The sequence below is a fragment of the Hymenobacter sp. genome, assembly GCF_035709525.1.
Lineage (GTDB): Bacteria > Bacteroidota > Bacteroidia > Cytophagales > Hymenobacteraceae > Hymenobacter.
This window is the reverse complement of the sequence record NZ_DASTEP010000139.1, coordinates 1-48,624: the sequence shown is the minus strand read 5'-3', so window position 1 is coordinate 48,624 and position 48,624 is coordinate 1. Positions and strand designations below refer to the sequence as shown.

Annotated in this window: 36 protein-coding genes, 1 tRNA gene and 1 riboswitch; of the genes, 19 read left to right on the top strand and 18 right to left on the bottom strand. The window is 63.7% G+C overall.

The genetic code is table 11. From position 1 onward, the window contains the following. Nucleotides 1-101 precede the first annotated feature (101 nt). Nucleotides 102-1,253, top strand: a complete 1,152-nt coding sequence (locus VFO93_RS12400; protein ID WP_325134689.1) for a Gfo/Idh/MocA family oxidoreductase — start codon at nucleotides 102-104, stop codon at nucleotides 1,251-1,253. A gap of 77 nt (nucleotides 1,254-1,330) precedes the next feature. Here VFO93_RS12400 and VFO93_RS12395 read toward each other — a convergent pair whose 3' ends face one another. From VFO93_RS12395 to dxs, 3 genes are all read right to left on the bottom strand, one after another. Further along, a complete protein-coding gene (locus VFO93_RS12395) occupies nucleotides 1,331-1,897 on the bottom strand; it encodes a DUF4136 domain-containing protein (RefSeq protein WP_325134688.1) in 567 nt (188 codons plus the stop codon). Nucleotides 1,898-2,082: 185 nt separating this feature from the next. Then, nucleotides 2,083-3,063: an aldo/keto reductase gene (locus VFO93_RS12390; protein WP_325134687.1), complete on the bottom strand. Its 981-nt coding sequence runs from the start codon at nucleotides 3,061-3,063 to the stop codon at nucleotides 2,083-2,085. A 274-nt stretch (nucleotides 3,064-3,337) separates the two neighbouring features. Continuing rightward, nucleotides 3,338-5,284: a 1-deoxy-D-xylulose-5-phosphate synthase gene (gene dxs, locus VFO93_RS12385; protein WP_325134686.1), complete on the bottom strand. Its 1,947-nt coding sequence runs from the start codon at nucleotides 5,282-5,284 to the stop codon at nucleotides 3,338-3,340. Between the two features lie 330 nt (nucleotides 5,285-5,614). Between dxs and VFO93_RS12380 the strand changes: the two genes are divergently transcribed. Next, on the top strand, nucleotides 5,615-8,503 hold the full coding sequence (locus VFO93_RS12380; RefSeq protein WP_325134685.1) for a TonB-dependent receptor domain-containing protein: 2,889 nt from the start codon (nucleotides 5,615-5,617) through the stop codon (nucleotides 8,501-8,503). A 279-nt stretch (nucleotides 8,504-8,782) separates the two neighbouring features. Here VFO93_RS12380 and VFO93_RS12375 read toward each other — a convergent pair whose 3' ends face one another. Then, on the bottom strand, nucleotides 8,783-10,609 hold the full coding sequence (locus VFO93_RS12375; RefSeq protein ID WP_325134684.1) for a glycoside hydrolase family 97 protein: 1,827 nt from the start codon (nucleotides 10,607-10,609) through the stop codon (nucleotides 8,783-8,785). A gap of 166 nt (nucleotides 10,610-10,775) precedes the next feature. On the opposite strand from VFO93_RS12375, the gene VFO93_RS12370 reads away from it, so the two are divergent. The 3 genes from VFO93_RS12370 to VFO93_RS12360 all read left to right on the top strand — a co-directional run bounded on the left by VFO93_RS12370 (nucleotide 10,776) and on the right by VFO93_RS12360 (nucleotide 17,818). After that, on the top strand, nucleotides 10,776-11,849 hold the full coding sequence (locus tag VFO93_RS12370) for a lysylphosphatidylglycerol synthase transmembrane domain-containing protein (RefSeq protein ID WP_325134683.1): 1,074 nt from the start codon (nucleotides 10,776-10,778) through the stop codon (nucleotides 11,847-11,849). Nucleotides 11,850-12,100: 251 nt separating this feature from the next. Continuing rightward, nucleotides 12,101-17,035, top strand: a complete 4,935-nt coding sequence (locus VFO93_RS12365; RefSeq protein ID WP_325134682.1) for a gliding motility-associated C-terminal domain-containing protein — start codon at nucleotides 12,101-12,103, stop codon at nucleotides 17,033-17,035. 66 nt (nucleotides 17,036-17,101) lie between these two features. After that, complete coding sequence (locus tag VFO93_RS12360) at nucleotides 17,102-17,818, top strand: hypothetical protein (RefSeq protein WP_325134681.1); 717 nt, start codon at nucleotides 17,102-17,104, stop codon at nucleotides 17,816-17,818. A gap of 26 nt (nucleotides 17,819-17,844) precedes the next feature. On the opposite strand, the gene VFO93_RS12355 is transcribed toward VFO93_RS12360, so the two are convergent. Together VFO93_RS12355 and VFO93_RS12350 are read right to left on the bottom strand one after the other, a co-directional pair. Continuing rightward, a complete protein-coding gene (locus VFO93_RS12355) occupies nucleotides 17,845-20,370 on the bottom strand; it encodes an erythromycin esterase family protein (protein WP_325134680.1) in 2,526 nt (841 codons plus the stop codon). 200 nt (nucleotides 20,371-20,570) lie between these two features. Continuing rightward, nucleotides 20,571-20,996: a hypothetical protein gene (locus tag VFO93_RS12350; RefSeq protein ID WP_325134679.1), complete on the bottom strand. Its 426-nt coding sequence runs from the start codon at nucleotides 20,994-20,996 to the stop codon at nucleotides 20,571-20,573. Between the two features lie 199 nt (nucleotides 20,997-21,195). Between VFO93_RS12350 and VFO93_RS12345 the strand changes: the two genes are divergently transcribed. The 3 genes from VFO93_RS12345 (at nucleotide 21,196) to VFO93_RS12335 (ending at nucleotide 24,734) form a co-directional block, all read left to right on the top strand. Beyond that, complete coding sequence (locus VFO93_RS12345; RefSeq protein WP_325134678.1) at nucleotides 21,196-21,486, top strand: LysM peptidoglycan-binding domain-containing protein; 291 nt, start codon at nucleotides 21,196-21,198, stop codon at nucleotides 21,484-21,486. A 253-nt stretch (nucleotides 21,487-21,739) separates the two neighbouring features. Beyond that, nucleotides 21,740-21,850: riboswitch (SAM riboswitch) on the top strand. Nucleotides 21,851-22,181: 331 nt separating this feature from the next. After that, on the top strand, nucleotides 22,182-23,561 hold the full coding sequence (locus VFO93_RS12340) for an O-acetylhomoserine aminocarboxypropyltransferase/cysteine synthase (RefSeq protein ID WP_325134677.1): 1,380 nt from the start codon (nucleotides 22,182-22,184) through the stop codon (nucleotides 23,559-23,561). Between the two features lie 126 nt (nucleotides 23,562-23,687). Next, nucleotides 23,688-24,734, top strand: a complete 1,047-nt coding sequence (locus VFO93_RS12335; protein WP_325134676.1) for a homoserine O-acetyltransferase family protein — start codon at nucleotides 23,688-23,690, stop codon at nucleotides 24,732-24,734. Nucleotides 24,735-25,190: 456 nt separating this feature from the next. Here VFO93_RS12335 and VFO93_RS12330 read toward each other — a convergent pair whose 3' ends face one another. After that, nucleotides 25,191-26,432 carry a carboxylesterase family protein gene (locus tag VFO93_RS12330; protein ID WP_325134675.1) on the bottom strand — a complete coding sequence of 414 codons (1,242 nt, stop codon included), beginning with the start codon at nucleotides 26,430-26,432 and terminating at the stop codon, nucleotides 25,191-25,193. A gap of 193 nt (nucleotides 26,433-26,625) precedes the next feature. Here VFO93_RS12330 and VFO93_RS12325 point away from each other — a divergent pair, with 193 nt between their 5' ends. Then, the gene (locus tag VFO93_RS12325; protein WP_325134674.1) at nucleotides 26,626-27,528 is read left to right on the top strand and encodes an LD-carboxypeptidase; all 903 of its coding nucleotides are present in this window, start codon (nucleotides 26,626-26,628) and stop codon (nucleotides 27,526-27,528) included. Between the two features lie 123 nt (nucleotides 27,529-27,651). Here the strand turns inward: VFO93_RS12325 and VFO93_RS12320 are convergent, their stop codons facing one another. Continuing rightward, entirely contained in the window at nucleotides 27,652-28,083 is a 432-nt protein-coding gene (locus tag VFO93_RS12320) for a hypothetical protein (RefSeq protein WP_325134673.1), read from the bottom strand. A gap of 146 nt (nucleotides 28,084-28,229) precedes the next feature. On the opposite strand from VFO93_RS12320, the gene VFO93_RS12315 reads away from it, so the two are divergent. Together VFO93_RS12315 and VFO93_RS12310 are read left to right on the top strand one after the other, a co-directional pair. Next, nucleotides 28,230-28,305: transfer RNA gene (locus VFO93_RS12315), tRNA-Thr, on the top strand. A gap of 184 nt (nucleotides 28,306-28,489) precedes the next feature. Next, nucleotides 28,490-29,395 carry a hypothetical protein gene (locus VFO93_RS12310; protein ID WP_325134672.1) on the top strand — a complete coding sequence of 302 codons (906 nt, stop codon included), beginning with the start codon at nucleotides 28,490-28,492 and terminating at the stop codon, nucleotides 29,393-29,395. A 5-nt stretch (nucleotides 29,396-29,400) separates the two neighbouring features. On the opposite strand, the gene VFO93_RS12305 is transcribed toward VFO93_RS12310, so the two are convergent. Both VFO93_RS12305 and VFO93_RS12300 read right to left on the bottom strand, forming a co-directional pair. Further along, nucleotides 29,401-30,066, bottom strand: coding sequence for a response regulator transcription factor (locus tag VFO93_RS12305; RefSeq protein WP_325134671.1), 666 nt, complete (start codon nucleotides 30,064-30,066; stop codon nucleotides 29,401-29,403). Between the two features lie 90 nt (nucleotides 30,067-30,156). Then, nucleotides 30,157-32,091 carry a sensor histidine kinase gene (locus VFO93_RS12300; RefSeq protein WP_325134670.1) on the bottom strand — a complete coding sequence of 645 codons (1,935 nt, stop codon included), beginning with the start codon at nucleotides 32,089-32,091 and terminating at the stop codon, nucleotides 30,157-30,159. Nucleotides 32,092-32,223: 132 nt separating this feature from the next. Here VFO93_RS12300 and VFO93_RS12295 point away from each other — a divergent pair, with 132 nt between their 5' ends. The 5 genes from VFO93_RS12295 (at nucleotide 32,224) to VFO93_RS12275 (ending at nucleotide 38,229) form a co-directional block, all read left to right on the top strand. Then, nucleotides 32,224-33,147, top strand: coding sequence for a cation diffusion facilitator family transporter (locus tag VFO93_RS12295; RefSeq protein WP_325134669.1), 924 nt, complete (start codon nucleotides 32,224-32,226; stop codon nucleotides 33,145-33,147). 152 nt (nucleotides 33,148-33,299) lie between these two features. Continuing rightward, a complete protein-coding gene (locus VFO93_RS12290) occupies nucleotides 33,300-34,490 on the top strand; it encodes an amine oxidase (RefSeq protein ID WP_325134668.1) in 1,191 nt (396 codons plus the stop codon). A 225-nt stretch (nucleotides 34,491-34,715) separates the two neighbouring features. Next, nucleotides 34,716-35,204, top strand: a complete 489-nt coding sequence (locus VFO93_RS12285) for a methylated-DNA--[protein]-cysteine S-methyltransferase (protein WP_325134667.1) — start codon at nucleotides 34,716-34,718, stop codon at nucleotides 35,202-35,204. A gap of 120 nt (nucleotides 35,205-35,324) precedes the next feature. After that, on the top strand, nucleotides 35,325-37,394 hold the full coding sequence (locus tag VFO93_RS12280; protein WP_325134666.1) for a prolyl oligopeptidase family serine peptidase: 2,070 nt from the start codon (nucleotides 35,325-35,327) through the stop codon (nucleotides 37,392-37,394). A 67-nt stretch (nucleotides 37,395-37,461) separates the two neighbouring features. Then, complete coding sequence (locus VFO93_RS12275; protein ID WP_325134665.1) at nucleotides 37,462-38,229, top strand: TonB family protein; 768 nt, start codon at nucleotides 37,462-37,464, stop codon at nucleotides 38,227-38,229. A gap of 10 nt (nucleotides 38,230-38,239) precedes the next feature. On the opposite strand, the gene VFO93_RS12270 is transcribed toward VFO93_RS12275, so the two are convergent. Beyond that, entirely contained in the window at nucleotides 38,240-39,130 is an 891-nt protein-coding gene (locus VFO93_RS12270) for an alpha/beta hydrolase (RefSeq protein ID WP_325134664.1), read from the bottom strand. A gap of 167 nt (nucleotides 39,131-39,297) precedes the next feature. Between VFO93_RS12270 and VFO93_RS12265 the strand changes: the two genes are divergently transcribed. Continuing rightward, entirely contained in the window at nucleotides 39,298-40,041 is a 744-nt protein-coding gene (locus VFO93_RS12265; protein WP_325134663.1) for a hypothetical protein, read from the top strand. A gap of 160 nt (nucleotides 40,042-40,201) precedes the next feature. On the opposite strand, the gene VFO93_RS12260 is transcribed toward VFO93_RS12265, so the two are convergent. Then, a complete protein-coding gene (locus VFO93_RS12260; protein WP_325134662.1) occupies nucleotides 40,202-41,116 on the bottom strand; it encodes a DUF72 domain-containing protein in 915 nt (304 codons plus the stop codon). 434 nt (nucleotides 41,117-41,550) lie between these two features. On the opposite strand from VFO93_RS12260, the gene VFO93_RS12255 reads away from it, so the two are divergent. Beyond that, entirely contained in the window at nucleotides 41,551-42,420 is an 870-nt protein-coding gene (locus tag VFO93_RS12255; protein WP_325134661.1) for a septal ring lytic transglycosylase RlpA family protein, read from the top strand. 172 nt (nucleotides 42,421-42,592) lie between these two features. On the opposite strand, the gene VFO93_RS12250 is transcribed toward VFO93_RS12255, so the two are convergent. From VFO93_RS12250 to VFO93_RS12235, 4 genes are all read right to left on the bottom strand, one after another. Further along, nucleotides 42,593-42,835 carry a hypothetical protein gene (locus VFO93_RS12250; RefSeq protein ID WP_325134660.1) on the bottom strand — a complete coding sequence of 81 codons (243 nt, stop codon included), beginning with the start codon at nucleotides 42,833-42,835 and terminating at the stop codon, nucleotides 42,593-42,595. Between the two features lie 96 nt (nucleotides 42,836-42,931). Further along, complete coding sequence (locus tag VFO93_RS12245; RefSeq protein ID WP_325134659.1) at nucleotides 42,932-43,096, bottom strand: hypothetical protein; 165 nt, start codon at nucleotides 43,094-43,096, stop codon at nucleotides 42,932-42,934. 475 nt (nucleotides 43,097-43,571) lie between these two features. Further along, the gene (locus VFO93_RS12240) at nucleotides 43,572-44,741 is read right to left on the bottom strand and encodes a serine protease (RefSeq protein ID WP_325134658.1); all 1,170 of its coding nucleotides are present in this window, start codon (nucleotides 44,739-44,741) and stop codon (nucleotides 43,572-43,574) included. 100 nt (nucleotides 44,742-44,841) lie between these two features. Further along, the gene (locus VFO93_RS12235; RefSeq protein ID WP_325134657.1) at nucleotides 44,842-45,432 is read right to left on the bottom strand and encodes a sigma-70 family RNA polymerase sigma factor; all 591 of its coding nucleotides are present in this window, start codon (nucleotides 45,430-45,432) and stop codon (nucleotides 44,842-44,844) included. Between the two features lie 153 nt (nucleotides 45,433-45,585). Between VFO93_RS12235 and VFO93_RS12230 the strand changes: the two genes are divergently transcribed. Further along, nucleotides 45,586-45,807, top strand: coding sequence for a hypothetical protein (locus VFO93_RS12230; protein ID WP_325134656.1), 222 nt, complete (start codon nucleotides 45,586-45,588; stop codon nucleotides 45,805-45,807). Between the two features lie 81 nt (nucleotides 45,808-45,888). Here VFO93_RS12230 and VFO93_RS12225 read toward each other — a convergent pair whose 3' ends face one another. Next, entirely contained in the window at nucleotides 45,889-46,929 is a 1,041-nt protein-coding gene (locus VFO93_RS12225) for a 5-methylcytosine restriction system specificity protein McrC (protein WP_325134655.1), read from the bottom strand. Nucleotides 46,930-47,190: 261 nt separating this feature from the next. Next, nucleotides 47,191-48,501: an AAA family ATPase gene (locus tag VFO93_RS12220; protein ID WP_325134654.1), complete on the bottom strand. Its 1,311-nt coding sequence runs from the start codon at nucleotides 48,499-48,501 to the stop codon at nucleotides 47,191-47,193. Nucleotides 48,502-48,624 lie beyond the last annotated feature (123 nt).

Genomic DNA, 48,624 nt, shown 5'->3' with positions numbered 1-48,624 from the left:
CTCGCTCGCCAAGCTGGAGCTTGGCGTTACTGCCGAATAAGCTCGGCGTAACATAGCAGGCGCGGTGGGGGTAAGCCTTGGCAGTACTCTTATCTGCTGCTATGCCTGATTTTCGTTTCCCCACTGCCGATTCCCGCCGCGATTTTCTGCGCACGCTTTCGCTGGGCGTAGGCGCTACCTTGCTCGCGCCCAGTGCCTTTGCGCTGCCGCCCGAGCGCAGGCTGGGCGTGGCGCTGGTGGGCCTGGGCAAGTACAGCACCGGGCAGCTGGCGCCGGCCTTGCAGCAAACCAAGCTGTGTCGGCTGGTGGGCATCGCCACGGGCTCGCCCGCCAAGGCGGCCAAGTGGAAAGAGCAGTACCAGCTAGCCGACAAGAACATCTACAACTATAAGAACTTTGACCGCATCATCGATAACCCCGATATCGACGTGGTATACGTGGTGACGCCCAACGCGCTGCACGCCGAGTTTGCGGTGCGGGCGGCGCAGGCGGGCAAGCACGTCATGTGCGAGAAGCCGATGGCGACCACCGTGGCCGACGCCCGCCACATGATTGCGGCCAGCAAAAAAGCCGGCAAGCAGCTCAGCATCGGCTACCGGCTGCACTTCGAGCCGCACCACCAAGAGTTGATGCGCCTGGGCCAGACGCAGGCTTACGGCAAAATCAATAAGCTACTGTCCGACAACGGCTTCAAGTTCAACAACGACACGCCGTGGCGGGTGAGCAAGTCGCTGGCCGGCGGCGGGCCACTCATGGACATGGGCATCTACTGCCTGCAAGGCTGCCTCTACACCAAGGGCCAGGTGCCGCTTTCCGTCACGGCCAAGTTTGACCAGAAGCCGGATAATCCGCTGTTTCGGGAAGTGGAATCGGGCATGAGCTGGCAGTTGAATTTTGCCGATGGCAGCACCGCCGACTGCCGCACCAGCTACGCCGAAAACCTGAGCGGCCGCCTGCGGGCCGAAGCCGCCAACGGCTGGCTGGAGCTTCAGCCCGCCTTTGCCTACGGCGGCCTGGCGGGCCAAACCAGCAAAACGCCCAACCCGCTCGCCCTACCCAACATCAACCAGCAAGCCGCCCAGATGGACGATTTCGCCGCTTGCATCCTGCACAACAAGCCCACGCGCGTGCCCGGCGAAATGGGTTTGCGCGACGTGCAGCTGCTACTGGCCATCTACCGCGCCGCCGAAACCGGGCAAAAAATACCGACCAACGAGGTGCAGCAGCTCATCGACCGCACCCAGGCGAAATAAGTTGCGCGAACTTTGTAGTCCGCGTGCGCTAGCAGCCAGCCAGACGCACACGGACTACAAAGTCCGCGCAACTACCTCTACTTTGGCTGCACCGGAAACTGCTCAAACACTACTTCTACCGCCTTGAAAATCTGCTTAGTGGCTTTGGTTCGTACCCTGGGCAGCACGCTGGTGGTAGTGCCCTGCCACACCAGTTCCTTGCGCTGGGCATCGACCAACTCGATGGTGGCGGTGCCCTCCTGGTACTGGCCCACGGGCACGTCGCGGGCGTCCCAGTGGTAGTTGCGCTGGCCGATGTAGCGCGGCAGCGCATCGGTGCGGAAGTCGCCGGGCCGGGTCTGGGTGCGCTCTTCGGTCACCATGCCAATGTTGACCCACAAATCGGGCTGGGCGGCTTTGCGGTAGCCGCGGCGCTCCATCTCCTGCGTCACGGCGTATTTCAGGTCGAAGATGCCGGTACTCGAACGCTGAAACGCCGAGTCGTTGCGGGCCACCTCGTCCATGAAATTATAGGTCTTATAATTGGTGAAGTTGATGCCGGTTTTCTGGTCTACCTGCGTCAGCCGCTCGTTGGTAGAGCAGGCGGCGAAGCCGAGGGCCAGCGCGACAAGGGACGCTTTCAGGAGGCGAAGGGGCGCATTCATAATTAGTTGATTTTGCGAATGAACTAGCGTTAAGCTGTTTGCACTACACGTATACGGCTGTCATGCTCATCTGGCGTACGCGCAGCGAAGCATCTCTACCGCACCGTTGAACGATAATGGAGGAAGCGGCAGAGATGCTTCGCTGCGGTCAGCATGACAAGCGTATTTATCAGCAGTTTACTGGTCTACGAAAAGCCCAGCACCGGGTGCGGCTGGTACGGCTCCTCCAGTCGCTTTACTTCGTCGGCGCTCAGCTGCACGCCCACCGCCGCCACGGCATCTTCGAGGTGGCCCGGCTTGCTGGCCCCCACGATGGGCGCCGTAATCACGGGCTTCGAGAGCAGCCAGGCCAGCGCGATTTGGGCGTTGGGCAGGCCCCGCTCCTGCGCGATTTCGCTCACGCGGTCGGCCACCGCAAAGTCATCGTCGCGGCCGTAGAGGCTTTTACCAAACGCATCGGTTTTGGCGCGCTCGGTTTCGTTGCGCGCCTTCGAGCGGCCACCCGTGAGCAGCCCCCGCGCCAGCGGCGACCACGGAATAACGCCGATTTTCTGGTCCTGGCACAGCGGTAGCATCTCGCGCTCCTCCTCGCGGTACACGAGGTTGTAGTGCGGCTGCATGCTCACGAAGCGCGTCCAGTTGTGCTTGTCGGCCAGGTACAGGGCCTGGGCAAATTGCCAGGCAAACATCGACGACGCACCGATGTAGCGCGCCTTGCCGGCCTTCACCACGTCGTGCAGCGCCTCCAGCGTTTCCTCGATGGGCGTGTCGTAGTCCCAGCGGTGAATCTGGTAGAGGTCGACGTAGTCGGTGCCCAGGCGCGTGAGGCTGGCGTCGATGGCGCTCATAATGTGCTTGCGCGACAGTCCTTTATCGTTCGGCCCCGGCCCCATCGGGTTGAATACCTTAGTAGCCAGCACTACCTCGTCGCGCCGGGCAAAGTCGCGCAGGGCGCGGCCCACCACCTCTTCGCTCGCGCCGTTGGAGTACACGTCGGCGGTATCGAAGAAATTAATTCCCAATTCAAGGGCTTTCTGAATGAAGGGTCGGCTTTCCTCCTCCTTCAAGGCCCAGGGCCAGCGGTCGGTGGGCGTGCCGTAGGTCATGGTGCCCAGGCAGATTTTAGAAACGTGGAGGCCGGTGGCCCCAAGGCGGGTAAATTCCATAGCGTAGTGCGGGCGGCTGGGCGGCCGGCGGTAAGTGAACCTGGTTATACGGCCTGGGCCTGGTCGCTGGCTCACTTTTTAGCTGGGAACCAGCACGCTAGTATTACATATGTCACTCAGTTATTTGTTAATAAAAAAGCCCCGCAGCATCAGCTGCGAGGCTTCTTCTGATTCCGCATTTATGGCCTGCGCGGGGTAGAGATGCATACTTGCGTCTCGTCGTTGTTAAGGCTCGCCGAACGAGAGACGCAAGGATGCGTCTCTACACCCGCCGCTAGCCCAGCAGCCGCTCGCGCTCGGCCTCGGCCACCTTAGCGCTCATTTCGCGCACTGCCTTGGCGATGCCTTCGGCATCGAAGCCGCATTCTTTATAAAGCTGGTCCTGGGTGCCGTGCTCCACCACGCGGTCGGGGATGCCGAGGCGCTTGACGGGCACGCTCACGCCCTGCTCGCTGAGAAACTCCAGCACGGCCGAGCCGAAGCCACCTTGCAGGCAGCCGTCTTCCACGGTCACGATGGCGCGGTAGCGGCGGGCTACGGCCAGCAGCATTTCCTCGTCGAGCGGCTTGCAGAAGCGCATATCGTAGTGGCCGGCGTCGAGGCCTTCGGCGGCGAGCGCCGCCGTGGCCTTCGTGGCGTAGTTGCCAATGTGGCCGATGCTGAGGATGGCCACGCCGCCCGCCTCGCCCTCGCGCACCACGCGGCCCGTGCCGATGGCCACGCGCTGCAAGGGCGTGCGCCACTCGGGCATCACGCCCTCGCCGCGCGGGTAGCGAATGCTGAACGGCCCCGCGTTTTCGGGCAGTTGGGCGGTGTACATGAGGTTGCGCAGCTCCTGCTCGTTCATCGGGGCGCTCACTACGATGTTGGGGATGCAGCGCATGAAAGCCAGGTCGTAGCAGCCGTGGTGGGTCGGCCCGTCGGCCCCGGCGAAGCCGGCGCGGTCGAGGCAGAACACCACGTGCAGGTTTTGCAAAGCCACGTCGTGGACCACCTGGTCGTAGCCGCGCTGCATGAAAGACGAGTACACGTTGCAAAACGGCACCAGCCCCTGCGTGGCCAGCCCGGCCGAAAACGTAACGGCGTGCTGCTCGGCAATGCCCACGTCGAAGGCCCGCTCGGGCATGGCGGCCATCATAATATTCATCGACGAGCCGCTGGGCATGGCGGGCGTCACGCCCATGATTTTGTCGTTGGCCTCGGCCAGCTCCAGCAGCGTGTGGCCGAAGACGTCCTGGTACTTGGGCGGCTGCGGGCGGTCGGGGACTTTGGTAAAAATCTCGCCCGTGATTTTGTCGAACAAACCCGGCGCGTGCCACAGCGTCTGGTCTTTTTCGGCCAGCGCGTAGCCCTTGCCCTTCACCGTGACGCAGTGCAGCAGCTTGGGGCCAGGAATGGCTTTCAGGTCGTTCAAAACGGCTACCAGGTGCTGCACGTCGTGCCCATCAACGGGGCCGAAGTAGCGGAAATTCAGCGCCTCAAACAGGTTGCTTTGCTTTAGCAAAGTAGCCTTCATGGCAGCTTCTACCTTGCGGGCAATCTGCTGGGGGTTAGGGCCAAACTTGGAGAGCTTGCCCAGCACGTTCCACAGCTCGTCGCGCACTTTGTTGTAGGTGCGCGAGGTGGTGATGTCGGTGAGGTATTCCTTGAGCGCGCCCACGTTGGGGTCGATGCTCATGCAGTTGTCGTTGAGCACGACAATCATGTTGTTGCGCAGTGAGCCGGCCTGGTTGAGCGCTTCGAAGCTCATGCCGGCCGTCATCGAGCCATCACCGATAACGGCAATGTGTTGGCGGTCAAACTCTTTCTTATAATCAGAAGCCACCGACATGCCCAGCGCCGCGCCGATGCTGGTGCTGCTGTGGCCCACGCCGAAGGCGTCGTAGGGGCTTTCCGACATCTTGGGGAAGCCCGACATGCCGCCGTAGCGGCGGTTGGTGGGGAAGCGGTCGCGGCGGCCGGTCAGGATTTTGTGGCCGTAGGCCTGGTGGCCCACATCCCACACCAGCTGGTCGTAGGGCGTGTTGAAAACGTAGTGCAGCGCCACCGTGAGCTCGACCACGCCAAGCGAAGCCCCGAAGTGCCCGCCGTAGATGCTCACCGTGTCGATGATGAACTCGCGCAGCTCGGTGCTCACTTGCACCAACTGCTCGGGGCTGAGCTTTTTAAGGTCGTCGGGCGAGGAAATCGCCGCCAGCAGCGGACCGGGTTCAATTGTCATCAGGCGGAGGTGGGCGTGGTGAGGCAGCGGGTAAACTGCGGGGCCAACTAATTAGTTGGCCGGTTGCTTCAAAGGTACGACAAGCCGGGGCGGGCGGTTCTCACTTTGAAACGCAAAGTTAATGCGCGGGCGCGACTGCCGCGCAGTAGCGCGGACTTTTAGTCCGCGAGCGACCGGGTTTACTTGCGGGCTGAAAGTTCGCGCTACGCGCGCCCGTTTGCCCGGCTTGGTCGGGGAAATCCGCTTTCCGACCGAACCTAGCCAAAAACAATGGCCCCGCCGTGCAACTATTGCACCCTGGCTGCGCACTTTGGTCGATAGCCATTTTTTATGAACAAGCATTCTTTACTTCCTGCCCTGCTCGCTGCCACGTTTAGCGCGCCGCTGCTGGCGCAGGGCCAGGGCGCGCCGGGCGGCGCGCGCCCCGCCACGGCCGCGGCGGCCGTGCCGCGCCCGGCGGGCGGCCGCATCACGGGCACCGTGACGGAGGCCGCCACGGGTAAGCCCGTGTCCTACGCCACGGTGTCGGTGCTCGACGCCTCGGGCAAGTCGGTGAACGGCGGCGTGGCCGGCGACGACGGCCGCTTTGTGCTGCCGGGCATTCCGGCCGGCACCTACACGGTGCAGGTCACGTTTTTGGGCTTTAAGGAAGAGTCGCGGCCGGGCGTGGTAGTGGAGCCGGGCGGCACGGTGGCGCTGGGCAGCATCACGCTGGGCGCCTCGGCGCAGGCCTTGAAAGAAGTAGTAGTAACGGGCCGCAAGCAGCTCATTGAGGAGCGCGTGGACCGCACCATCTACAACGCCGACGTAGACAAAACCACGGCTGGCGGCGACGCTACCGACGTGCTCAAGCGCGTGCCGCTGCTGAGCGTGGATTTGGACGGCAACGTGAGCTTGCGCGGGAGCAGCAACATCCGGGTGCTGATTAATAACAAGCCCTCGACCATCGCGGCCAGCAGCATTGCCGACGCGCTGAAGCAGATTCCGGCCGACCAGATTCAGACCGTGGAAGTCATTACCTCGCCCTCGGCGAAGTACGACGCGGAGGGCTCGGGCGGCATCATCAACATCGTGCTCAAGAAAGATGGCAACCTGCGCGGCGGCTCGCTGGGCGCCGATGTGGGCGCGGGCCTGCGGGCTACCAACCTGGGCCTCAACGGCAGCTACCGCACTGGCAAGATGGGCTTTTCGCTGGGCGGCTTCGGGCGGGCCAGCTACAACCAGCCGGGCAGCTTCGCCAACGACCAAACGGCGTATAAGACGGACGGCACGCCGCCGTCGACCAACCGCCAGACGGCCGACACACGCCGCAACGACATATTTGGGCGCTACACGCTGGGCTGGGACTGGGACATTGACAAGCACAACTCGCTGAGCGCCTCGGTGGCCTACGGCCTGCGCAACAGCTACAACTACCAGGACCGCCTGACCCGCGTTTCGTCGAATGCCGCGCTCAACGACGTGCGCAACGTGAAAACCACCGACGAGTCGGCCACCGTGGATGCCAGCCTCAACTACACCCACACCTACGAAACGCCGCAGCGCGAATTCAGCATCCTGACGCTGTACAGCCGCAACAACCGCACGAACAACTTCCTCAACGACATCCTGGGCGGCAGCGACTACGCCACTACCAGCCGCCGCCGCAACGACAACGATAGCTACAACCAGGAGATGACGGCGCAGTTTGACTACCAGACGCCGACCCTCAAAAACCAGCTGCTGGAGCTGGGCGTGAAGGATATCTACCGCCGCGTAAACAGCGAGTACGCCTACTTTCTGACCACGGGCAACAACGATAACTTCGTGCTTGACCCCACGCAGGAAGCCAACAATTTCAACTACCGCCAGAACGTGGCCTCAGGCTACGTAACCTACACCGTGGGGCTGCCCAAAGGCTTTACCCTGAAGCCGGGCGTGCGCTACGAGTACACGACGATTAACGCCGAATTTTCGCAGGGAGCCAATAAAAACCCCGACATTCCGAACTACGGCGTGCTGGTGCCGAGCGTGAACCTCTCGCGCCGCTTCGACAATGGCAACGTGCTGAAGCTGGCCTACAACCGCCGCATCCAGCGCCCCTCGCTGCAATTTCTAAACCCCAACCGCCTGGCTCCTAACCCACTCCAAGCCACGATAGGCAACCCGGAGCTGCAACCCGAATACACCAATAACTACGAGCTGGGCTACAGCACGGTAGTGAAGCAAAAGGTCAACCTGAACATGTCGGCCTTTATGCGCAACACGCGGGGCTCGATTCAGGGCGTGCGCCGCACCAGCGCCAACGGCGATACCATCATCACCAACTACTTCAACGCGGGCAAGGAAGACGCCTACGGCGCGAGCCTTTTCGCCAGCGTGAACGCGGGCAAGCTGACTTTGAACGGCGGCGTGGACTCGTACTACGCCGTGCTCGACAATCAGAACTCCGACCGGCTTTATGCGGCCCGCAACACGGGCTTCGTGGTGAGCGGCCGCGCCCAGGTTTCCTACGCGCTCAGCAAGCAGTGGGCCATCCAGGGCTTTGGCTTCTACCGCGGGCAGCAGGTGCAGCTGCAAGGCTACCAGAGCGGCTTCGGCATCTACAGCCTCAACATCCGCCGCAACTTCGCCGACGGGCGCGGCGGCATCGGCTTCGGGGCCGAAAACTTTTTCACGGGTAAGATTACCATTCGCAACGAGGTGAACACGCCCCTGCTGGCCCAAACCAGCAGCAACGTTATTCACAACCTCAACTTCAAAGTCAACCTCAGCTACCGCATCGGCAAGCTGACCGTAGACCAGCGCCGCAGCCGCAAAGGTGTAAGCAACGACGACCTGAAAGACGGCGGCGGGGGCGGCGACTTCAGCGGCGGCGACACGGGCGGCCAAGGCGGTGGTGGTGGCCGCTCGGGCGGCGGCCAGGGTGGCGGCCAGCGCCCCACCGGTGCCCCGGCTGGTGCCGGCCAACGCCCCGGCGCGGCCGGCCAGCGCCCCGGCGCACCCACCGACAGCACCCGCACCACGGCCCCGGCCGACACCACGGGCGGCCGCCCGGCCACCGCGCCCGCCAATGGCACGGTGCCGGCCCCAACCCAGCCCGCCGATAGCACTGCCACACCTGCTACCCAGCCGGCCGTGAAGCCCCAAAACACGACCGCGCCGGTAGGCCAGCCCTCGCCGGGCACTACCTCGCCGGGCGGCATCACACCGGCAGGCAGTCCCGGTGGGCGGCCGTAGTCGCTTCGCAATTGGTAACAAAAAAGGGCTCTCCTACGGTAGGAGAGCCCTTTTTTGTTGTCGGTTGCTTTGCAGCGCCGCGTAGCGTTGCCCGGTTTGCAGGTGACTCAAGCGGAGTAGCCGCAACGCGGCGGCATGTTGGTAGCTAACGGGGTTGACAAACGCAATGAGCCGCAAAGCGGCGGCACCATGCGGATAAATGTGCCGCCGCTTTGCGGCTCATTTTCTCTTTACAATCATGTTACTACCAACATGCCGCCGCTTTGCGGCTTGCGGTCACTACTCCTTCTTCAACACCACGCACGCGCCGCCGCCGGGGGCCAGCTTTACCCGAATGACGTCGGTGGCGCGCACCTGCTGCGTGCTCGTCTCGCAGCTTTCGTGCTGGGTGCGGAAGTCGGCCTGCGGGCCGTCTTGCATGACGGTGGCGGTGTAGCGCCCGCCGCCCAGGAAGGCGAGCGGGATAGTGAGCTCGCGGGGTTTTTCGTCGGTGGCGGCCCCGAGCAGCCAGGTGCCGTCCTGGGCCTGGCGGGCCATCACGATGTACTCGCCTATCGCGCCCTGCACGGTCTGGCTTTCGCGCCAGGGCATTTTTTGGGCCGAGATGAAGCGCAGTAGCTCGGGATGCTTCTGGTAGTTTTCGGGAATGTCGGGGATGATGGTAGCACCCGAAAACACGATGAGCGTGCGCGCCGCCTCGCCTACCAGCGTGGAGGGCACCGGCGACGAGTTATCGACGCGGCCAGCCTGCGAGAGGCTGGCAAAGCCGTTGCCCATGTCGAGCGGCCCGGCCACCATGTTCACAAATACCGACGAGGCGAAGGTGCCGGGCTGCATCTGCTGGTGGCCGTCGAGCTGGGCCTTGCAGTACTCGCGCGTCAGGGCGTTGGGGTAGGTGCGCAGCTGGCCGTAGGGGTGCGTAGGGCCGTCGTGGAAGTCGCACAGCAGCTGGTTTTGGGCGCACAGCTCGGTGATGAGGCGCGTGCGGGTGTTTTTCTCGGCCGGGCTGCCCGACATAAAGCCGTACTTGATGCCCGCCGCGCCCCAGTCGTGGTAGCGCTTCAGGGTTTGGTCGAGGGCGAAATTGCGGCCGCCCACGTCGTTGAGGTACAGCCAGATGCCCACGCCCTTTTCCTTGCCGTAGCGGATAATCTCGTGGACCTGTGCCACCTTGCCGCCCTTCACGGGGTCAGAGTCTTTGCCAAACTCGGGGCCGTACCAGTCGGCATCGAGCACGAGGTAGGGCAGGCCCTGGGCGGCGGCAAAATCCACCATGCGCTTCCACGAGGGCAGCGACATATCGTAGGCAAAACCAGGGACGCGCGCCCCGTTGATGCGCCAGTCCCAGAGCGCCACGCCGGGCTTCACCCACCCGAAGTCGCGGCCCGGCGCGGGCGCAGGGTTCAGCAGCTCCAGCAGGTGCGAGTCGACGAGCGCGCCCGGCGTGCGGCCGTACATAATTACTTTCCAGGCCGTGGTGGGTTTCGAGGCCAGAGTGAAACGCATAGTGCCCTTTTTAGCTTGCAGCAGCAGCGGCTCGCCGCTGGCCAGGTCGGCTTCGTGCACGGCCAGATAGGTCGTGCTGTCGACTTTCATCGTCATCACGGGCTGGCGGGTGGCGTCGCAGTCGGCCAGCTTTTCGGGGCCGAGGTTGGGGTTTTCGCCGTTGTAGTACCACGCCGTGTAGTTGCCGGCAAAGGCAAACGCCGTCAGCTCGGTGCCCGCGCTTTCGGCCGGAAATTCGTAGCGAAAGGCCACGCCGTTGTCGTAGGCACGGGCTATTACTTTATACGTTTTCAGGCTCAGCGTAAGCTCGTTGTAGTGCTCCGGCACCACCGCCCGCTTGCCCCACACCGGCTTCCAAACGGTATTGACCGCCCGGCGCGCTACCGTGCCCACGGCCGCCTTCTCCGCCTGGCGGAAGCCAATTGTCGATTCTTTGAGCAAGGTTTTACCGCTCGCGCTGAAGGTATACGTCAACGCGCCCGCCTGGTCGTAGCCGAATTGCAGGCGCAGCTTTTTATCGGGCGATAAAAGGGTGGGCAGGCCGTTGGCCTGCGCGATGACGGTAGCCGGCGCGGCTTGGCTGGCGGGAGCTTGCAGCAACGGAAGGGCCAGTAGGAGCAGAAAGGAAAAGTTAATTTTTAGAAGCATCGCTGTATAAGCCAAAAACAACCCGGACCAAGCCGGGCCGGGCAGCTGGTGAAGGTAGCAGCTTTGGCCGTAAGCTGTTGCCCGGTCCGCCCGCCCGGCACGCCCCTACCTTTGCCATATGCCTCAAGCCCAGCCCGCCCCCGCGCCCCCCACCGACCAGGATGCCAAGCTGCTGCAACAGCTGCGGCCCGCGCGCCTGGTGTGGCCGGTGCTCATCGGGCTGGGGGTGGTAGGCTTCCTATTCTGGCGTAGCTACAAGCCCGGCGACCTCGCCCCGCTGGCCGACGCCAAGTGGCCCTGGCTGCTGGCCACGCTGCTGGTGCTGTGGGCGCGCGACGCAGGCTACATCTACCGCATCCGCTACATCACCCAAAAGCAGCTGAGCTGGCGGCAGGCGTTCGACGTGATTGTGATTTGGGAATTTGCCTCGTGCGTGCTGCCCTCGGCGGCGGGCGGCACGGCGGCGGCCCCGGTTATTCTCACCAAAGAGGGCATTCCGCTGGGCAAGTCGCTGGCTTACACCATTGTCACAGCTTTTCTCGACAACCTCTACTACGTGCTGATGGTGCCGCTGGTGGTGTGGCTGGCGGGCGCGGCCCTGTACCCGCGCGACCTGCAATCGACGTTTGTCGAAACCCTGCGGGTGCTGTTTGTGGTGAGCTACGTGGCCGTGTCGGCCTACGCGGGGCTGCTGCTATACGCGCTGTTCGTGAACCCCTTTGCGGTGCGGCGGCTACTGGTGCGGCTCACGTCGCTGCGGTTTTTGCGGCGGTTTCGGCGGCTGGCCTACCGGCAGGGGCAGGAGATGGTGAACGCCTCGGCGCAGCTGCGCGGCGCGGGCTGGCGCTACTGGTGGCGGGCCAGCCTGAGCACCTTCTTTGTGTGGACAGCCCGCTACGCGGTAATCGGCTGCCTCATCGGGGCCTTCGCGCCCATGGATACGGGCACGTTTCTGTTCATCTTCGCCCGCAACATCACTTACAAGGTAGTGCTGCTACTGGCCATCACGCCGGGCGGCTCGGGCATTGCGGAGGGCGCGTTTCCGACGTTTTTTCAGAGCTTTATCGGCACCGCGACCATGACCAGCTTTATGGTTTTGTTGTATCGCATCGTCACGTATTATTTCTACTTACTACTGGGCACGCTGTTTTTGCCGCGCTGGGCGGCGCGGGTGTTTGGCGGGCAGCGGTAGCGCAGGTACAGGCACAAGCCGCCTTGCAGGCACTTATTCATATACTGCTACTACAAACCGTGGTGGGCCAACCAGGCGCGGGCCGCGCCTGAAAGCGCTGGTGGCGAACCGGCTACTGCGGGCTGCCTGCCTGGCTCTCGGCTACAGTCGGGCTTATCTCGCCGCTCTACCCAAATAAAACACCGGATTTTCACTTGGTTACAAGTACCTTAGTGGGGCTACTATCTTTCCGCTCCCCTTTCTCCTACCCAATGGTTACACCCCTACTTACCCGCCTGGGCGCGCTGCCGGGGCTTTGCCTTTTGTGGCTGCTGCTGGCGCTGGCCCCGGCGGCCCACGCCACGCACCTGCTGGGCGGCGAAATGACCTACCGCTACCTCGACGCCAACGGCCCCACCGCCGCGCCCCTGCGCTACGAGATAACCGTGGTAGTATACAATAACTGCAACGCCGGCGCGGCCATGCCCGCTGCCAGCGCTATTATCGGCATTTACCAAACCAGCGGGGCGCAGCTTTCGCTCACGGCCACCAACTACGTGGGCCTGCTCAACGGGGGGCGCATGGTGGTGCAAAACCCCGTGACCTCGCCCTGCACCACGGTGCCCGTGCCGCCGGGCTGCACCAACTCGGGCGCGGCGCAGCAGCCTTTCGTGCTGCAAAAATTTACCGCTACCGTCAACCTGCCGCGCTCCGCCACGGGCTACAACGCCTACTGGACGTCGTCGGCCCGCAATGGCTCCATCAACAACCTGGCTAACCCCGGCGGCACGGCCCTGACGCTGTACACCACTCTGGCCCCGGAAGTGTACGCCAACCGCTCGCCGGTATTTGCCAGCGAGGCCGTGGCTGTGCTGTGCGCCAACGACACTACTACCCTGCTCAACAACGCCGTGGACCCCGACGGCGACCGGCTGGTGTACTCCTTCGGCCAGCCCTACGGCCAGGGCGGCTACCCCACTTCGTTTGTGCCGACGCCGCTGTTTGCCGCTTACCCCAACGGCTCGTTTTCGGCCACTACGCCGCTGGGCGCGGCCCCCAACTCGGCCAAGCTGAACGCCGGCACGGGCATCGCCAAGTTTTACGGCACCATCATCGGCAACCAGTACGTGGTGGCCGTTGACGTAAAGGAGTACCGCACCATCAACGGCGTGGATGTGCTCATCGGCACCACCCGGCGCGACTTGCAGCTGGTGGTGGGGCAGTGCCCGCCCACCACGCCGCCGGTGCTGCCTACGGCGGCGGGCTCCTCGACGGCTATTCCGCGCAACTATACCGTGGAAGCGGGCAGCTCGCTCAGCATTCCCATCACCACTACCCAGGCCGATGGCCACCCGCTGGAAATGACGGCCACCAGCGTGCTGCTCGATGGCACGGGCGGCTACAACGCCACCTTTGCCGGCAACGCGGGCAGCCCTACCTACACGGGCAGCCCGCTGGGGTCGGCCACGGCCTCGGGCGCCAGCGGCTCGGTGTCGGGCACGTTTGTGTACAGCCCCGGCTGCGCCGACGCCCGCGCCACGCCCTACGACATCACCCTGACCATCGTGGACAAGGGCTGCGCGGGCAAGACTACGGCCGACGTGCTGCACATCACCGTGACCAAGCCCAGCGGGCCGACGGCCATCGCGGGCGACGGGGCTATTTGCGGGCTGGGCAGCACCCGCAGCTACACGGCCAGCGGCGGCACGGCCCCCGGCGTGAGCTGGCGCCTGTCGGGCGGCGGTGCCATCGTGGGCAGCCGCACGGCCAACCCGGTGACGGTGAACTGGACCACGGCCGGCACCTACACGCTCACCGCGCGGGGTTTGTCGCAGTACGGCTGCCTCACCGACTCGGTGACGAAAACCGTGGTAGTGGCCCCGGCCGCCGTGCTCACGGTAACGGGCAACCAGAGCATCTGCCAGGGCGGCAGCACCAGCATCAGCGTGGCAGGGGCCGCGCCCTACACCGTCAGCGACGGCACTACTACCGTGAGCGGGGCGGGGCCGTTTACGCTCGCCCCCGGCCAGACGACCACTTACACCATCACGGGCACGGCCACGGGCACGGGCTGCACGCCCACCGCGCAATTCACCATAACCGTGAACCCGCAGCCGGTGGCCACTACCGGCCCGGCCGTCAGCACCTGCTCGGGCGTGCCGGTGGCGCTGGGCACGGCCCCGGTGGCCGGCTTCACCTATAGCTGGAGCCCGGCCACCGGCCTCAGCAATGCCGCCATTGCCAACCCTACCGCCACGCTCACCAACACCAGCGGCGCGGCCACTACCCAGACCTACACGCTGCGCGTGACCGGGGCGGGCGGCTGCACGGCCACCAGCACGGTAGCCGTAACGGTGAGCCCGGCCCCCACCATCACGCCGGGCGCGGCGGTGGCCTTTTGCGCGGGCGGCACGGGGCAGCTGGGCGCGGCCCCGCTGGCGGGCTACACCTACAGCTGGAGCCCCACTACCGGCCTCAGCAGCAGCACCGTGGCCAACCCCACCGTGACGCTGCCCAACGCCACCAGCGCCCCCATCACCCAGACCTACACGCTGGCCGTAACCGGCCCCGGCGGCTGCCCGGCCACGGCTACCGTCGACGTTACTGTGAACCCTATGCCCACGGCCGTGCCGGGCGCGGCGCTGGCGCTGTGCTCGGGCACGGCGGGGCAGCTCGGGGCCGCACCCGTGGCGGGCCATACCTACCGCTGGAGCCCCAGCACCGGCCTTAGCAGTGCTACGGATGCTAATCCCACCATCACGCTCACCAACACCACGGGCGCGCCCATCACCCAGACCTACACCCTGACCGTGACCAACGCCACCGGCTGCGTGAGCACCGGCACGGTCGCCGTGACCGTGAACCCGCTGCCCACGGCCGTGCCGGGTGCGGCCGTGGCGTTTTGCTCGGGCAACACCAGCCAGCTGGGCAGCGCGTCGGTGGCGGGGCTGACTTATAGCTGGAGCCCCAGCACCGGCCTCAGCAGCGCCACCAGTGCCAACCCCAGCATTACGCTGACCAACACCACGGGCGCGCCGATTACCCAGACTTACACCCTGACTACTACCAACGCCGGCACGGGCTGCGCTACCACCGGCACGGTGCTCGTCACGGTAAATCCGGCGGCGGTGGCCGGGGCCGGGGCCAACGTTAGTTTTTGCGCGGGCGGCAGCGGGCAGCTGGGCGCGGCGGCCGTGAGCGGCTACACCTACAGCTGGAGCCCGGCCACGGGCCTTAGCAACGCTACCAGCGCCAACCCCACCGTGACGCTGGCTAATACCACGGGCGCGCCCCTCACCCAAACCTACACCCTGACCGCGACCAACGCCACGGGCTGCGTAAACACGGCCACCGTGGACGTTACCGTGAACCCGATTCCGGTGGCGGTGGCGGGCGCGGCCGTGACGCTGTGCTCGGGCAGCGCGGCTACCCTGGGCGCGGCCCCGGCGGCGGGCCTCACCTACAGCTGGAGCCCCGCTACCGGCCTCAGCAGCAGCACCGTGGCCAACCCTACCGTGACGCCCATCAACACGACCACGGCCACTACTACGCAGGTGTACACCCTGACCGTGACCGGCGCGGGCAATTGCCGCAGCACGGCCACCGTGGCCGTAACCGTAGTGCCGCTGCCGGTGGCCAATGCCGGGGCGGCCGTGACCATCTGCTCGGGCAGTACCGCGCAGATGGGTAGTGCGCCGGCTTCGGGCCTCACCTACAGCTGGGCGCCCGCTACCGGCCTCAGCAATGCCGCCAGCGCTAACCCGACCGTGACGCTGACCAACGTGAATGCGGCCGGCACGGCCATCGCGCCGACCTACACGCTCACCGTGACGAACCCCGCCACGGGCTGCATGAGCACGAGCACGGTAGTAGTAACGGTGAATGCCGAGATTGTGCCCGGCACCATCGGGCCCAACCAGACGGTGTGCGCCAGCTCGACGCCGGTGCCGCTCACCAGCACGCCCGGCCCCAGCGGCGGCTACGGCACCTACACCTACCAGTGGGAATCGTCGGCCGACAACCTGACCTGGACTACGGTACCCGGTGCTACCAGCGCTACCTACGCCCCCGGCCCGCTGGCCGCCACCAGCTACTACCGCCGCCGCGTGAGCTCGGGCTCGTGCGCCGAGCAGGTGTCGAACTCGGTGAAGCTGGAATTGCAGCCGCAGCTGATAACGGGCGTGACGCTGGCCACCCCAGCCACGCAGTGCGCTGGCACTTCGCTCACCTTCACGCCCGTGCCCACGAATGCCGGCTCCGCGCCGACCTTCCGCTGGTACGTCAACAACGCGCTCGTGGCCAGCAGCCCCACCTACACCAGCTCAACGCTGAACAGCGGCGACGTGGTGCGCGTGGAGGTAGTGCCCACCGCCGGCTTCTGCGCCACCAGCCTGGCCGTGGCTTCGGTCACGATTGACCTCACGCCCGTGACGCTGCCCACGGTCCGCATCAAGTCGCAAACCACGCTGCCGGCCTGCTCGAGCACGCCGGTGGTGCTGGCCGCCGACAGCATCGGCAGCCCCGGCGCGGGCATGGCCTACCAGTGGCAGGTCGATGGCGTGAGCGTGAGCGGGGCCACCAGCCCCACCTTCAGCCCCAGCACCCTGCGCGATGGCCAGGTGGTGACGCTGGTCGTGACGACACCCTCGGCCTGCGGCCCGCTCACGTCTACCTCCAACCCGCTGGCCGTTAGCATTATTCAAAACGTGGAACTGAGCGCCGGCCCCGACAAAACCATCATGGAAGGCGACATTATCGAGCTGGAGGGAACCGCCAATGGCAACTACCCCGTGCTGTGGTCGCCGCTGCCGACGCTGACGTTCCCGGCCAAAGACCCGCTGCACCCGATGGCCGCGCCCACCGTCACTACGACCTACACGCTCTCGGGCAAGGCGGGCTACTGCACGGGCGAAAGCCAGGTCACGATTACCGTGACGCCGCGCGTGCGCATCCCCAACGCCTTTTCGCCCAACGGCGACGGCCTGGATGATGCCTGGGAAATCGACCGCATCGCGGAGTATCCCGGCTCGCGCGTCATCGTGTTCAACCGCTGGGGCATGAAGCTTTTTGAAACTACCGGCTACAACCGCAGCAACCAGTGGAACGGCACCGTCAACGGCCAGCCCGCCCCCATTGGCACCTACTACTACCTCATCACGCTGGGCAATGGCAAGTCGTACACCGGGCCGCTCACTATCGTGTATTAGCCTGTCGATTAGCCGCGAAGCGGGGGCACCTCTGGCGAAGGTGCCCCCGCTTAAATCATCCTGCTCATGTGCCTCTACGAAATGCTCCGCGCCGCCTTTAGCCGCTCGGAGAAAGCCCCGCCCGCGCCTGCCTACGACCCGGAAAGCGACAGCGGACGGCTGGCTTATATCGCCAACCATTTAGCTGAAATAGAACAAGCGGGGGCGCTGTTCACCAAGCGATACGGCACTGACTTCAACGACTTTCTGTACCGGTCAGGGTTAGCTACCTTTATTCGCCACGAAGTAGTGTCCTTTCGATACCCCGACCCCGACGGACGCTTCCAGAATTTTCTGGATACCAGCCACTGGCCCGAAATCAATTACCTGAACTTTCCCGGCCCCTTCTACACTGGCAATTCGGATACGTGCGGCACTGGCGAGCGTGAGGCTCCGGACAATGTGCTGCTTACTGACCACGCAGAGGAATACATTTTTCGGCAGCCGCAAAATTTCACGGAGTTTCTCTGCGTGCTGAGTGCTGCCGCAGTTGAGGTGCTCGGCAGCTACTCGTGTGATGGCAATGACCGTTGGACGTACCAGCTTTGCCGGGCATGGTGGCAAGGCAAAGCCGCCCTAATTCACCGCCTGAGCACGCCTACTTTTCGCAAGCACAACGGCAGCCGCGTCCGGCTTTATCTCGACTACCTCAACGGCCCGGCCGAAACCGACCTCCGTAAATACTGCTACTTTCTGGAAAACAGCCGCTACCCTACTGCCGCCGACCCTTTACCACCGCTATAGCCCGTAGCGCAGGCTAAAAGCCCACGCTACGGCCGGGCCAGCGCCCCGCCCGGCCGCTGGTAGTTATCCCAAAACTCGGGGCGGTAGGGTACCTCGGGCGCGACCGGGCGCGGGCCTTTGGCGGGCGGCGCGGGTGGCGGGCCGGGCGCGGGCAGCGGCGTAAAATAGCTTTCGGTAAACGACTGGGTATAAAACGGCTGCTTGCCTAGCTCGCGGCCCGCGCTGGCCGACTGCCCCACGCTGCGGCGCACGTAGTAGCGGCCGTTGGCGGCCTTGGCGTAGTCCACGATGTGGGTCGTGCGGTCGGCCGTGAACACGTTGGCGTAGAGCCGCGCGATGGGCGACGGGCGGCCGTAATACTTGCGGGCGGTGGCGTTGATTTGGGTTGTATCGTCTATCCACAGCGCCTCGTAGCGCAGCACGGCGTAGTCGCGGCGGCGCACCAGCAGCCGCCCCTGGTACACGCCCGTGAGGTAGGTACCCGAGCTGCGGAGGTTGGCTTTATTGGCCGCGAAGCTCAGCACGTACAGCGTATCGGCGCCCTGAAAGCGCTGGCTGTCCAGCTTAAGCAGGAATTTCTTGGCCCCGCCCGACTTGAACAGCGGGGCGGTGCGAATCGGGTCGGCGGCGGCCAGCAGGTAGCCCTGCGGGTTGCCGTACTTGTCGGCTTCCATCACGGTATTGATGGGCTTACCCTGTTGCGCCACCACGCGGCGCTGCTCCACTTGGTTGTAGATATCGTCTTCGTGCTGCAAAAAGCCCCGCGTGAAGTGCCGAAACCCGGCCGGCACCCGCAGCCGGCTCACCGCTTCCACCTCCAGCCGCAGCGTGTCGAAGTTGCTGAGGCGGCGGTGCGTATACACCTGGGCGGCATAGTCCTGCTGCTCGTAGTTGGCTGGTATTCTTTTCACTACGTTTTTCAAAATAGCCTCGGGCGGAGGCGGCGCGCTGCCCAGCACGCGCACGGCTTCGAGGGCGTAGGCGGCGGGCGCGAGCAACACGGTCAGCTCCTCATTGCCCACCGGCGACTGTGCCGTGGCCGCGTCGTAGCCCAGGCTGCTTATTTGCAACCGCGTCGGCCCTGGCAAAGCCAGGGCAAAGCGGCCGTTGGCATCGGCCACGGTGCCCCTGCCCTGCCCCGGCAGCACCACCGCCGCGTAGGGCACCGGCTGGCGGCTACGCCGGTCGAGGACCACGCCGCGCACCGTGCGCAGGCCCGACACGTCGGCCACCTGCACTACCCGGCGCATCGTGGTGCCCGCCCGGCCCGGCGCGGGGTTCAGCGAGCCGGGCGGCGTACTACGGGCCGCCACGGCAGCGGCCGAGGTATCGGCCGCCGCAGCGCTATCGGCCGCCAGCCAATGCGGAGGCTCCACGCTGCGCAAAAACAAAAAGCCATCGACGACCTCGCTCCAGGGGCCAGCCAGCGGCTGGTAGTCAAAGGCATACGTCGTGAGCTGCTGCCCCGCCGCCTGGTGCTTGAGGCTGACGAAGGCCGCCGGCGCATTCAATTCTAGTAAGCTGGCTTCCAGCGTGCCGGGCGCGGGCGGCGGCACGGGCACGCCCGCCGTACCCGGCAGGCCGTGGGTGCCGCCCCCGGCCAGCGTACCCAGGATGTATACCTGGTCGGCGCCCAGGGCGGCTTTCACGGCGCGGCCCATGGGCTGGTAGGCGCGCAGCTCGTCGCTGCCCAGGACTTCTACGCGATTGGCGAAGTGCGGCAGCGCGCCCCAGCAAATGACTTTTTCGGCGGGGTGCTGGCGCAAGTACCACAGCAGGTTGTCAGCCATTTGGGCGTCGCGGGGGTTGCTGTCGGCGGCGGTCCAGTCGGCCTCGGCTTTGGTGCCGGGGTCGTGGGTGGCGTAGTCGCGGGCCAGCGCGCCGAGGCTGCGCAGGCACTGCTGCCAGAACACGGCCTCGGCCCGGCGCGTGGCCGAGGGCGCGGTGGCCGCCCGGCGCAGCAGCGGCGCGGCCTTGTTTAGCTCGGCCTCGAACGCCGCCAGCTGCCGGGCGGGCGGAAACGTGAAGTGCGCGCCCATAAACTCGACGGCCTCGCTCAGCAGGTCGTAGTCGATGGCCGCGCTGGCTTTTTCATCATCCAGAAAATCCTGTAAGTCATCCACCAGGTCGGCGCTGTACTCGCCGCTCAGCTGCGGGTCGAAGCCCATCACGCGCAGGCCATCGGGCCCCACCAGCGGCACCACGGGCTGAAACTCCTGGGTGTTCATCCAGATGGGGAATACGCTGCTTTGCAGGTTTTTGACTACCGACTTGCCGGCCGCGATGCTGCGCTGCGCCTTGTGCAAGTCAAAAAAACCGCTTTCCAGCGCCAGCGTGGTGAAGCCCATGCGCTGCTGCAAAAACGCCACCAGCCGGACCTTGGCCGCCAGCACGTTGCCCTCGCCGTGCGTGGGCTCGCCCAGGAAAACCACCCGCGCCCCGCCGATTTCCGAGCGCAAAAACTCCAGCTCGTCCAGCGTGGTATCGGCCGGGCTGAGGGCCGCCAGCGGCCGGGCCGGCACCAGCGGCGTGGCCTGCGCCCAGCCTGTCATTGGCAAAAAAAACCCTACTACCCACAGCAGCAACCAACTAACCCTACGCATCTGGTAAATCTCAAAAAACAACTAGCAATAGTACCGCCGTCAACGGCCAAAGAGGCGATTTTAGCCCCGGCGCTGCACCGGGCCGGCCACAAAAAAGCCCCGCACCAAACTGGCACGAGGCTTCTTGTAACTGTGAAAAGGCCGAAAAATTACTCAGCTTCCAGCATCAGCTTGGCGCCGCTGTTGCCCACGAGCGTCAGTTTCTTGTCGGTCAGGGTTTCCACGGTAAAGGTGTTGGAGGTAGTGCCGCCGTCGGGGGTCAGGGTAAGCGTCTTGGCCGTCTGGTCGAAGGCAAACTTGCCCTGCGTGGCCCCGGCCGCGCCGGTCATGGTGTAGGTATTGTTCGAAAATACGTGCAGCGATTCTTCCTGCTGCGCGTCGGTTTGCTTCACTTTGTCGCCGGCGGCGTCGGTTTCTTTGGCGGTTTTCCACACTTTGCCGGAGGTGCCGTACAGCATATTTACACCTTCTACTTTGCCTTTGTCGTTGCCGCACGAGGCAGCCACAAACAGCAGCATAAAGGCGCACAGCAACGAGGCGAGATACGGCCGCAGGGCCAGGGGAGAGCGGGTCATGGACGTGAAAAAATAAGGTAGTGAAAGAGCTTTAGGCGCTGGTGGCCAGCGTTGGCCCTGCTTACGCATAGCAGTTTTTTTAGTTGTACTATAACCTTTACCAAGCCCCCTCGTACAAATGGGCCGCAAGCCAGCTGGCCAGCTTACTCGGATAGCCGCGCTGGCATTGTCTTTTCTTTCACGTTACTACCTTACAGCCATGGGCTTATTGGATTTTCTAACGAACGAGGGCGATAAAAAGCCGGTAGAAGCCGCCAAGCCTGCGGCCAGCGGCGCTACCACCGATTTTTTCGGCAACGGCACCGACGCCAAAACCACGGCCGGCGAGCAGTACACCGTTGTAAGCGGCGACTCGCTCTCTAAAATTGCTAAAAACCACTACGGCGACGCCGCCAAGTGGCACCAGATATACGAGGCCAACAAGGCCACCATCGGCAGTAACCCCGACAAGATTGAAATCGGTCAGGTGTTAACCCTACCTAGTCTCTAGGTACTTTTTGCAGAAAAAAGGTGAGAAAAGCCGCTCCAGTTTTGGGGCGGCCTTTTTGTTTTATAACGGGCTGTAAGCAGCTGTTTTATAAACGCCTGCTCTTGCTTGGCTGCGCTAGCAGGGACAGCCGTGCCCGGCGAAAAGCCGGCAGCCCGCCCCACCATGCGCCCCGCGTTTGTAATTCCAACCCGCTGCCTATATTTGCCAGCACCAAACCATAGGTACTCCCCGCAGTCGGCGGGGCGGTTTTTACCTTTTATACAGAAGCGGCGAGAGATTAGGCTCCGCGACCCGCTGGCAACCATCCTTCCCGGAAAGGTGCCAACTCCTACCCTGCCGCCCGCCGGCACGGGAGCTATAAACTGCGTGTCATGTACCACTCCCCTTTGACTAACTGCTTGCCCAGCCCGCCCACCGCTCTGCGGCGGGCGGTAGCACTAGCACCCATTTTTGCCGCGGCATTGCCGCTGGCCGGGGCCATTGTGCCCACTAGCCGCCTGCCAATGCGCGGCTGTTGTTGCCCGGCGTAAGCGGCGGGCCAATTCTCTTTCATTTCGTGGGTACTACCGGGCTGGCGCGTAGTCAGCTCGCGCAACTAGTGGCTTGCTGGCTTTCGCGCTAGCTGTTGATAGCCTGCGCTTTGCTTGAAGCTCAATTTTAAAAGCACTTTTTTCCCTTCTTCTTTTTTCAATTTTATGGCCACCCAAAACCTGCATTTCGAAACCCTGCAACTGCACGCCGGGCAGCAGCCCGACCCCACCACCGGCTCGCGCGCGGTGCCGATTTACCAGACTACCAGCTACGTGTTCAAGAATGCTGAGCACGGCGCTAATCTGTTTGCGCTGAAGGAGTTTGGCAACATCTACACCCGCCTGATGAACCCGACCACCGACGTATTTGAGCAGCGCATCGCGGCGCTCGAAGGCGGCGTGGCGGCCGTGGCCGTGGGCTCGGGGCAGGCGGCGCAGTTCATCGCCCTCAACAACATCTTGCAGCCCGGCGACAACCTGGTTTCCAGCTCTTACCTCTACGGCGGCACCTACAACCAGTTTAAGGTGGCCTTCAAGCGCTTGGGCATAGAGGCGCGCTTTGCCCAGGGCGACGATGCCGACAGCATAGCGGCGCTGATTGACGATAAAACCCGCGCCATCTACCTCGAAACCATTGGCAACCCGAGCTTTAGCGTGCCTGACTTCGAGCGCGTGGCGGCGGTGGCTAAAAAGCACGACTTGCCGCTGGTGGTCGATAATACCTTCGGCGCGGGCGGCTACCTGTTTCAGCCGCTCAAGCACGGGGCTAACATCGTGGTGGAGTCGGCCACCAAATGGATAGGCGGCCACGGCACCAGCGTGGGCGGAGTAATCGTGGACGGTGGCACCTACGACTTCGGCAACGGCAAATACCCGCAGTTCACCGAGCCCAGCGAGGGCTACCACGGCCTGATTTTCAACGATGTATTCGGCAAAAACGGGCCGTTCGGCAACATCGCTTTCGCCATTCGGGCCCGCGTGGAGGGTTTGCGCGACTTCGGCCCGGCTATCAGCCCATTCAACTCTTTTCTGCTGCTGCAAGGCCTCGAAACCCTGAGCCTCCGCGTGGAGCGCACCGTCGAAAACACCCTGAAAGTGGCGCAGTGGCTGGAGCAGCGCCCCGAGGTGGCCAGCGTCAACTACCCCGGCCTGCCCAGCAGTCCGCACCACGCTACGGCGGCCAAGTACCTCACCCGTGGCTTCGGCGGCGTGCTGTCCTTCACGCTGCACGGCAGCAAGGACACGGCCACGGCCGTAATCGACAATCTCAAGCTAATCAGCCACCTGGCCAACGTGGGCGACGCCAAAACGCTCATCATTCAGCCCTCGGCTACTACCCACCAGCAACTCAGCGAAGCCGAGCAAACGGCCTCGGGCGTGACGCCCACCCTACTGCGTTTGTCGGTCGGCATCGAGCACATCGACGACATCTTGGCCGACCTGGGCCAAGCGCTGGCCGCCGCCAGCACCGCCGCGCCCAAGGGTGAGGCTGATGCCAGCATTCCGGAGTCCCAGCCCGAGCACGCGCAGCCGCTGGAAGTGTAGGCGTTGGTTTTTAAGCTGTCATTGCGAGCGAAGCGAAGCAATCGCATCAGGACGAGCCGTTCGGGTTCCGTGCTGGTGCGATTGCTTCGCTTTGCTCGCAATGATAGTTAGTAAGTAATTGATGTTATGAAAGAATATACCTTCCATCTCCCCAACTCTTTCCCGCTGGAAAGCGGCGAAACGCTGGCCGGCGCCCGCGTGGCCTACCGCACCTGGGGCTGCCTCAACGCCGCCCAGGACAACGTGGTGTGGGTGTGCCACGCCCTCACGGCCAATGCCGACGTGCTCGACTGGTGGCCGGGGCTATTCGGGGCGGGCTGCTTCTACGACCCGGCCGACTGGTTTATCGTGTGCGCCAACATTCTGGGCTCGTGCTACGGCAGCACCTGCCCGCTCGACGCTGACCCGGCCACCGGCGCGGGGCGCTTCCAAAGCTTCCCGCTACTCACCATCCGCGACCTGGTGGCCGCGCACGAGGCGCTGCGGCAGGAGCTGGGTCTGACGCATATTCACACGCTCATCGGCGGCTCGCTGGGCGGGCAGCAGGCGCTGGAGTGGGCCGTGCGCCAGCCCGAAGTATTTAGCCACCTGGTGGTTATTGCCACCAGCGCCCGGCATTCGGCCTGGGGCATCGCCTTCAACGAGGCCCAGCGCCTGGCCATCGAGGCCGATGCCACTTACCACGAAAACCGCCCGGGCGGCGGCGATGCCGGCCTGGCCGCCGCCCGCGCCGTGGCCCTGCTCAGCTACCGGGGCCACGACGCCTACGGCCACACCCAAACCGACCCCGACGACAGCCGCCTGCGCGACTTCCGGGCCAGCAGCTACCAGCGCTACCAGGGTCACAAGCTCGTGGCCCGCTTCGACGCCTACAGCTACGTGGCCCTCACGCGGGCTATGGATTCGCACAACCTGGGGCGCGGCCGGGGCGGCGTAGCCGCCGCGCTGGCTTCCATCCGGGCGCGCACGCTGGTGCTGGGCATTACCTCCGACGTGCTGTTTCCGCTAGTCGAGCAGCGCGAAATCGCGGCGGGCATTGCCGGCGCGGTGTATGGCGAGCTGGATTCAAGCTTCGGGCACGACGGCTTTTTGCTGGAAACGGGGCAGATAACGGCGGCGCTGGCAGGGTTTTACGCGGGGGTAGCGGCGGGTGCGCCGCAACGAGCCTTTTGACTTTAAAAAGGATAGGACTTTTCTTGATTTCCACGAAGGAAATTCGCCCGTAGCAAGTCGTTTTCCTTTGCCTGTACAATTAACTTTCCCTCGCTAGTTGCGTGCAATCTGTTACTATTGCGTTTAACTGTCGCTACCTACCTTCATCAGCCAAGAATATGGGACGTCTCTTCCGCCACCTGACTCAGTTTTTGCTAGCCTTGGCAAGAGGAATTTCCTGTATTATGGGTGTCTATCCCTAGAGTCGCAGTAGGGTTCCCCGTTCACGAGGCAGTGCAGCCGCAGATAGGGCTCTTGTTGCAGAATTACTGACAATTAATCCGGTATTTGCCCAGCGTATAAATCCGCTCTGCCATAAGCGTACCCTTCCCGTGAAGGGTGGCTGTCACGTTTTCTAAACAACTGCTTGATAAGCGTTATAAATCTGCCTGCGAAGGAAACCGCAGGCCCCTACCCTCACTCAAATACTACGCGCACCGGCACTTGCCCCGCAAAGCGCACCGCATAAATCCCGGCTGGCAGCGCGCCGCGCACCAGCGGCGTAGTCTGCGCCTGCGGGCGGAAGAGGCGCACCACGCGGCCGGCCACGTCGAGCAGCTCGGCCTCGCCGAGCTGCGCCCAGTCGGCGGGCAGGGCCAGTTGCACGGCTTCCTGGGCGGGGTTGGGGTAGGCTTGCACGGCGCTGGCGCGGGTGCCGGTGCGGGCGGCCAGGGCCACGCCGGCGCGGCGCAGCAGCGGGCGCAGAAAGTCGCGGATAGTCCAGAAGGTAGTGTCGGCGTAGGCGCCGTTGGTTTCGAAAGGCACGTGGCCGGCCTTGCTGAAGCGGCGCAGCACGTTGGTGATACCCAGCGCGGTAGCGCGGGGGTTGAGGCGGCCGCTGCCGTACACGTATTTGGGTGGCAGGCCCACGCCGATTTTGCCTTGCAGGTAGGGCACGGTGGCGTCGGCGGTGCCGTGGGCGCTGCACAGGGGCGCATTGCCGGCTTCTATTACGGAAGGGTTTTCGGTGGCCCCGCTCAGGTTGAGCACGGCCATCACGGCGCTGCTGTAGCCGGGGGTGCCGCTATTGCCTTCGATGCCACCGAGCGAAGCGAGGTTCACGTAGGCGGGCACCTCGCTGGCTTTGTCGAGGTAGCCCACTTCGAGGGCCGCGAAGGCCCCGGCCGATGAGCCCGCCGCAATCACGTAGTTGGGGTGCACGCGGTAGGTTTTACTGGTGGCGGCATTCTGGCGGAAAAAGCGGATGGCCGCTTTCATGTCGTGCCCGCCCCGAATGGCGGCCTGCGCGATGCCCGCCGTATCGGTGAGCGCCACCGGAAAACCCGTGAGCGGAAAGCCCAGGCGATACTCGATGCTGGCCACCACGTAGCCCAGCCGCGCCAGCCGCGTACAAAACGCCACCGGATATGCATCGGTCTTCATACCAAAAAGAAAACCGCCGCCGTGGGCAAACACAATGAGCGGCCGGCGGCTCACGGTGTCGCCGGTGGGCTGGTACACGTCCATGAGCAGCGCTTGGGTGGTGCCAGTGTAGGTGACGGCCGAGCCGTAGGTGACGTTGCTCGTGACCGTGACATTGGTAAAAACCGGCTGGTAGTAGCGCCCCCGCGCCGTGTCGATGGGCGCAAGCTGGGCCACGGCGCGGCCGGCGCTGGCGAGTAGCAGCAGGAATGTTGCGAAGCGAAGAAGTGAGCTCATAGTGAAGCTATTGATATAACAAGAAGGCATTAACTCAGGCAACCAAGGCCACTCGGCGTAGAGGCAGTAGCGCGAACTTTGTAGTTCGCGCTACTGCCTCTACGCCTGCCAACGTAGCCCCGGCGGCCGGGGTTGAGCGGGCGCGGCCGTTTCTTTGCGGCCACGGGCCGGCGCTAGTGCCGGCCGCCTGCTTATGCCCGCCATCGCCCCCCCTTTTCTCCAGCCCGGCCAGCGCGTGGCCATCGTGGCCACGGCCCGCAAAGTCAGCCCCGCCGAGGTTGAGGCCGCTACTCACATCCTCGCCGCCTGGGGCCTGGAAGTGGTGCTGGGCGAAAGCATCGGGGCCGCCGCCCACCAGTTTGCCGGCGACGATGAGCTGCGCCGCCGCGACTTGCAGCGCCAGCTCGACGACCCGGCCATCCGGGCCATCTTCTGCGCGCGCGGCGGCTACGGCACCGCCCGCCTGCTTGATGAGCTGGATTTCAGCGGCTTTGCCCGCGCGCCTAAGTGGGTGGCCGGCTTCTCCGACATCACGGTGCTCAACGGGCACCTGCTGCAACTCGGCTACCAGAGCATCCACGGCGTGATGCCTTTCGCCTTCGGGCAGGCCGGCGGCGAGCTGGCACTGAGCAGCTTGCGGAGTGTATTATTCGGAGAGTCAATTTCCTACGAAGCACCTGCGCACCCGCTCAATCGCCCCGGCACCGCCACCGGCGAGCTGGTGGGCGGCAATCTGAGCCTGCTGCAAACCAGCACCGGTACCCGCTCGCAAGCCAGCTTCGCGGGCCGCATTTTATTTCTCGAAGACCTGGATGAATACCTCTACCACGTCGACCGCATGCTGCTGCACCTGCACCGCAGCGGGCAGCTGGCAGGCCTGGCCGGGCTGGTAGTGGGCCACTTCTCACAGATGCGCGACAACGCCATCCCTTTCGGCCAGGAGGCCTACGAGATTATCGACCACTATGCCCGGCGCTACAGTTTTCCGGTAGGCTACAACTTTCCGGTGGGCCACGAGGCCGACAACCGGGCGCTGGTAGTGGGCCGGCCGGCCACGCTAATCGTCGGAACCGAAGGCAATAGCCTCAGCCAGTAGGTGTTGGGTGTTGGGTGTTGGGTGTTGGGTGTTGGGTGTTGGGTGTTTAGAAAAGGTATTCGGAAACTACTCAACACCTAATACCCAACACTCAATACATAATACCCAACACCCAACACCTCTTCAACGCAGCGCCTTGGCCACCGCGCCGGCCACCAGCCCGCCAATGGTGTACCAGGCCACCGTCATGGCCTGCGTTTGGGGCGTACGGTTGCTGGGGGCGGTGCCCAGGCCCAGCGGGCCGGGTAGCAGCACGCCGCCCACCCCGGCCGCCACGCCCAAGGCCAAGCCCCGGCGCGGGCTGCGCTTGTCATTACCCACAAAGCTGTAGTACAAGCTGTTGCTGAGCACGTCGCCGGCCAGCGTGAGCAGGTAAGCCTGCTGGTCGTTGGGCTGCGGGGCATCGGCTTTGGCTAGTAGCTGGCGCAGGCCGCGCTCGCCGAGCAGGTCCATGCGCGGGGCATCTTGCGGGCGCAGGCGGCGCACGGTTTCGTGCAGCGCATTGAGGGCGATGGCGCCGGCGAAGCCGGCGGCGAGGGAGCGTAACAGGGACATGGCAGGGCGGCGCGGCCAAGTAGCCGCAGGCTTAGTCAGACGGGCGGGGCGCGGGGAAGTTGCGTAAAATTTGCCGGGCTATTGCATGGCTTCAGCGCGGCGTGTTATCTTTGCAGCCCCACCGGCACCAGGCGGTGGCTGAGAATGCCGATTTAGCTCAGCTGGTAGAGCAGCTCATTCGTAATGAGCAGGTCGTTGGTTCGAGTCCAATAATCGGCTCCATAGCAGAAAACCCCAAAAAACCATCTTAATTGATGGTTTTTTGGGGTTTTCTGCTATGGAGCCGATTGCTTTTTTAGCAAATAGTTGATGGGAATTTTTCAGTAATGGCACTGATTTGCGGAAAAGAAAATATTCAGTGATTTGTACTGGATTTTTTTTCTTATCAACTAATCTACCCACCAGCATGAGCGCTGCAACAACCAAAACATGCCTTCTGATTTTATTATTAGCTAGCATAGCTTGCTTAAAAGGACTATGCCAAGCAACTAGTTCTCTGCCTCTAACTTATCAACTCAAAGCATATACTATTTTACAAGAATGCGATAGCAAGGGCAACGAGCTTGCTGGCAGAGCCCCTGTTTCCTTACCGGTGGGTGCTAGGTTTACTATTACAAGGCCTATTAAAGACTCAAAAAGCAACTATATAATTCAGTTTTGGGACTGGAGTATTCCTGAAATAAAAGTCCCTGATAATTTGCGCTCAAAAAACGGCAAGCTTTACTTAGCCGATAATACAACAGAGTTTTTAATTAACGAAAAGCCACTCCCTTCAACTACCTTAGATTCCATTCTAGATAGCAATTACTACTCATATAATTACGACCCAACCACAGGAATTGAGCGTTATTTTCTCATCTCGTCTGATATACTCGCCATAAGTGCTACTCCTCTCGTAGCACTAGTCAGCCCGGTCGCCGGTGCAGTTGTTATGCCTTTTAAATTCAGGCCTACAACAGGAGATTTCACGAAAGATATTACTTTTAGTGGAATGGGCGGAATCGCCTTTAACCTAGCTCACGAACAAAAGCATACAGCTTCTTTCTTATTAGGACTTGGTATTACTTCGGTAGCACTAACTCCTAAGAATAGCACAGCAACCGAAACCGTCGACAGAGCAGCTATCACGCTTTCGTTTGCATCCCTCTATCAATGGAATAGATTGCAAATAGGGTTACTTATAGGTGCTGATTTTTTAGGGGAAGGTAGTGATTCCTGGAAGTATAATAGGAAAGCTTGGCTAGCCGCAGGTGTTGGATTTAATGTTTTCAAGCCAGAATCTACGGATGCAAAAAATACTTCTAGTCAATAAAATTATCACAGCCCCTGCTCGTGCGCGAAGCGCACGAGCCCAGCCACGCCATGCACCCCCAGCTTGTGCATGATGTTGCGGCGGTGCGTGCCCACGGTGAGCTCGGCTAGCGAGAGGCGGGCCGCGATTTCGCGCGTGGAGAGCCCTTCGCGCACGAGGCCCACGATTTCGCGCTCGCGGGCCGAGAGTTGGTGCAGCCGCAATAGCGCCTCGGCGGCCTCGGTGCCGGGCGCGGGCGGGGCAGCGGCCTCGGCGGGCGGCACGCGCCGCCGGGCCGGAAACACCAACTGCCCGGCATACACCGCCCGAATGGCAGCCAGCAGCTCGTCGGCTTCGGCCAACTTCTCCACGAAGCCGTGGGCCCCGGCCTGCGCCACCTGCTCGACCAGTGGGGGCGAGGCGGCGCTGCTGAACACCAGTACCCGCAGGGCGGGCCACCGCCGCCGCAGGTGCGGCAGCAGGCGCAGGCCATCGTGCGGGGGCGGCAGGTGCAGGTCGAGCAGCAGCACGTCGGCCGGGGGCTCGGGGGTAGCGTCCAGCAAGTGCCGCAGCTCGTTGCCGCTGGCGAATAGCCCCACCACCGCCAGGTCGGGCTCCTGAGCGAGCAGGGCGGCCAGCCCGCGCATCAGGGCCGGGTGGTCATCAACGAGGAGCAGACGGCAAACGGGCATTGTAGCAGACAGGTGTAGTGAGAAAGAAGGTGGCAGCCAGTGGGCTAGCCATGCAAAAACTATTACGTAGCGTATTTCACAGCCAGCATTTTACAGCGGCAGCTCGACCTCGACGCGGGTGCCCTGGCCGGGCTGGCTCACTACCTGCACCTGGCCGCGCAGGTAGCCGGCACGGGCGCGCACGCCGCGCAAGCCCAGGCCGCCGCTGCGCGGCGGCGGGCCGTGCGGGTCGAAGCCCCGGCCATCGTCGGCCACCAGCAGGTAGAGGGCGGTGGGCATACGGTGCACCTCCACGCGCACCCGCTGGGCCTGGGCGTGGCGCAAGGCATTGTGCAGCAGTTCGGCCACGATGCGGTAGGCCGCCTGCTGGGTGGCCAGCGGCACCCCGGCGGCGGCGGCTTCGCACTGGCACTCGATGCACGGGCCCTCGCCGGCCAGGCTCAGGGTTTCGGTGAGCAAGGCCAGGGCTTCGGGCAGGGGCGGCGGCTCGCCGCTGGCGTGGGGCAGCAGCACCTGGCTGAAGGCGCGCACCTCGTGGCGCAGTTGGCGCAGCAGGGCTTCGGTTTGGGCGTGGGTGTCGGCCAGCAGCGGCGGAGCCAGGGCCAGCGCCTGGCGCACCAGCCGGCCCTGCCAGGCCAGGTGCAGGGCCGTGAGGCCGGGGGCCAGGACATCGTGCAGCTCGCGGGCCAGGGCCTCACGCTCCTCGTCCTGGGCCGCGATGAGGCGGCGGCTGGTAGCCTCGTGCTCGCGCAGGCGGCGCAGGCGCTGCTCGGCGGCCTGGCGCAGGGCCCGCCGAAAGCGCTCGGTGAGTAGGGCACTCAGCAGTATCAGCTCGGCTACCAGGCACCAGGCCAGCGAGTTGGGCTTGATGAAATCGATATACACCAGGCCCGAGTAGTTGAGCATCAGTTCGACCGCGCCCCACCCAAACAGCAGGTAGGTGCCCGCGTACAGCGCCGCCAGCTGGCGCTGGGCCGGGCGGCCCCGCCCCACCACGGCCGCCAGCGTGCCGGCCCCCGCCAGCAGCAGCCCCCACAGCAGCACCGCGCGGCCGGCCATCAGCCCGGCCAGCGCCGCCGGCCCGGCCCAGCGCGCTACTACAAAATACAACCCCGCGTAGGCAATGGCCCCGTTGCTAAGCCATTGGCTGAGGCGGTGCAGCCGGGGCCAGCCCTGCCGCAGCCGCACAAACAAGGCCAGGATGCGCAGCCCGCAGCCCTGCGCCAGCAGCAGCAGCCCAAACTGCCCTAGCTGCCAGCCCGCCGCATACGCGGCCTGCGGCAACAGCACGGCATCGAGGTTTTCTTCCATCAGCAGCACCCAAGTAATGCTCACCACGTAGGCCCCGTACCAAAGCAGAATGCGGTCGCGCAGAAAGAGATAGAGCACGCCGTTGACCAGGGCGCTGCCCAGGTACAGCCCCAGTAGCCAGTTCCAATACGTAAAGCCCAGGTAGTCTTGCTCGTAGCGCAGAAAGCCCTCGGTGGTGGTGATGTCGGTAAACAGCAGCCAGTTGGCGCAGCGGTTTTCGACGCGCAGGTAGTACACGGCCCGCTCGCCGCCCCCCAGCCAGAACGGCAAACACAGCACCCGCGCCGGAAACGGCCGCTGCGTGGCTACCGCCCAGCTGCTGGCCGCGCCTACCCACCGGAGCGGCCCGCGCCCACCGGGCTGCACATACAGCGTGGCGCTATCCACGAAGGAGTAGACATTCCACAGAAAATGCGTGCGTTGCGGCAGCGTATTCACCGCCGCCACGCGCAGCCACAGCCGGCCGGGCTGGTAGCCGGCTTGCAGCAGGTCTTGCCGGGGCAGGGGCCGGAAGCGTCCCGCCGCCCACAGGCTCGCCGCCCGGCCGGCCGTGGCGGGCGGGCGGCTTTCATCAAAGCAGTAGCTGAAAAACCGGGCCGCCGGGTCGTACTCGGCGTAGCTCAGGCGCAGGGTATCGAGCCGGGGCGGGGCGGCCTGCGCTACGGCCCAGCTTCCGCCGAGCAGTAGCCAGCTTAAGAGCAGCAGGTAGCGCATGGCACGGGTTCTAAATCACAAAATCCTCATGCAAAGTAGTTGCTAATAATGTGCAATCAGGTATTGCCGGATTTATATTTCGCCTGGTCTGGCCTAACCCCGGCGGGCCGGCGCCGTACACGCGGGCTTAGCATGTCAGCATCCTCCTCTTCCAAGCTCTCGCTCTACGGCGGCATCGCGGCCAACGTGGCCATCGCCGTTTCCAAATTTGTGGCCGCCTACATCACTGGCTCGTCGGCCATGCTCTCCGAGGGCATCCACTCGCTGGTCGATACCGGCAACGGCGGCCTGCTGCTCTACGGCATGAGCCGCAGCCAGCGCCCAGCCGACGCCAAGCACCCATTCGGCCACGGCAAGGAGCTGTACTTCTGGGCCTTGATAGTGGCCGTGCTCATCTTCGCCATTGGCGGCGGCATGTCATTTTACGAAGGCATCAAGCACCTGGAGCACCCCGAGCCGCTCACCGATGCCAAGTGGAACTACATCGTGCTGGGCTTGTCGATACTGTTTGAAGGCGCCGCGCTATTTCTTGCGCTGCGCGCGCTGCTCGAAAAGCAAGCGCCCGGTGTGAGCTTCTGGCGCACGCTACGCACCAGCCGCGACCCGGCCGTGTTTGCCTCGGTGCTCGAGAATGCGGCCGCCGTGGCGGGCCTGCTCATCGCGCTGCTGGGCGTTTATTTTGGCCACGCGCTCAACAATCCGTTTTTCGACGGCGGGGCGTCCATCATCATCGGCCTGCTGCTAATGGGCGTGGCCGTGCTACTTGTATCGCGCACCAAAGACCTGCTGACGGGCGAAGGCGTGAGCGACGCCACCGCCCAGCAGGTGCAGGAGCTGGCCCGCCGCACGCCCGGCGTGACGCGGGTGCGCCCGCCGCTCACTATGTACCTTGCCCCCGACGACGTGATGCTGGCCCTCGATGTGGACTTCGACGACCACCTCACGGCCACGCAGGTTGAGAACGCCATTGAGGCCGTGCAGGACGCCATTCGGGCCGAGCACCCCGAGTTTCGGCGCATTTTTATCGAAGCCAAATCGCTGACTGGCCGGGAGTAATCCCTTCCGTCATGCTGAGCGCAGCGCAGTCGAAGCATCTCTTTCGCATAGTAACTTCTGGCGCTAACAACGGTGCAACAGAGATGCTTCGACTCCGCTGCGCTGCGCTCAGCATGACAATAGAAAACACCTAACAACCAGACTACTCCCCCATGACCGCACACCTGAACACTACGCCTTTTAAATCATTTTGGTGGGGCGGCTACGAATGCACCGACCAGCTCAACTGCTTCGGCAACCGGGTCGATTTTTTGCCGCTCACCGGCCATTTGCAGCTGCTGGATGAGGACTACACCGACCTCCATCAGTTTGGGGTGAAAACCGTGCGCGAGGGCATTCGGTGGGCGCACATCGAAAAAACGCCCTACCACTACGACTGGAGCACCGTGAAAACGATGCTCGACGCCGGCCAGCGCCACGGCATTCAGCAGGTGTGGGACATGTGCCACTTCGGCTTCCCCGACGACCTTACGCCCCTGCACCCCATGTTTGCGCGGCGCTTTGCAGCGCTGTGCCGGGCCTTCGTGAACTTCTACCGCTCCGAGCGGCCCGAGGGCGTGCTCGTGGTTACGCCCATCAATGAGGTAAGCTTTTTGAGCTGGGCCGGCGGCGAGGTGCGCGCTACCTCGCCCTACGGCGTGCGCCTGGGCTGGGAAGTGAAATACGCCCTCATGCGCGCCTACATCGAGGGCGTGGTGGCGCTGCGCGAGGCCGACCCCGGCATCCGCATCCTCACCACCGAGCCGCTCGTGAACATCGTGCCCCCGCATAATGCCACGCCCCAGCAGCGGCGCGATGCCAAGCAGCACCACGAGTGGCAGTACCAGGCCACCGACATCCTGGCCGGGCGCGTGAGCCCCGAGCTGGGCGGCCGTCCCGAGTTTCTGGACATCATGGGCTTTAATTACTACTATGACAACCAGTGGGATGTAACCACCGGCCAGCGCCTGGGCTGGAACGACCCGCACCCCGACCCGCGCCTGCGCCCGCTGCGCGACTTGTTCAAAGAAGCCCACCGCCGCTACAATCGCCCCATCGCCCTCACCGAAACCAGCCACCCCGGCATCGACCGGCCGCTGTGGCTGCGCATGATAGGCCGCGAGTGCGCGGCGGCCCTGCAGCAGGGCATTCCGCTGCTGGGCGTGTGCCTCTACCCTATCATCGACCGCCCCGACTGGGACTTCCTTGACAACTGGCACCACTCGGGCCTCTGGGATGCGGCCCTGCACCCCGACGGCCCGCCCCAGCGCATCTTGCACGAGCCCAGCGCCGAAGGCCTGCGCGCTGCCCAGGCTACCGTGGCCCAGGTGCTCGACCGCAAGCCCGCCCTGGCGATTGGGTAAGTGGGGTTTTGGATGCGTGGATGCGTGGATGCGTGGATGCGTGGATGAGTGGATGCGTGGATGAGTGGATGGTACTGTCATGCTGAGCGCTGCGCAGTCGAAGCATCTCTATCGCTTCGTTGTCGGCATTAGGAGTTACTATTGAAGTAGAGATGCTTCGACTGCGCTGCGCTCCGCTCAGCATGACGGGCTCATTCACTCATTCGCTCACCCGAAAACCCACCAATGGACGCCCTGGCCTACCTCTACTCGCCGCTCGGCATGCTGGCGCTCAGCGGCTCCGATGCCGGCTTGCACGCGGTGCGTTTTCTCGACCACGAAGACGTGGCTCCCACGGCCCCGGCCGACGTGGCGTCGTGCCTGCAAGAGCCAATGCGCCAGCTACAAGCCTACTTTAGTGGCGAGCTGCGCGAGTTCAGCCTGGCGTGTGCGCCGCTCGTCGGCACCGGGTTTCAGCGGCAGGTGTGGGCGGCGCTGGCCGGCATCGCGCACGGGCGCACGGCGTCGTACCTCGACATTGCCCGGCTGCTGAACAACCCCAAATCGGTGCGCGCCGTGGGCGCGGCCAATGGGCAGAATCCGCTGGCCATCGTGTGGCCCTGCCACCGGGTGGTAGGTGCCGATGGCTCGCTCACCGGCTACGCGGGCGGGCTGATGCGCAAAAAGTGGCTGCTCGACTTTGAGCGGCCCGCCCGGCAGGGCAGCCTGTTTTAGCGAGAGGATAGTTTTATTTTGTAGCGCCTGTTGTTCTGTGCGCTACGACTATCTATGGAAAAGCACTTGCTCCTAGTCTCAACTTTGTTTTTCGCTAGCAGCTATGCCAATGGACAGCTTATGCCTGCCTCAGCGCCAATAGCTTATCCCCAAGCCCGGAAGGTAGATACCGTAACCACCTATTTCGGAACCAAGGTAGCCGACCCGTATCGCTGGCTCGAAGACGACCAGGCAGCCGATACCAAGCGGTGGGTGCAGGCCGAGAACCAGGCAACTCAGCAGTACCTGGCTGCTATTCCGTGCCGGGCAGCTATTCACGACCGCCTCACCAAGCTCTGGGATTATGAGCGCTACTCGGCCCCTACCAAGCACGGTGAGTATACCTACTTCTATAAGAATACTGGCCTGCAAAGCCAGGGCGTGCTATACCGGCAGTTGGGAGACGCCGCGCCGGAGGTTTTTTTAGACCCCGGCACGTTCTCAAAGGATGGCACTACTTCGCTCGCGGGCATCAGTTTTACGCACGACGGGAGCCTGGCGGCCTACCAGCTTGCGGAAAGTGGCTCTGACTGGCACAAAGCCCTGGTGGTGCGCACCGCCGACAAGACCGTGGTGGGCGATACGCTTCAGCACGTCAAGTTTTCGACGCTGGCCTGGCAAGGCACCGCAGGCTTTTACTACAGCAGCTACGACCGGCCCACGACTGGCTACCGGCTAACCGACAAAACCCAGTTTCACAAGCTTTACTACCACCAGCTAGGCACGGCCCAAAGCAGCGACAAACTCGTCTTTGGCGGCGAGCAAAACCCGCACCGCTACATCGGGGCGCATCTCACCGACGACGAGCGCTTCCTGGTAATAACGGCATCCAACACGACTACCGGTAACAAGCTCTACGTGCAAGACTTAACCAAGCCTGGCAGCAGCATCCTGAACGTAGTAGCCACTGAGAGCAGCACCCATCGCATCATAGGGAATGTTGGCAAGCTGCTGTACATAGTGACCAATCTTGGCGTAGCGCCCAAGTTTCAGGTCGTGGTCACGACTAGCAATAACCCTGGGCCAGACCACTGGAATGTGCTGATTGCGAGCAATCAGAACGTTGGTGACGTGAGAATGGCCGGCGGAAAATTATTCGCTATTCACTCGGCTGGGGCTACTTCCAAGGTAGAGCAGTACTCCTTGGAGGGATATCTTGAGCGCACTATTTCCCTGCCGCAAATAGGTGCGGTTAGTGGCTTTAGCGGCAAACCCAGCCAAAAGGAAATCTACTACACCTTCACCTCCTACACGCTGCCACCCACCATCTTCAAATACAGTATTTCAGCCGGCGAATCGGTGCTGTATAAAATTCCGCCTATCCGCTTCAACCCAAGCAAGTACGAGTCAAAGCTCATCTTCTATCGCTCGAAGGATGGCACGCGTATCCCGATGGTACTCACTTACAAAAAGGGGCTGGTTCTGAACGGTAAAAACCCTACGTTGCTGCACGCCTACGGGGGTTTCGGGGTGAATGTCACGCCGCAATTCAGCACCTCGAATATTATTTTGCTGGAAAACGGCGGCATTTACGCCGTGCCCAGCTTGCGCGGCGGCGGCGAGTACGGCGAAAACTGGCACTTGGCCGGCACCAAGCTCAAAAAGCAGACGGTGTTCAACGACTACATCGCGGCGGCTGAATGGCTTATCCAGAACCGCTACACTTCTGCCGACTACCTTGCCGGCTCAGGCGCCTCGAACGGCGGCTTGCTCGTGGGCGCTACGCTTAGCCAGCGGCCCGACCTGTTCAAGGTTGCCTTTCCGGCCGTGGGCGTGCTGGATATGCTACGCTACCAGCAGTTTACGAGCGGAGCGGGCTGGACCAGCGAATACGGCACCGCCCAAGACTCGCCCGAGATGTTCCGCTACCTCTACCAGTATTCGCCCTACCACGCCCTCAAGCCCGCCAGCTATCCGGCTACGCTCATCACAACCGCCGACCACGACGACCGGGTGGTACCAGCACACTCCTTCAAGTTTGCCGCGCGCTTGCAAGAAACCCAGCTCGGGGCGGCTCCGGTGCTCCTGCGCGTCGAGCCCAACGCCGGCCACGGCTCAGGGCGCTCTACGGCCCAAGTCATCAGCGAGCAGGCTGACAAATGGGCGTTTCTGTTTCAGAATATGGGCGTGAAGTATCCAGGCGGGCAGTAGAAGGCATCGTCTTGAGCAAAGGCATGATAGGCCGGCTCGCAACTCAATGGGCAGCTTATTTTTGAGCATGAAATACAACTACATAGTAAGCGGCCTGCTGTGCCTGGGTTTTGGCTTGAGCGAAGCAGCCGCCCAGCAAACCGTGCCACCCCTGAAAAAAGAGTTTCTGGATTCGACCTTCGCGGTGCTGCCCTCGGCCACCGGGGCCATGTACCGGCGCGAAACCCAGTGGCGCGATAGCACGGCCGGCGAGGTGCGCGACTACTACCTCAGCAACGGCCAGCTGCAAAGCCGCGAAGAACTGGCGCACGTAGCCAAGCAGCTACCCAACGGCATAACCGAAACCTTCACCAAAAGCGGCCAGCTTACCACGCACGCCGAGTTCACCAACGGCCGCCGCACCGGCGAGCTGCGCACCTACTACCCCAGCGGGCAGCTCAAGCGCCGCGAGCAGTTTGCGGCCACGGGCCTCAGCAGCGGCGGCGAGTGCTTTGCAGCCGATGGCAAGCCAGTGCCGTTTTTTGCCTACGAAGTAATGCCCCGCTACCCGGAAGGCGATGGCGGCCCGCAGGCCATCATCCGGGCAATGATGCGCAATTTTAAGTATCCGAAAGATGCCCTGAAGGCCAAGGTAGAGGGCCGGGTGCTGGTGGCCTTCAGCGTGACGGAGCAGGGCACCGTGACCGATGTGCACATGATACAATCGCTGTTTCCCTCGGTCGACGCCAACGCCATGCAAGCCGTTTACCAGCTCAAGCGCTTTACACCGGGCCAGCAAGATGGCCGGCCCGTTAAGGTGAGCTTTACGATGCCCATTTCCCTGCGCATTCAGTAGCCTGCGCTGCTCACTGCGCCAGCCGATGCAACTCTTTATATAATTGGTTATCAGCCCAAAAAAGCTGCGTCACCATGCCCACGTGCTTCTTGCCGGGCAGCACCGTGTAGCGGGGCGCCGGCCCCAGTTGCGCCAGCCGCTGCCGAAACCGCGCGCTGCTTTCCTTGATGCTCGGGTAGGTGTCGCCGCCGATGTAAACACTGTAGGGCGGCGCGCCGGCCCGCAGGTGGTAGAGCGCCGAGGCCTGCCGCCACACGGCCGGGCTTTTGGTGAAGGGAATTAAATACTGCGCGTCGCCTTCGTACTGCATTTTGGTGAGGTAGTCGAGCATGTCGAGGCCAGCGGGGTCGTCGAGCAGCACGCCGTGGGCGGCCGTGCGAGGCAAGCCGTGGCGGGCGAGTAGCGTGTCGGAGCCGGTAGCGAGCAGCGCGGCCAGCCCGCCGCCCGCCGAGTGGCCCATGAGCACGATGCGCGCCGGGTCGCCGCCGTATTCTTTTATGTGATTCACCGCCCAGGCCAGGGCGCGGGCGCAGTCGTCGGCCTGCTGCGGCACGCGCACCTGCGGGCTCAGCCGGTAGCTGATGACCACGCCCACAAAGCCGTTTTTGGCCAATCGGCGGCCGATAGCTTTGTACATAAAGTCGTCTTTGCTGCCGCTGTTCCAGCTGCCGCCGTGGATGAACAGCACCACCGGGCGCGGCGCAGCCGCGCGGGCAGTGGGCTCATACACGTCGAGCCGATGGCGCTGGGCGTCAAAATCGGGAGCCGAGGCGGGCACGTAGGCCACATCGGCCACGCGGCGGCTGGCGCGGGCCACGGCCCACTCAGTGGCCAGCAGCACTACGGCGGCGGCCAAAAGCAGCCCCAGCGGCGGCAGCGCCAGCAGGCGGAAATAGCGCATACTTATTGTCGAAGCCACCTGTTTAGCTTGGCGGCGGCGGCTTCACCTACGCCGGCCGGCAGCTAGCGGTTTGGCTAAGTAGCAGCGCGGGCAAAGCCGGCAAAACGTTATTTTTGCTGACTGCCCGCCTGTAGCAGTTTTAGCGGCTCTTATTTACTTTCTTCCCCGTGGCTTTTTCGATGGTTTCTGCGCGCCCCCTGCTGGGCGCGGCTTTTATCGCCCTGCTCACTTTTGCCAACAGCCGGCCCGCCCAGGCCCAGCGCAAGAAAAAAGACGCCGCGCCCGTCGAGCTCACCAGCGCCTCGCGCCTGCTGCCGCTGTATGGCGGGGCCAGTCCGGCGCAGGCGCAGCAGTTTGTGGGCCCGGCCGTGCTGGCCGACATCGACCGCAGCTTTGCGTCGCGGGCCGAGGCCAGCAAGTTTTTCAGCACCAAGGGGTTTGAGTATCTGATTGAACACCAGCCCGACACGGCGGCCGTGCGCTTCAACCTGGCCTGGGTGCTCGACCCCCAGAATGCCGACGCCTACCGCGGCCTGGCCGTGCTGCTGAGCCAGCGCAAAGCCCCCGCCACCGAGGTGCAAACCCTGCTGCTGCAAGGCCTGGCCGTGGCCCCCACCAACGCCTACCTGCTCACCGACGCCGCCACCACGGCCGCCGACCGCTACGCCCTCACCAAGAAAAAGAAAGACCTGACCGAGGCCGCCGGCTACGTGCAGCGCGCCCTACTGGCCGACCCTAACAACGCCGACGCCTGGCAAACCCAGGCCCGCATCCGCTACGAGCAGGAAGACTACGCCGGCGCCTGGGAAGCCGTGCACAAAGGCCAGGCCCTCAACATGAGTAGCCTGGATTTCAACCTGATAGGCGACCTCAAAGAGAAAATGCCCGACCCGCAGGGGAAGTTTCGGTAGCAAGAGTACTGGTTGACGCCCGTCATACTGGGCGGAGCGCAGCGGAGTCGAAGCATCTCTATCGCTACATTGCTAGCGTCAGGAATTACTTTGCTAAAGAGATGCTTCGACTCCGCTGCGCTTCGCTCAGCATGACGGGCGTGGCCAGCAGCCTCCAAGCCTAAAACAAGCTGCCCTGCACCACCTGCGGGATGGGCCGGGGCGGCTGAATGGGAAAGCCCGTGAGCGCGTGCACGCGGCCCAGAAAGTGCTGCGCCCAGATGGGCGCGTGGCGCACATCTTTCTGGTGAATAAACACATACGCGGCGTGCAAACCCTGCGCGTACCAGTCGGCCAGGCGGGCAGCCCACTCGTCGGCGCGCTGAAAGTCGCTGGCTACCAGGCCGTGGCCGTTGAAGCGCAGGAACGCCACGGGCGTGGTGAGGCGCTGGGGCAGCACGTCGCGCCGGCCGGCTACGTCGGTGATGACCAGCGTTTTATTGAGGGCCTCGAGAGTGGCGAAGACGCTGTCGGCCAGCACGCGGTCGGCAAACCAGCGCGGGTGGCGCAGCTCCACGGCCAGCGGGATGTCGGCGGGCCAGTCGAGCAGGAAGCGCTCGAGGCGCGGCAGGCTTTCGGGGCCGAAGTGCGGCGGCAGTTGCAAAAAGCACGGCCCCAGGCGGTCGTCCAGCTCCGCGATGGCGCGGGTGAAGGTGAGCGCCAGCGAATCAACATTATACAGCTCGCGCTCGTGGCTGATGCTGCGCGGCAGCTTGGGGCAAAACCGGAAGCCCGGCCCCACGGCCGCGCGCCAGCGCCGCACGGTGGGCGCGTCGGGGATGCGGTAGTGGGTAGTGTTCAGCTCCAGGCTATTGAATTGCTGCGCGTAATAGTGCAGGTAGTCGGGCTCTTTCGCGCCCAGCGGGAAGTACGAGCCCAGCCACTCCTTATTGGTCCAGATGGGGCAGCCCACGTAGAGGCCCGGCGCGGCCGGGGCCGTGGGTTGGGCGCGGGTTAGCACGCGGGCCGTGTCGGGGTGGTCGGGAGGTAGCCGAAAATCAACGTAGCGCAGGTCGGGCAGGCGGCCAAAATCCATGGCGCGAAGGTACGCCCGCCCGCCGAAAACCGGCCCGGCATATACGACACAAATAGCACTTACGCAACCCGGCTCTGAACACGACTTTTGATTAAATGCCAAAATTTTGCACCCGCCGCAAAATCTAATTATGACTGACCTAGCGGAATAATACAATAATAGGGCTAAAACTGCCTTTAACAAACACAATCGGCTATTCAACAAGCTTGATTACCCAGTCTTCACTCACCTTAAATGCAAGTTTTATATAAAAAATACAATTTTAATAAATTGACAACAAGGTTAGCAGCGCGCAATAGCAGCTTTTCGGGAGGGGGGTATTACATTCGGTTAGTTACCATCCCAAAAAGCGCATGACGCTCAAGCGAACTACATTTCTGCCTTCTGCCCTTCTTTTTATAGGTGTTTATTTGTTGCTAATCTGCGGGTTAACGATGCCCGCTGCGGCGCGCGCCCAGCGCACGCACAAGGCTACTTCCACCGTTACGGCTACCTCGTACAGCGTCGTGCTGCGGGGCCGCGCCTCGTGGTACGGCCGCGAGCACCAAGGTATGCGGACCAGCAACGGCGAGCGGTTCAACCGCTTTAAGTTTACCTGCGCCCACAAGACGCTGCCCTTCGGCACCCGCCTGCGCGTGACCAACGCTAAAACCGGCAAAACGGTGGTGGTGCGCGTGTCCGACCGCGGCCCGTTTCGCCACCAGCGCATCATTGACCTGGCCGAAGTGGCCGCCCGCCCGCTGGGCATTATCTCGCAGGGTGCCGCCGATGTAGTGGCCCAGATAGTGCCCGCCACCACGCCGCTCGGCCCCACGGCCACGCCCGCCAACCTGCTCGCCATTCAGGCCGCCGACCCTACCCCGGCCGCCGCCTTCACTACCTACGAGCTGCCCAGCGCCGCCGATAGCCTCGCGGCCGCCACGCTGGCGGCCGGCCCCGCCGCCCTGCCAGCCGCCCCCAGTGCCCGCGCTACCCCCGACACCCTGCCCGGCAGCCCGCTGCTGGTGGCGCGGCCCGCCGCCCGCTTTCTGGTGCAGGCCGGCGCTTTTGCCGACGCGCAAAGCGCCCAGGCCCTGCGCGAGCGCCTGCTGGCCCTCGACCCCACCCTGCCCGTAGAGCTGCGCGAAGAAGTAGTGGAAGGCCAGGCGCTTACCCGGGTCCTCATCGGGCAGCTCGATAGCTGGCTGGCCGCCGAAACCGTGCGCCGCCGCCTCCAGGCTAAGAGTATCGCCAGCCTGGTGCGCCAGCTGCCGGCCCAGCCGGTAGTGGCGGCGGCCGTGGCAGGCCCGCCAGTTGCTCCTTAGCTGCTTACCTGTCATTGCGAGCGTAGCGCGAAGCAATCGCACCTGTTCAGCCGCGCTGTTCGGGTTCCGTTCGGGTGCGGCTGCTTCGCTGCGCTCGCGATGACAAGCCCATAAAAAAGGCTCCTCATTCCGTTAGAATGAGGAGCCTTTTTTATGGGCCGAAAAACGCGGCTTATGCCTCGTCGTCAGCTACTTTCTTTACTACTACTATCGACACCACGGCCAGGGCGGCCACGGCCAGGATGAGCTGGGTCGAGCTGAAATTCTTGGATACCTTGCGCAGCAGGGTGCCGCCGTTTTTGAGCAGGTCGTCCATGTGCTCGGTTTTGCCTTGAAACACATTTACGGCCGCTTCGAAGGTGCGGGCGATATCTTCGGGCAGTACTTTTTCGATTTGTTGCAGTTGGTCGGCCATCGGAGGAAAGAATGAAAAGGTGAGGTTGGGGCGGCAGCTACTAGCGGCTCCCGCCGGCCGATTGTACGGGAACGGGCGGGCCATGTTCCCGCTCAGCTAACTATTTAGCCCGCTGGCTGCCCATTGCCCCTCCTCTACCACCACCAGCGGCGAGCGGCGGCAGCGGCCCTCGCGCACGGTGCAGTGGCAGGCCCCAGGCACCAGCCCGCGCAGGCCGAGCGGCACCTGCTGCGAGCCCGCGCCCAGGGTGCGGCCGGCCACCGGGCGGGAGAGTGGCGGCGCGGGCGTAGCCGGGGCCCTGAGGTTGAAGGAGAAAGCGGTTTGAATTTCGCCCCGCGTGGGGCCAAGCAAACAGCGCCGCAGCAGGTGCGCCGCCTGGTCGCAGCCCCAGAGGTAGTGCGGCCACCAACGGCGGGCAGCCTTTTAGTAGCGTAGCGGCTGGTTTTTTGGGGCGGGAGGCACCGGGGCGGCCACCGCCCACCCGGGCGCCGTCAGCACCGCTGTATTGCGCTGAGAGGAAAGCTCTGCGTTTCGTAGGCAGCAGGGCGGCATCAAGGGCCTAAGATTAGCCTATAAATCAAATATTAATGACTGATTATCAAATTTTTATCTTAAGTTTATCAACTCATATCTAAAGAGCTTCTTGCCTTGGCCCGAAGGGTAGCCCAACCACAAAAAAGCCCCGCCGGTTAGCGGGGCTTTTCACTACATTTTGCAGAAGGCAGGTTGATAATTCTTACTCGTAGACCTTTACCACGAACACAAAGTCTTGCAGGCGCTTGAGCTGCTGCGGGCGGGCCGTGCCGGCTAGCTGGTTGGTGCGGGGCAGGTGGTAGGCCTGCACGGGCTGCTTGTTTTTAAGCGAGTCGACGAGCCGCACCAGGTAGGAGGACTTAGTGGCGAAGGCCGCGCCCAGCACGTCGTCCTGCCGGCTGCTCACTACCCCAATCAGGTTGCCCTGCCCATCGAGTAGCGGGCCACCCGAGTTGCCGGGGTTCAGCGGAATGCTGACCTGGTAGAAGGCTGTGTCGCCGTCGTAGCCCGAGCGGGCACTCAGCGCGCCTTCGCCATACACCACGTCTTCGCGGGGGTAGCCCAGCGTGTACACGCGCTCGCCAAGGTCGGCCTGCCCCGATTTAAACGTGTAGGGCAACTTATTAAAAGGCCTGAAATTGCGGTCTTTAATCCGCAGAATAGCTAAGTCGTGCTTGCGGTCGGCGTACACCGTTTCGGCGTGGTAGCGCTGGTGGTCGCGGCTTTCTACCAGCAGCGAGTCGGCACCTTTGATAACGTGCGCGCTGGTTACCAGGTAGCCATCGGCCGTGAGCGCGAAGCCGGTGCCGCTATATTTATTCACGCGCACTGGCGCTACGGACTCGGTTGTACCAGCCACATTATTCACCTTCCGGGTCAGCGCATCCGTGCGGCGTGTAATGCGAGCCACCTCACCTCGCAACTCCCGCAGGCTACTGGCCGGCGCGGCAGTATTAGCACGCCACAAATCGAGCCCCAATAGTGTACTAAATACCGCCATCACAGCCACCGAGGCAGCCACGCCCATCGTGGCGCGGTGCCCGTGCCAGAACTCGCGCAGCCGGCGCTCGGTGCGCGAGATGCTCAGGCGCGGGTTTACTGAAACCGACAGGCCACCGACCTGCTTTTCCGCCGCGGCCGGGGCCTCTTCGGCGGCCAGCATGGCCGTGTGCAGGCCGCCCAGCAGCTGGCGGGTGCGGCGGCGCTCGGCGTAGGCGCGCAGCGTGCCGGTGAGCTCCTCAAACTCGGCGTAGCGCTGGCTCAGGCGCGGGTCGGCGCTGAGGCGCGCCTCCAGGTCGGCGCGCGCGCCGGCGGCCAGCTCACCGCGCTGGTAAGCCTCAAAGAGCGCGTAGTAGTCGGCTTCGGTTTGCATCTTGATTAGTGCTTGGCTGCTAGTGCTTAGTGCTTAGTGCTTGATTGATAGCGGTGAAGACTAACAACTAAGCACTAATAACTAGGCACTAAGCACCAAACTAAGCTTCTTTATAACTGGCAAAAAACAACTTCTTCAAGCGCGTGAGGCACTTGTACTTCTGGGTTTTGGCGGTGTCGGCGTTGGTGTAGCCGTGCTCCGCCGTGAGGTCCTGCATCGACTTATCGAGCAGGTAAAAGCCCTCCAGCAGCGAGCGGCAGGGCTCGCCCAGGTGGGTAAGCGCCTCGCTCATGGTCGCGAAGCGCCGGTCGCGCTCCTCGGCCTCGTGGAGGTCGTCTTCGGCCCCCGTGTTGAGGTAGGGGCCGTAGTCATCGTCGTCGAGCAGGCGCACGCCGTGCAGCCGGCTCTTGGTGGTGAGGCGCTTGAGCCACAGGCGGCGGCACACGGCGTAGAGGTAGGTTTTAATCTGGCAGCTGAGCTCTAGCGAGCCTTCGCGCACCTTCTCATAAAATACCATGACGCCTTCCTGGTACACGTCGCGGGCATCGTCCTCGGTACCACTGTTTTGCAGCACAAAGTGCGATACCATGGGCCAGTGCAGGCGGTAGAGCTGGCTCAGGGCCCGCTCGTCGCCACCTTGGATGGCTCGGATAAGGTGGGCATCGGCCGCCAGCGCCGTGGTGCTATCCATGTTCATTCGCTTCGGGGCTTAATGCTAACTAACAGGCATTAGTAACCCAGGAAAAAAATTAAAAAATATTTTTGCCAGAGCTGGGTTACCTGGCGGCCGCTCCGGCATTAAGGGCAGATTTTCGATTAATCACCTCCCCAAATTTACCTCAAGATGACTAACCTGTTGAAAGTATCGGCTGCTGCTCTGTTCCTCGCTGTTGGCCTGACCTCGTGCGAGTCGAAGCCCGCTACCACCGAGACCACCACGACCGAAACCACTACCCCCGCTACTGAGTCGACCACCTCGACCATGAGCACCGACACCGCTGCTGCTGGCACCGCTGCTCCTGCCGAAGGCGCAATGGCTACCGACACCACCAAAGCTAAAATGTAATTACGCCCGGGCCTGGCCCGGTTGTTTTTATAACGAAAAGGCCTGCGCAGCACTGCGCGGGCCTTTTTTAGTGGCCAAAGCCTACCGCACCAGCGCCAGCAAATCGGCCGCGATGCCGGGCCAGGGCTGGTGCAAGTCGAGCGTGACGATACGCACCGGGTGGCCGCCCAGCGTGTAGCGCACATCCACGGCCGCCGTAGCGGCGGGGTAGAGTAAGATGCCTTCGAGCTGCTGGCCGGCAGCGGGTTGTACGTTTTGAAGGTAGGCGTAGAGCTGGTAGAGGTGCGGCGCGATAAGCCGCTGCTGGTCGTAGCGCGGGCGCAGGGCGGCGGCGTAGTACTTGGTATCAAGAATGATTTTGCGGGCCGAGCTTTCCAGGGTGGTATCGGTGAGCATGGTGGGCAGCAGGGCCATATCCTCCGCTTTTGGGGCATTGGCCTGCCAGGCTATGGTTTCGGCAAACACGCGGTACTGGCGCTGCTCGCGGCGGTAAAAGTTGCGCACCGCCTGCTCGAATATTCGGGCCATCAGGCGCTCGTCGCGCCGAAAATCGACGAAGCGGCGCGGGCTGTTTTCGGCCGGCGCGGGCAGGGCCGTTTCATAAATCAGCTCGCACAAATGCAGCAAAAAGGCATCCTCGCCGCCCGGCCGCTGCCGGCGCAGCGCCGGAAACACGGCCGCCGTGGGCACCAGCGCCGCCACCCCGGCCGGGAAGCGGCGGCGCAGTTGGCTGAGCTCGCGGCGCAACGCTACGGGCACGGCGCGGTGCGTGGCCAGGGCAGCCACGGTGCCCAGCAACAGCTGGTGCAGGGGGGTGTTGGCGCTCAGCTCGTCGTAGGTGCACACGGCGCGGCCCTGCGGTAGTAGCCCCTGGCTTAGGCTGGGGGCCAGCTCGATGCGGCCCCGCAGCGCGCGCAACTCGGCCTCTTGCGTTTGGAAGGTGAGCGGCAGGCCGGCGCGCAGCCGCTCGCGGGTGGCGTGCAGCAGCATCTGGGTCAGCAGCTCGAGCGGCCGGTGAAAGGGCGTGGCCTCGGTGGCGCGCAGCACGGCGGGCGCGGGCAGGCGCTGCCAGGCATAGCACAGCAGGTAGTAAAGCGTGGCTATCGGGACCGCAGATTCCAACGGATTTTCAGGATTTAACGGATACGCCCGGCTGCGCCGGGCTGGCTTTTTCAGGAGCGGGTGGTAGGCTATGCCGCTAGCCGCTGGCCGCAGTTTAGCGCAACGAAGTGGAGCGTAACTGCTGGCCGACAGACGGGGGCAGTCTCCAGACTGCCGGATTGCTTACTTACCGGGCCGCATTTCTCCGGCAGCCTGGAGACTGCCCCCATTCGTCGGCCGGCAGTCGCGCCGCTGCGCGGCTAAGACTACGGCCAGCTTTTTTCACAGCCCTTGCAACAGCCGACGCAGGTGGGCGGCGGCCGTGGCAGGCTGCTCGCGCCAGTAGTCAGCCAGCAGCGGACCAATTTCCTGCTCGAAAATCAGGCGCAGCCATTCGGCGGCTTCTTTCGGATTAGTGGGCGGGGCGCAGAAGTAGCTGTGGCCGATTTCAAAATCGGGGCCCAGTTCGGGGTCGTCGGCGATGGCTTGGTTGAGCTCGGCCATGCGCTCGGTGAGGTGGGCGGCGAGCTTGCCGGGCACCTGGGCCTCGTGCAGCAGCAGCTGCAAGGTGCCGCCGAACTGCGGGCGCATGGTCACGAAGGCAAAGCGGCGGCGCAGGGCGTAGTCGAGCGGGGCCAGCGAGCGGTCGGCCAGGTTGAGCGTGCCGATGACGTAGAGGTTTTCGGGCACGAAAAACAGCGGCGCGTCGGGCGGGGCGTAGGGCAGGCGCAGGGCGTGGGCGGGGCCACGCTGGGCGGGCTCCAGCAGCACCAGCAGCTCGCCGAAAATGCGGGCCACGTTGCCCCGGTTCAGCTCATCAATCAGCAGAAAATACGGCCGCTCGGGGTCAATGGCCGCGCGCTGGCACAGCAGCGGCAGCACGCCCTCGACCAAGCCAAACTGCCCGCCCGCCCCCGGCCGGAAGCCCAGCACGAAGTCTTCGTAGCCGTAGCTGGGGTGAAACTGCACCAGCTCGATGCGCTGCTCGTCTTGCGCGCCGAGCAGCAGCCAGGCCAGGCGGCGGGCCAGAAAGGTTTTGCCGGTGCCGGGCGGGCCTTGCAGTAGCAGGGCGCGGCGGCGGCGCAGGCCCGCCAGCGCGGCATCTAGCTCCGCTTTTGAGATAAACAGCTCGGCCAGAGCGTCTTTTTCGGTATAAGGCGCGGGCGGCGGGGTGGTATAGGCAGCTGTGGGCTCGGCCACGGCATCCGGCTCCGTGTCAGTCGCTTGCTCGGGGGTAGGCGGGCCGGTGTAGAGGTTTTCGGCCTGCTGCTCGGCGGCCTGGCTTTGGTCTTGCACCGAGCCGGCGGCCAGCACCGGGCGCTTGGCCACGATGGTGAAGTCGAGGGCTTCGAGGGCGGCGTTGGTGGGCTGCCCGGCGGCGTGGGGCCAGCGGATTTTAGGGTCGGCCTGGGCGAGGCGGTAGGCCAGCTCGGCTACGGCGCGCGGCGGGTAGCGCCGGCCTCGGTACAGCAGCTCATACACGGTGCTGGGCGGCAGCTGGCGGCCTTCGCGCTCTACGAGGCGCAGGGCGCGCAGCACCTGCTCGCGGGTGAGCAGCGGGGGCGCAGAAGTCGGGGCGGGGGCGTCGGTCACAATACAAATAACACGTACTGGCGGGCTAGCGTGCGGGTTGCCGGGTTTTCCTTTGCTTAATTAAGTGTAGAGACGCAATAGTTGGAGTCTTAGCGTTGCTGGGCGGCGTTGCTCAGCAACGCT

Coding starts and splice junctions, on each gene's coding strand:
- VFO93_RS12360 (WP_325134681.1), top strand. CDS start 17,102: ATGTGCCTCTACGAAATGCTCCGCGCCGCCTTTAGCCGCTCGGAGAAA.
- VFO93_RS12380 (WP_325134685.1), top strand. CDS start 5,615: ATGAACAAGCATTCTTTACTTCCTGCCCTGCTCGCTGCCACGTTTAGC.
- VFO93_RS12400 (WP_325134689.1), top strand. CDS start 102: ATGCCTGATTTTCGTTTCCCCACTGCCGATTCCCGCCGCGATTTTCTG.
- VFO93_RS12295 (WP_325134669.1), top strand. CDS start 32,224: ATGTCAGCATCCTCCTCTTCCAAGCTCTCGCTCTACGGCGGCATCGCG.
- VFO93_RS12345 (WP_325134678.1), top strand. CDS start 21,196: ATGGGCTTATTGGATTTTCTAACGAACGAGGGCGATAAAAAGCCGGTA.
- VFO93_RS12235 (WP_325134657.1), bottom strand. CDS start 45,432: ATGGATAGCACCACGGCGCTGGCGGCCGATGCCCACCTTATCCGAGCC.
- VFO93_RS12310 (WP_325134672.1), top strand. CDS start 28,490: ATGAGCGCTGCAACAACCAAAACATGCCTTCTGATTTTATTATTAGCT.
- VFO93_RS12320 (WP_325134673.1), bottom strand. CDS start 28,083: ATGTCCCTGTTACGCTCCCTCGCCGCCGGCTTCGCCGGCGCCATCGCC.
- VFO93_RS12300 (WP_325134670.1), bottom strand. CDS start 32,091: ATGCGCTACCTGCTGCTCTTAAGCTGGCTACTGCTCGGCGGAAGCTGG.
- VFO93_RS12290 (WP_325134668.1), top strand. CDS start 33,300: ATGACCGCACACCTGAACACTACGCCTTTTAAATCATTTTGGTGGGGC.
- VFO93_RS12260 (WP_325134662.1), bottom strand. CDS start 41,116: ATGGATTTTGGCCGCCTGCCCGACCTGCGCTACGTTGATTTTCGGCTA.
- VFO93_RS12285 (WP_325134667.1), top strand. CDS start 34,716: ATGGACGCCCTGGCCTACCTCTACTCGCCGCTCGGCATGCTGGCGCTC.
- VFO93_RS12255 (WP_325134661.1), top strand. CDS start 41,551: ATGCCCGCTGCGGCGCGCGCCCAGCGCACGCACAAGGCTACTTCCACC.
- VFO93_RS12340 (WP_325134677.1), top strand. CDS start 22,182: ATGGCCACCCAAAACCTGCATTTCGAAACCCTGCAACTGCACGCCGGG.
- VFO93_RS12335 (WP_325134676.1), top strand. CDS start 23,688: ATGAAAGAATATACCTTCCATCTCCCCAACTCTTTCCCGCTGGAAAGC.
- VFO93_RS12390 (WP_325134687.1), bottom strand. CDS start 3,063: ATGGAATTTACCCGCCTTGGGGCCACCGGCCTCCACGTTTCTAAAATC.
- VFO93_RS12270 (WP_325134664.1), bottom strand. CDS start 39,130: ATGCGCTATTTCCGCCTGCTGGCGCTGCCGCCGCTGGGGCTGCTTTTG.
- VFO93_RS12240 (WP_325134658.1), bottom strand. CDS start 44,741: ATGCAAACCGAAGCCGACTACTACGCGCTCTTTGAGGCTTACCAGCGC.
- dxs (WP_325134686.1), bottom strand. CDS start 5,284: ATGACAATTGAACCCGGTCCGCTGCTGGCGGCGATTTCCTCGCCCGAC.
- VFO93_RS12365 (WP_325134682.1), top strand. CDS start 12,101: ATGGTTACACCCCTACTTACCCGCCTGGGCGCGCTGCCGGGGCTTTGC.
- VFO93_RS12305 (WP_325134671.1), bottom strand. CDS start 30,066: ATGCCCGTTTGCCGTCTGCTCCTCGTTGATGACCACCCGGCCCTGATG.
- VFO93_RS12350 (WP_325134679.1), bottom strand. CDS start 20,996: ATGACCCGCTCTCCCCTGGCCCTGCGGCCGTATCTCGCCTCGTTGCTG.
- VFO93_RS12325 (WP_325134674.1), top strand. CDS start 26,626: ATGCCCGCCATCGCCCCCCCTTTTCTCCAGCCCGGCCAGCGCGTGGCC.
- VFO93_RS12355 (WP_325134680.1), bottom strand. CDS start 20,370: ATGACAGGCTGGGCGCAGGCCACGCCGCTGGTGCCGGCCCGGCCGCTG.
- VFO93_RS12250 (WP_325134660.1), bottom strand. CDS start 42,835: ATGGCCGACCAACTGCAACAAATCGAAAAAGTACTGCCCGAAGATATC.
- VFO93_RS12395 (WP_325134688.1), bottom strand. CDS start 1,897: ATGAATGCGCCCCTTCGCCTCCTGAAAGCGTCCCTTGTCGCGCTGGCC.
- VFO93_RS12280 (WP_325134666.1), top strand. CDS start 35,325: ATGCCTGCCTCAGCGCCAATAGCTTATCCCCAAGCCCGGAAGGTAGAT.
- VFO93_RS12370 (WP_325134683.1), top strand. CDS start 10,776: ATGCCTCAAGCCCAGCCCGCCCCCGCGCCCCCCACCGACCAGGATGCC.
- VFO93_RS12230 (WP_325134656.1), top strand. CDS start 45,586: ATGACTAACCTGTTGAAAGTATCGGCTGCTGCTCTGTTCCTCGCTGTT.
- VFO93_RS12330 (WP_325134675.1), bottom strand. CDS start 26,432: ATGAGCTCACTTCTTCGCTTCGCAACATTCCTGCTGCTACTCGCCAGC.
- VFO93_RS12275 (WP_325134665.1), top strand. CDS start 37,462: ATGAAATACAACTACATAGTAAGCGGCCTGCTGTGCCTGGGTTTTGGC.